This is a genomic window from Dyella sp. 01L423 (assembly GCF_056399945.1).
This window is the reverse complement of sequence record NZ_JBFTSI010000003.1, coordinates 57147-114817: the sequence shown is the minus strand read 5'-3', so window position 1 is coordinate 114817 and position 57671 is coordinate 57147. Positions and strand designations below refer to the sequence as shown.

The 57671-nt window shown below is 60.9% G+C and carries 45 protein-coding genes (1 of these 45 only partly in view); 21 read left to right on the top strand and 24 right to left on the bottom strand.

All coding sequences use genetic code 11. From position 1 onward, the window contains the following. Positions 1-551 precede the first annotated feature (551 nt). A complete protein-coding gene (locus AC1DMY_RS11515; protein WP_477165104.1) occupies positions 552-881 on the bottom strand; it encodes a hypothetical protein in 330 nt (109 codons plus the stop codon). A gap of 69 nt (positions 882-950) precedes the next feature. Here AC1DMY_RS11515 and soxR point away from each other — a divergent pair, with 69 nt between their 5' ends. Then, positions 951-1421: a redox-sensitive transcriptional activator SoxR gene (gene soxR, locus AC1DMY_RS11510; RefSeq protein WP_477165103.1), complete on the top strand. Its 471-nt coding sequence runs from the start codon at positions 951-953 to the stop codon at positions 1419-1421. A gap of 7 nt (positions 1422-1428) precedes the next feature. On the opposite strand, the gene AC1DMY_RS11505 is transcribed toward soxR, so the two are convergent. From AC1DMY_RS11505 to AC1DMY_RS11495, 3 genes are read right to left on the bottom strand one after another with little or no spacing between them, the layout of a single operon-like run. After that, positions 1429-1809 (bottom strand): tautomerase family protein, encoded by a 381-nt coding sequence (locus tag AC1DMY_RS11505; RefSeq protein ID WP_477165102.1) that lies wholly within the window; start codon positions 1807-1809, stop codon positions 1429-1431. 20 nt (positions 1810-1829) lie between these two features. Beyond that, positions 1830-2366: a DUF4865 family protein gene (locus tag AC1DMY_RS11500; protein ID WP_477165288.1), complete on the bottom strand. Its 537-nt coding sequence runs from the start codon at positions 2364-2366 to the stop codon at positions 1830-1832. A gap of 5 nt (positions 2367-2371) precedes the next feature. Next, entirely contained in the window at positions 2372-2521 is a 150-nt protein-coding gene (locus AC1DMY_RS11495) for a hypothetical protein (protein ID WP_477165101.1), read from the bottom strand. A 105-nt stretch (positions 2522-2626) separates the two neighbouring features. Here AC1DMY_RS11495 and AC1DMY_RS11490 point away from each other — a divergent pair, with 105 nt between their 5' ends. From AC1DMY_RS11490 to AC1DMY_RS11480, 3 genes are all read left to right on the top strand, one after another. Beyond that, positions 2627-3517, top strand: coding sequence for a LysR substrate-binding domain-containing protein (locus AC1DMY_RS11490; RefSeq protein WP_477165100.1), 891 nt, complete (start codon positions 2627-2629; stop codon positions 3515-3517). A gap of 90 nt (positions 3518-3607) precedes the next feature. Further along, entirely contained in the window at positions 3608-5452 is a 1845-nt protein-coding gene (locus tag AC1DMY_RS11485; RefSeq protein WP_477165099.1) for a monovalent cation:proton antiporter-2 (CPA2) family protein, read from the top strand. A gap of 177 nt (positions 5453-5629) precedes the next feature. Beyond that, complete coding sequence (locus AC1DMY_RS11480) at positions 5630-6799, top strand: glycosyltransferase family 9 protein (RefSeq protein WP_477165098.1); 1170 nt, start codon at positions 5630-5632, stop codon at positions 6797-6799. On the opposite strand, the gene AC1DMY_RS11475 is transcribed toward AC1DMY_RS11480, so the two are convergent. After that, positions 6718-10182, bottom strand: coding sequence for an ankyrin repeat domain-containing protein (locus tag AC1DMY_RS11475; RefSeq protein WP_477165097.1), 3465 nt, complete (start codon positions 10180-10182; stop codon positions 6718-6720). The two genes, AC1DMY_RS11480 and AC1DMY_RS11475, sit on opposite strands and share 82 nt — an antisense overlap. 71 nt (positions 10183-10253) lie before the next feature. Further along, entirely contained in the window at positions 10254-10550 is a 297-nt protein-coding gene (locus AC1DMY_RS11470) for a YcgL domain-containing protein (protein ID WP_477165096.1), read from the bottom strand. Positions 10551-10875: 325 nt separating this feature from the next. On the opposite strand from AC1DMY_RS11470, the gene AC1DMY_RS11465 reads away from it, so the two are divergent. Next, the gene (locus tag AC1DMY_RS11465) at positions 10876-12315 is read left to right on the top strand and encodes an OmpP1/FadL family transporter (protein WP_477165095.1); all 1440 of its coding nucleotides are present in this window, start codon (positions 10876-10878) and stop codon (positions 12313-12315) included. A 191-nt stretch (positions 12316-12506) separates the two neighbouring features. Here the strand turns inward: AC1DMY_RS11465 and AC1DMY_RS11460 are convergent, their stop codons facing one another. From AC1DMY_RS11460 to AC1DMY_RS11445, 4 genes are all read right to left on the bottom strand, one after another. Next, complete coding sequence (locus AC1DMY_RS11460) at positions 12507-13919, bottom strand: coniferyl aldehyde dehydrogenase (protein WP_477165094.1); 1413 nt, start codon at positions 13917-13919, stop codon at positions 12507-12509. 16 nt (positions 13920-13935) lie between these two features. Further along, positions 13936-16398, bottom strand: a complete 2463-nt coding sequence (locus tag AC1DMY_RS11455) for a TonB-dependent receptor (RefSeq protein ID WP_477165093.1) — start codon at positions 16396-16398, stop codon at positions 13936-13938. Between the two features lie 61 nt (positions 16399-16459). Then, positions 16460-17614, bottom strand: coding sequence for an SO2930 family diheme c-type cytochrome (locus tag AC1DMY_RS11450; RefSeq protein ID WP_477165092.1), 1155 nt, complete (start codon positions 17612-17614; stop codon positions 16460-16462). A 195-nt stretch (positions 17615-17809) separates the two neighbouring features. Then, positions 17810-19048 (bottom strand): parallel beta-helix domain-containing protein, encoded by a 1239-nt coding sequence (locus tag AC1DMY_RS11445; protein ID WP_477165091.1) that lies wholly within the window; start codon positions 19046-19048, stop codon positions 17810-17812. Positions 19049-19534: 486 nt separating this feature from the next. On the opposite strand from AC1DMY_RS11445, the gene AC1DMY_RS11440 reads away from it, so the two are divergent. The 3 genes from AC1DMY_RS11440 to AC1DMY_RS11430 all read left to right on the top strand — a co-directional run bounded on the left by AC1DMY_RS11440 (position 19535) and on the right by AC1DMY_RS11430 (position 24602). Next, positions 19535-20158 carry an HAD family hydrolase gene (locus AC1DMY_RS11440; protein ID WP_477165090.1) on the top strand — a complete coding sequence of 208 codons (624 nt, stop codon included), beginning with the start codon at positions 19535-19537 and terminating at the stop codon, positions 20156-20158. A gap of 1031 nt (positions 20159-21189) precedes the next feature. Then, the gene (locus tag AC1DMY_RS11435) at positions 21190-23604 is read left to right on the top strand and encodes an integrase catalytic domain-containing protein (protein WP_477165089.1); all 2415 of its coding nucleotides are present in this window, start codon (positions 21190-21192) and stop codon (positions 23602-23604) included. Beyond that, the gene (locus tag AC1DMY_RS11430) at positions 23601-24602 is read left to right on the top strand and encodes an ATP-binding cassette domain-containing protein (RefSeq protein WP_477165088.1); all 1002 of its coding nucleotides are present in this window, start codon (positions 23601-23603) and stop codon (positions 24600-24602) included. Before AC1DMY_RS11435 ends, AC1DMY_RS11430 begins: the two co-directional genes overlap by 4 nt. A 1499-nt stretch (positions 24603-26101) precedes the next feature. On the opposite strand, the gene AC1DMY_RS11425 is transcribed toward AC1DMY_RS11430, so the two are convergent. From AC1DMY_RS11425 to AC1DMY_RS11405, 5 genes are all read right to left on the bottom strand, one after another. After that, a complete protein-coding gene (locus AC1DMY_RS11425) occupies positions 26102-27034 on the bottom strand; it encodes a plasmid partitioning protein RepB C-terminal domain-containing protein (RefSeq protein ID WP_477165087.1) in 933 nt (310 codons plus the stop codon). Then, positions 27031-27912: a plasmid partitioning protein RepB C-terminal domain-containing protein gene (locus AC1DMY_RS11420; RefSeq protein WP_477165086.1), complete on the bottom strand. Its 882-nt coding sequence runs from the start codon at positions 27910-27912 to the stop codon at positions 27031-27033. Before AC1DMY_RS11420 ends, AC1DMY_RS11425 begins: the two co-directional genes overlap by 4 nt. 14 nt (positions 27913-27926) lie before the next feature. After that, positions 27927-29495, bottom strand: coding sequence for a recombinase family protein (locus AC1DMY_RS11415; protein ID WP_477165085.1), 1569 nt, complete (start codon positions 29493-29495; stop codon positions 27927-27929). 96 nt (positions 29496-29591) lie between these two features. After that, positions 29592-29921 (bottom strand): helix-turn-helix transcriptional regulator, encoded by a 330-nt coding sequence (locus AC1DMY_RS11410; RefSeq protein WP_477165084.1) that lies wholly within the window; start codon positions 29919-29921, stop codon positions 29592-29594. 180 nt (positions 29922-30101) lie between these two features. After that, positions 30102-30569 carry a very short patch repair endonuclease gene (locus tag AC1DMY_RS11405; RefSeq protein WP_477165083.1) on the bottom strand — a complete coding sequence of 156 codons (468 nt, stop codon included), beginning with the start codon at positions 30567-30569 and terminating at the stop codon, positions 30102-30104. A 111-nt stretch (positions 30570-30680) separates the two neighbouring features. On the opposite strand from AC1DMY_RS11405, the gene AC1DMY_RS11400 reads away from it, so the two are divergent. The 5 genes from AC1DMY_RS11400 (at position 30681) to AC1DMY_RS11380 (ending at position 38837) form a co-directional block, all read left to right on the top strand. Continuing rightward, positions 30681-31835, top strand: a complete 1155-nt coding sequence (locus AC1DMY_RS11400; RefSeq protein ID WP_477165082.1) for a DNA cytosine methyltransferase — start codon at positions 30681-30683, stop codon at positions 31833-31835. A gap of 30 nt (positions 31836-31865) precedes the next feature. Continuing rightward, positions 31866-33215, top strand: a complete 1350-nt coding sequence (locus tag AC1DMY_RS11395) for an ATP-binding protein (protein ID WP_477165081.1) — start codon at positions 31866-31868, stop codon at positions 33213-33215. Beyond that, positions 33215-34174, top strand: a complete 960-nt coding sequence (locus AC1DMY_RS11390; RefSeq protein WP_477165080.1) for an O-methyltransferase — start codon at positions 33215-33217, stop codon at positions 34172-34174. The genes AC1DMY_RS11395 and AC1DMY_RS11390 overlap by 1 nt, the downstream gene beginning before the upstream one ends. Before the next feature lie 184 nt (positions 34175-34358). Then, a complete protein-coding gene (locus tag AC1DMY_RS11385) occupies positions 34359-35660 on the top strand; it encodes an HNH endonuclease (protein ID WP_477165079.1) in 1302 nt (433 codons plus the stop codon). Positions 35661-35987: 327 nt separating this feature from the next. Continuing rightward, a complete protein-coding gene (locus tag AC1DMY_RS11380; RefSeq protein WP_477165078.1) occupies positions 35988-38837 on the top strand; it encodes an SEFIR domain-containing protein in 2850 nt (949 codons plus the stop codon). A gap of 216 nt (positions 38838-39053) precedes the next feature. On the opposite strand, the gene AC1DMY_RS11375 is transcribed toward AC1DMY_RS11380, so the two are convergent. Next, on the bottom strand, positions 39054-40127 hold the full coding sequence (locus AC1DMY_RS11375; protein WP_477165077.1) for a LysR family transcriptional regulator: 1074 nt from the start codon (positions 40125-40127) through the stop codon (positions 39054-39056). A 324-nt stretch (positions 40128-40451) separates the two neighbouring features. Between AC1DMY_RS11375 and AC1DMY_RS11370 the strand changes: the two genes are divergently transcribed. Continuing rightward, positions 40452-41216 (top strand): SDR family oxidoreductase, encoded by a 765-nt coding sequence (locus AC1DMY_RS11370; RefSeq protein WP_477165076.1) that lies wholly within the window; start codon positions 40452-40454, stop codon positions 41214-41216. Positions 41217-41356: 140 nt separating this feature from the next. Next, complete coding sequence (locus AC1DMY_RS11365) at positions 41357-42178, top strand: alpha/beta fold hydrolase (protein WP_477165075.1); 822 nt, start codon at positions 41357-41359, stop codon at positions 42176-42178. A gap of 57 nt (positions 42179-42235) precedes the next feature. Here the strand turns inward: AC1DMY_RS11365 and AC1DMY_RS11360 are convergent, their stop codons facing one another. After that, on the bottom strand, positions 42236-43132 hold the full coding sequence (locus AC1DMY_RS11360) for an RNA polymerase sigma-70 factor (protein WP_477165074.1): 897 nt from the start codon (positions 43130-43132) through the stop codon (positions 42236-42238). Positions 43133-43530: 398 nt separating this feature from the next. On the opposite strand from AC1DMY_RS11360, the gene AC1DMY_RS11355 reads away from it, so the two are divergent. Next, positions 43531-44412, top strand: coding sequence for a hypothetical protein (locus AC1DMY_RS11355; RefSeq protein ID WP_477165073.1), 882 nt, complete (start codon positions 43531-43533; stop codon positions 44410-44412). A gap of 187 nt (positions 44413-44599) precedes the next feature. Here the strand turns inward: AC1DMY_RS11355 and AC1DMY_RS11350 are convergent, their stop codons facing one another. Beyond that, a complete protein-coding gene (locus AC1DMY_RS11350) occupies positions 44600-45364 on the bottom strand; it encodes an SDR family oxidoreductase (protein WP_477165072.1) in 765 nt (254 codons plus the stop codon). 498 nt (positions 45365-45862) lie between these two features. Between AC1DMY_RS11350 and AC1DMY_RS11345 the strand changes: the two genes are divergently transcribed. Together AC1DMY_RS11345 and AC1DMY_RS11340 are read left to right on the top strand one after the other, a co-directional pair. Next, positions 45863-46342 (top strand): carboxymuconolactone decarboxylase family protein, encoded by a 480-nt coding sequence (locus tag AC1DMY_RS11345; RefSeq protein ID WP_477165071.1) that lies wholly within the window; start codon positions 45863-45865, stop codon positions 46340-46342. An 83-nt stretch (positions 46343-46425) separates the two neighbouring features. Then, on the top strand, positions 46426-46848 hold the full coding sequence (locus tag AC1DMY_RS11340) for a cupin domain-containing protein (protein ID WP_477165070.1): 423 nt from the start codon (positions 46426-46428) through the stop codon (positions 46846-46848). 33 nt (positions 46849-46881) lie between these two features. Here AC1DMY_RS11340 and AC1DMY_RS11335 read toward each other — a convergent pair whose 3' ends face one another. The 5 genes from AC1DMY_RS11335 to AC1DMY_RS11315 form a co-directional block, all read right to left on the bottom strand. Further along, positions 46882-49467 (bottom strand): ATP-binding protein, encoded by a 2586-nt coding sequence (locus AC1DMY_RS11335; RefSeq protein WP_477165069.1) that lies wholly within the window; start codon positions 49465-49467, stop codon positions 46882-46884. A gap of 76 nt (positions 49468-49543) precedes the next feature. Beyond that, on the bottom strand, positions 49544-49894 hold the full coding sequence (locus AC1DMY_RS11330) for a DUF4242 domain-containing protein (protein ID WP_082121033.1): 351 nt from the start codon (positions 49892-49894) through the stop codon (positions 49544-49546). A 318-nt stretch (positions 49895-50212) separates the two neighbouring features. Further along, a complete protein-coding gene (locus AC1DMY_RS11325) occupies positions 50213-51499 on the bottom strand; it encodes a c-type cytochrome (protein ID WP_477165068.1) in 1287 nt (428 codons plus the stop codon). Further along, positions 51496-53781, bottom strand: coding sequence for a xanthine dehydrogenase family protein molybdopterin-binding subunit (locus tag AC1DMY_RS11320; protein WP_477165067.1), 2286 nt, complete (start codon positions 53779-53781; stop codon positions 51496-51498). Before AC1DMY_RS11320 ends, AC1DMY_RS11325 begins: the two co-directional genes overlap by 4 nt. Positions 53782-53822: 41 nt before the next feature. After that, positions 53823-54302 carry a (2Fe-2S)-binding protein gene (locus AC1DMY_RS11315; protein WP_477165066.1) on the bottom strand — a complete coding sequence of 160 codons (480 nt, stop codon included), beginning with the start codon at positions 54300-54302 and terminating at the stop codon, positions 53823-53825. A 213-nt stretch (positions 54303-54515) separates the two neighbouring features. Here AC1DMY_RS11315 and AC1DMY_RS11310 point away from each other — a divergent pair, with 213 nt between their 5' ends. Further along, positions 54516-55613, top strand: a complete 1098-nt coding sequence (locus tag AC1DMY_RS11310) for an XdhC family protein (RefSeq protein WP_477165065.1) — start codon at positions 54516-54518, stop codon at positions 55611-55613. After that, on the top strand, positions 55610-56242 hold the full coding sequence (locus AC1DMY_RS11305; protein ID WP_477165064.1) for a nucleotidyltransferase family protein: 633 nt from the start codon (positions 55610-55612) through the stop codon (positions 56240-56242). Before AC1DMY_RS11310 ends, AC1DMY_RS11305 begins: the two co-directional genes overlap by 4 nt. Positions 56243-56255: 13 nt before the next feature. Here the strand turns inward: AC1DMY_RS11305 and AC1DMY_RS11300 are convergent, their stop codons facing one another. Continuing rightward, positions 56256-57332, bottom strand: a complete 1077-nt coding sequence (locus AC1DMY_RS11300) for an AraC family transcriptional regulator (RefSeq protein ID WP_477165063.1) — start codon at positions 57330-57332, stop codon at positions 56256-56258. 129 nt (positions 57333-57461) lie between these two features. Between AC1DMY_RS11300 and AC1DMY_RS11295 the strand changes: the two genes are divergently transcribed. Next, positions 57462-57671 carry the beginning of an acid phosphatase gene (locus AC1DMY_RS11295; RefSeq protein WP_477165062.1) on the top strand. Its footprint extends 597 nt past the window's final position, so only the first 210 of its 807 coding nucleotides appear in the window; its start codon is at positions 57462-57464; its stop codon lies off the right edge, out of view.

Sequence of the window (57671 nt, the reverse complement as noted above, 5' to 3'; positions counted from 1 at the left end):
GCGGGAAGCGCTTCTCAACAGTCGAATGGCTGGTCATCCAGTGACTTTGCGCCTGGTTGTCGCGATCCCGCGATCTGGCCGCCTACGCGGCGGGCGTTTCGACTGCCTGCGGGCGCTTGAGTCACTTTTCTCTTGCTGGCCCACGCATGCGCAGGAGCGCATGCGAACGGCGAAGCCGGCCCGAAGGGCGGAGGGCAGGATGCCCGGAGTAAGAGAAAAGTAACCCAAAGCGTATGGCCTAAAAGAGCAAGGGCTCGTAGCGTTCTGTTGAATACGATCTCTTGTCGCTCGAGGGCTTCGGAGGCGTGGCGATCGTCCGACACGCGTCTCCGCTACACCGCAACGCGCCACGACGAAGAGGACTTAAAGCCGGGCATCGTTCCATCGGCCTGCCGCGCCGGCTTGTCTGTGGGAGCGCACCCTGTGCGCGACAGTCACGCCTGGGTATACCGCTCCGTAGGATGGTCGCGCACAGGGTGCTCTCCCACAGAGAGCGAACTGGCAACTCTGATCCGCCGACGTGCACCCTTGTCACGCACTACGCCCACCCCTCACACATGCCGATACGTCCCCAGATCCGCCTGCACGCCCAGCTTCTGCATGAAAGCCGCCGGATCAAATCGCTCCTGCGCGTAACGCGCCTGCATCACTGCCTTGGCGGCGGCGAAGTGGGATTCGTGGCTCCATTCCACCACGGTCATCACGTTGTACTCGCCGGCGAGGTCGGGCTGGGTGAGGACCAGGTTCTGGCGGCAGCCGGGGAGTTTGTCGAGCAGGCGTTGGGTGAGGTGCAGGCGTTCCATGAAGGCGGAAAGTGCCTTGGCGGGAACGTTGAAGCGGTCGATGCGGTAGATGGATCGACGGGTGATGGGTGGGCTCATGGGTATGCCTTGCAGTGAACTGCGTGGCACTCTAGGACCTCAAGCTAACTTGAGGTCAATAGGCATCGTATGAGCGAGGGTCCCAAGCACGGCCTGCCCACGACGCTGGGCGTGGGGGAGGTGGCACGGCGTAGCGGTGTGGCTGTATCCACACTGCATTTCTACGAGACGAAGGGTCTGATCCACAGCGAACGCACGGTGGGAAACCAGCGGCGCTATGCGCGCGAGGTGCTGCGGCGAGTGTCCTTCATTCGTGTGGCGCAGCGCGTCGGCATCTCGTTGTCCGATATCGCCGCGGCGCTGGCGGCACTGCCTGCAACCGAGGCGCCGAGCCGACGTGACTGGACGCGTTTGTCCGCCCAGTGGCGCGCAGAACTCGACGAGCGCATGGCGCAGCTGAAGAAACTGCGCGACACGCTCGACGACTGCATCGGCTGCGGTTGCCTGTCGATCGACCGTTGTCGCTTGCGCAATCCCGGTGATCGTCTGGCCAGCGAAGGCGCCGGGCCACGCCGGCTGCTGGTCGGCAAAGGACGGTAGGCGCCTCTTACGCGTACGGCGCTTCGCCGTTGCCGAACGACCAGTTTTCCTTGGCGGTTTCCAGCAAGTTGATGAAGACGTCCTGCGGGCGCAGGCCGGGTTCCTTGCTGAGGAGTTCGGCGGTGTATTTGTAGAACGCCTTCTTCTGCTCCACGGTGCGCGTGTTGTTGCAGGCGATCTGGATGATCACCAGGTCGTCGGTGCGCGCAATGTCGAGATAGTTCGGGTCGTAGTCGAATTCTTCGGCGTCGTGCTGGTGCACCACGATGAAGCGGTCGTGCTGCGGCACGTTGAAGGATTCGATCATCGCGCGATAGATGCTGTTGCGAATGGCGGCGATGTGTTCTTTGGATTTGCCGCGGCGGAGCGAGACGCGTACGAGAGGCATGGGGAATCTCCGGTAGTGGATCAGGGTTGGGATACGTGGCCGACGTCGTAGCGTTGGCCCGTGGCGTGGGCAGGGAGGGTTTCGTCCCACAGGCGGAAGCTCACCTGCGTCCATGCAGTGGGCTCGAAGGCGCTGACGGCGGCGACGGCGCCACGCTCGATATCACGCTGCAGCAGCGCGTGTTGTTCGTCGCGTAGTGCCTCGAGCGCGGTGTAGGGCGCGATGGACTGGATGTCACGTGTAGCAAAGCGCGCATGCCTGGCCTCTGGCGAGAGATACGCGTCCCACACCGGCCACACGCGAATAGACGGCCAGCCGAAGGCCTTGGCGAGATTGGCGAAACCCTCGCTGCCCAGAAAGCGCTGCATCGCCGCGCTGTCGCGCCACACATAGAATGGCGCGTAGAGGTTTTCATCCGACGACGAACCACGCGCGGCGTGCAGATACGTCTTGAGCAGCAGCCCATCGAAGTGGTCGAGCAGGTGTCCCTTGTCCGCGATCCGCTGCCGGACGATGGCCATGTCGTAATCGGCGGGCAGGGTGAAGCTGTATTGCATCGCGATCACGAGTGGACCTCCTTGCCTTTCAATTCGCGTGGAACTGCCGCCGCTGCCGGCCAGCCGGTATAGAAAGCCAGATGCGCCGTGAGCGCCCCGAGTTCGCCCGCCACATCGCCGACGCTGCTTTGCCCGTGGTCAGAACGAATACTCATCGATGGTTCCTCGTGCGCTTGACGAAGTGAAGCCTAGGGCGGAGAGTATTGTCCTGAAAAGCGGAAAATACTGAATCAATAGTCCATAAAAACGGGATGATTGCCATGCGGCGGATCACCTTCGATCTCGATGTGCTGCGCACCTTTGTGACCGGTGTGGAATTGGGCAGTTTTGCCCGTGCGGCGGACCGCCTCGGGCGCTCGACCTCGGCCGTCAGCGCGCAGCTGAAGAAATTGGAAGAACAGGCCGGTACCCCGGTGCTGCGCAAATCCGGCCGGGGCATGGCGCTCACCGAGTCTGGCGAAACCATGCTTGCCTATGCGCGGCGCCTGCTTGAGCTCAATGACGAAGCCGCCGCCGCGCTGCACGGCGCGGAGCTGGAAGGCGCGGTGCGGCTGGGCCTGCAGGAAGATTTCGGCGAGAGCCTGCTCACCGACGTGCTGGGCCGTTTTGCCCGGGCCCATCCGCGCGTGAAAGTGGAAGTGCGCATCGCGCGCAACACTGATCTGCTCGAACGTATCAGCTCGGGGCATCTCGACCTGGCGCTCGCTTGGGAGGCGGGCGTGGCTACACCCTATGCCGAACGTGTCGGCACCCTGCCGTTGCGCTGGATCGACGCCGCAGGAGTGGGCTCTGTGTGGCCCCGCGAGGACGGCGAGCCCCTGCCGCTGGTGATGCTGGAAGCGCCCTGCATCATGCGGACCGCCGCCACCACCGCGCTGGATCGCGCCAACATCCCCTGGCGCATCGCGTTCACCAGCGCGAGCCTGGCGGGTACCTGGGCCGCTGTAGCAGCGGGCCTGGGCGTGTCATTGCGAACACCCTGCGGCCTCCCGGCGAGCGTGCGTGCCCTGCTGCCGCACGAGACCACGCTGCCGTCGATGGGCGAATTGGGCTTGTGCCTGCACCGCGCCGAGGCGGAGTCGTCACCCGCCGTGGAGCGCCTGGCATCCATCATCACGCAGCAGTGGCAAGGCCTTTCGCTTGCCGCATGAGGTGCTGCGCTGATCGATGACTTTGTCTTCAGGGTCGGCTTACACAGCGTCAGCGTGGAATAATGCGATTCCCCCGATTGGAGCGCACGAGTGGATAGCCGCCATTTTCTGCAGACAGCGCTCGTTTTCCTGCTGGCGACCGTCATCGCGGTGCCGCTGACCAAGCGCTTCCGCCTGGGATCCGTGCTCGGCTATCTGTTGGCGGGCATCGTCATCGGCCCGCAGGAGCTGGGCCTGATCTCCGATACCGCGGGCGTGGCCACCATCTCCGAGTTCGGCGTGGTGCTGATGCTGTTCGTGATCGGCCTGGAGCTGTCGCCGCAGCGCCTCTGGGTGATGCGCAAGCAGGTGTTCGGCACCGGCCTGCTGCAGGTGCTGACGACCAGCCTGGTGATCGGTGCGGCGGCCTACTACCTGTTCGGACTCACGGTGAATGCGGCGACCATCGTGGGCGGCAGCCTTGCGTTGTCATCTACCGCCTTCGGCCTGCAGATACTCGCCGAGCGCAAGGAAGCCGGGACGTCTTACGGGCGACAGGCGTTTGCCGTGCTCCTGTTCCAGGATCTGGCCGCCATTCCACTGATCGCAGCCGTGCCGCTGCTGGCCAGCGCATCGACCAAGCATGGGTTCGATGTCTACGCGGTGCTGCGCACGGTGGCCGCCATCGTCGCGGTGATGGTGGGTGGCCGTTACCTGTTGCGTCCGATCTTCCGCTTCGTGGCCAAGGTCGACAATGTGGAAGTGTCCACGGCAACGGCCTTGTTGGTCGTCATGGGCACGGCGTGGTTGATGGAGATGGTGGGTGTGTCCGCCACCCTGGGCGCATTCCTGGCCGGCGTGCTGCTGGCCGATTCCGAATACCGGCACGAACTGGAATCGCATCTCGAACCGTTCAAGGGTTTGCTGCTCGGCCTGTTCTTCATCAGCGTGGGCATGTCGATGGACCTGACCCTGCTGATCCAGCAGCCGATGCGCGTGTTCCTGCTGGTGGTGTTCCTGTTGTTGATCAAGGGGGCTTTGCTGTGGCCGCTGGGTCGCATCGTGGGCGGCTTGAGTGGTCGCGATGCGCTGCGTCTGGCGGTGTTGCTGGCCTGCGGCGGCGAATTTGCCTTCGTGCTGCTCAAGCTTGCCGGCGAACAGAACCTCATCACTACGGAGCAGCACAGCCTGCAGGTGCTGGCGATCACCTTGTCGATGGCGCTGACGCCGCTGATGGTGGCCTTGCTCGGGCGCATGCTCTACCAGGTAAAGACCAAGAAAGAGCGCGAGTTCGACACCATCGTGGCCGACAAGCCGCGCGTGATCATCGCCGGTTACGGGCGCATGGGGCAGATCGTGGCGCGCATGTTGCGCGCGCAAGGTATCCCGTTCGTGGCACTCGATCATTCGGTGGAACAGATCGATCTGGTCCAGCGCTTCGGCAACTGGACCGACATCTTCTACGGCGATCCGGCGCGCCCTGAACTGCTGCGCGCCGCGCAAGCGGACCAGGCTGCCGTGTTCGTGCTCGCAGTGGACGATCCAGAGGCCAGCCTGCGCACGGCGCGCGTGGTGCGCCGCATGTATCCGGACTTGAAAATCATCGCGCGTGCGCGCAATCGCCAGCACGCGTGGCGACTGATGGATCTGGGCGTGGATCTGCCGGTACGCGAAACGCTGTATTCCAGTTTGAAGATGACGCGCCAGACGCTGGAGGCGCTCGGCATGTCGCCGGAGATGGCAGCCGATCACGTCGAGCGTTTTCGTCGACAGGATGCCGAACTGCTCAAGCGCCAATACCTCGTCTACGACGACGACGCGCGCATCGTGCAGACCACACGCGAAGCACTGGTCGATCTGGAGCAGCTGTTCCAGGCGGATGCATCGCCCGAAGTCACGCGCGCTTTGGAGAAGCCCACCGACGCCACGGCAAATGACGAAGATGTGACACGCTGACGTTGCCCTGACGGGATTTCCTGCGTGCCGCGGTTGGGCAAAACGGCATGTGAACTTGCGTCAAATCCGCAACTCATTTCGCCGCGCATCGGGAAAGATAGGCGCGCCTGAAGGTCGTGCCGTCGCGGGGCGGGCCGCCTGAGGGATCGGGCTTGCCCGACGCCTACCTGACATTGCATGGGCCAGCGCGCGCCACTTCATCCTGTCGTCATTCGATTCGGACGGCTGGGCGACACCATTCTTCTGCAGCCATTGCTGCACAAGCTGCATCGCCGTTACGGCGGCGCCTGCCGGCTCGTTTCGTTGGGCGAATGCTCGCGCGTGTTGTACGAAGGCCATGAAGACGTCGCCGAAGTGCGGCAGGTCGACAGCCAGTACGGTTCGCTCTGGCTCAATCCGCAGCGCTTGCGCACGGCGTTCGCGCTGCGCGAACTGCGCGCCGCGCCGTTCTACATCTGCGAGCCGGATGTACGCACGCGCACCAAGATAAGACCGATGCTGGCGTTGGCCGGCATTCCGTCCGAGCACTGCGTCTTCATCGAAGATACGCCGCTGTATCAGGGCGAGCATTGGGTCGACTGGTTGATGCGTTTCGCCGACGAAACGCCGACGGCGTTTCGCGATGCCTTGTGCTCATCGCATGGCTTGCCTTGCGCACCGCGATTGGAGCCGACGGCCGTCGAGCTCGGTGAAGCGCAGTTATGGCTGGCGCGGCGCAATCTGCACGGACGTCCGTTGGTACTGCTGCAGCCTGCGAACAAGCGCACCATGCGCTGGAATGGCATTCGCAAGCGCGAAGACGACGACAAGTCGTGGCCGGTGGAACGATGGGCTGCCTTGTGTCGCGCCATCGTCGAAGCGATGCCCGAGGCGCGTGTGCTGTTGTGCGGCTCGGCGGGCGAGGCGGCTTATCTCGCCACGATCGGTGACGCGGCGGCGCATGCGCAGGTGATCGTTCCGCGCGAAGGTCTACCGCTCGGGCATCTGCGTGCGCTGCTGCATATCGCGCACAGCATGGTGTCGGTGGATACGGGACCTGCGCATCTGGCGGCTGCCGTGGGTTGTCCGCTGGTGGTGCTGTTCGGCAACCGCTGGCCTTCCATGTGGACGCCGCGCAGCGCCAGTGGCAGCGCCGTGCACGCCATCGGCGGCTTGCCGGACGTGCCCAGCGTGGACTGCATTGGATTGGATGAAGTGGTGAGCGCGTGGCGGCAGTTGCCGCCACGTCCCGAGACGATGGCCCGTCGCCTGGTGGAACAGGCGCTTCAGTCGGCTGGCTGGGCCGGCTGCCTCAACATCTGCCGCACGCTGGGAATGGCCGAGCCGCTGCGCGCGGCTAGTTCGTGAGCGATGTCGACATAGCCGATCGCACGCGCCACATCGGCCGGCGTGCGGCCGAATGCATCTGCCGCCTGGCGATCCGCGCCACGCGCCAGCAGCACGCGTGCCGGGGCGAGCAGCGCATGCATGGCGCAGGAGTGCAGCGCGGTGACGCCGCGTTGGTCGGCGTGCTCGAGCACCGCGCCTGCATCGAGCAGCACCGGCACCAGCGCACCGATGTGGGTGGGATCGCACTCGCTGCCCGGACGCAGATGTGCGCCGAGCAATAGCAGCAAGGGCGTCTTGCCTTCCTTGTCGGCCATGCCCACGTCGGCGCCGCGCTTGAGCAGCGCATCGAACAGGCGGCGCGCGCGCAGGCTGTCGTTGTGATCGAAGCCGTACTGTGCCGCCGCATGCAGCGGCGAGTGACCGCGCTCGTCCACGGCGTTCACGTCGGCGCCGCCGTCGAGCAATTGCTCGGCGAGATCGGGATAACCCATCGCGGCTGCAATCATCAATGCGGTCGCTTCGCCCGGCAGGCGCTGGTCAACGGCCACGCCGTTCTGCAGCAGCAAGGCCACCAGTGCTTCGCGCCGCGCGCTCACCGCAGCGGCGAGCGGCGTCATGCCGTTGGTGGCGGCGAGCGTGGTGTCGGCGCCCTTGTCCAGCAGCAGTGCGGCCACTTCGCGCTGTCCGGCGCCACAGGCATGCAGCAAGGCGGTGGCGCCCTGGTGGTCGCGGGTGTCGACGGCAAAGCCCAGTTCCAGCAGGCGCTCGACCGCGGTGACCGCGCCGGCCTTGGCGGCGGCAGGCAGATCGTCCGCGCGCAGGGGGCGCAGCGGGCGTGTCCAGTCGCCCCAGTTCATCCAGCGCTCGATCGCCTCGTGCTCCAGCGCCAGGCCGAGCGGCGTTTCGCCATTGGCATCGATCGCTTCCGGATCGGCGCCATGCGCCACCAGCGAACGCACCAGCGGCAGGGCGCGCTCGCCATGTTCCAGCGCGGCGAACAACGGCGTACGGCCGCTGAGGTCGCGCGTGTTCGGATCGCAGCCGCGCGCCAGCAAGGACTGCAGCAAGGCCGCATGACCGTAGGTGGCGGCAAGATGCACGGGCGTGCGCTCGCGTGCATCGGCACCGAAGGGATCGGCGCCGCGCTCGAGCATGGCCAGCGGCAAGGCGGCGCCCTGCGCGCTGTCTTCCAGGCGCAGCAGAGCTTGCGCGAGCAAGCCGGCACCGGCGGGCGTGGCGCCGGCGTTCAGCAGATCGTCGATGGCCTCGGTGGCGGCCGGCAGCAGCGGCAGCAGGGCGTCGAACAGGCGGCGTCCCAGCGGCGGCAGCGATGCCTCGATGTGTTCCACGGTTTCGGCGTCGTCGACCAGCTGCGGTTGCAAGCGTGCTTCGGGGTCGAGCGCGTGATCGAGCAGCCAGCGGCGCGCGGCGCTCTGGCCTGCACCGGCCAGATCCAGATAGAGCTGGGCAAGCTGCGATTGCGGCCACTCGCGCACGCGCTGGGTAAATGTGGAGACCACCGCCCAGTGGCCGAAACGCAACGCATCGAGCAGGTGCGCCGGCGTGTCCGCGCCTTCGGGCAGCGCATCGATGCTGAGGCTGGCGGGCAGCGGCGTTTCCGGATCGAGCAGGGCGACCAGATCCCAGCGGCCTGCGGCAGCGGCGTAGTCGAGCGCGCTGCGGCCGTTGCTGCCGGCGGTCTTGGCTTCGGCGCCCAGGGCGAGCAGGGCGCGCACCACATCGGCATGCGCCTGCGGCGACTGGCAGGCCAGGGTCAGCGCATCGCGACCGTGGCTGTCGCGCAGGCGGGCGTCGGGCTGCGCTTCGGCAAGCAGTTTGACGATGCCCACGGCGCCGGCACGCGCCGCTTCCATCAGCGCGGTGCTGCCGTGGCGATCAGTGAGGTTCACGTCGGCGCCGGCGGCGCGCAGCGTGCGGGCAATCTGTTCGTGGCCTTCGGCCGCGGCGGCCATCAGGGCGCTGCGGTGGCGCGCGTCCACGGCATTGATGGCGGCGCGATGCTTGAGCAGCAGCTTCACGCCTTCGACATCGTCGTCGGGCACGCCGGCAGCCGTCACCAGGGCGGGTTCGCCATCGGCCGGCGTGGGCTTGGCGCCATGTTCCAGCAGGAACTTCGCCACCGGCCAGTTGGCGGCCCTGCAGGCTACCGCAAGCGGGCTGAGGCCGGCCTTGTTGAGCGCATTGATGGCGGCGCCGGCATCGAGCAGCATCGCGGCAACGATGGGCTCGCCGCTGAGCACCGCACCATGCAGCGGCGTGTTGCCTTCCGCATCGGCGGCGAGCGCGCTGCCGCCGTTGGCCAGCAGTGTCATCACCGCTTCGGCGCGGCCATGCCAGCTGTCGCGGGTAGTGGCGAGCAGCGGCGTCAGGCCGCCGTTGGCGCGATTGACGTCAGCGCCCTTGGCGATCAGCGCACGCAGCAGGCGCGTATCCGGCAACAGGGCGGCGAGCATCAGCACCGGACGCAGGTCGCGATCGCCTTGCGCAGGCGCCGTGTTCGGATCGGCGCCGGCTTCCACCAGGGCCAGGGCGCGTTCGATGTCGCCGTCGCGCGTGGCCATCAGCAAGGCATGCGCTTGCTCAGGCGTACCGGCGGTGCGTTCCTGTTCGGTGAGCGTGGGCGCGGGCTTGGGGGGCGGCGTCGGCGCGGGAGCGTCGATCACGCCGGCAGCGGGTTGACGAGGGCGACGGCGCTCGCACAGCAACGCGCGCAGCGTACGGTCGGCGACGATCAGACAGCCCAGCGGCATCAGCACCACGCCATAGATCACCAGCGCCGCGGTGCGCAGCTCGGATGGCAGCACGCCATACAGACCGGTGAGCGCGATGGCGATGAAAGCCAGCGCCAGCAAAGAAATCGCCGAGGGCAGGAAGTGGGTGAAAAAGCGTTCTTCGCGCGACAGGTGGCGACCAAACGCCAGGCTGCGCGCCGTGGCGGTGAAGATCCACGAGCCGTCACTCTGCGCCGGATAGGCGTCGTCCCACACATAGACCAGGCCAAACGCAGGCCACAGGCGCCACAGCGCCGCCAACGCCACCACCAGCGCGCCGGCCAGCAGCAAGGCCGCGCTGAGGCTGGGCGACTGGTTGAGCTTGAGCATCGGCCACGCCACCAGCAGGAACACCAGCACCACATAGCCGGTGAACATCACCAGGTAGGCAGCGCCACGGCGCAGCACGGTGCGGCCAAAACGCGGTTCCGGATCGAAGCCGATCGCGTGGCATACCGCCGCCATGGTCAGTGCATTGGCGACCAGCAGCGGAATCAGCGCGAGTGGATGGGCACCGAAGGCGGCTATCGCAGCGGCGACCAAACCAGGAACGAACCAGGCGAGGGCTTGCAGAAACGGAGGTGGGCGACGCGTTTTTGAGTAGGCCATATGCGCGGAGTATAGGAATCGTGACGAGGCCAGAAGGTAATCCCGTGTTAACGGATGCGGCGGCGTTCGCTTCAGTTGTCGCTCGGCGGATCGAGCGGCGCGCTGTTGTAGACAAGATGATTGGCGGTCGCCAGCGTTTCGTTCGGCGGCAACTGCAGGTGCCATCCCTGCTCGTCGAGATGCTTGATCACCTTGGCGGCGTCTTCGTGCGGCAGCTTGCGCTCGCCGGATAGTTCGACCTCAAGCACGAAGCGCAGATCGCCCAGCATCAGGGCGAGCGATTCGGGCAGGCGCTCGAAATCGTCGCGGCGGCCCAGCCACAGGTAGGTATCGGGTTTGCGCTGGCTGGCGTAGACAAAACAGTGCATGGCGGCACCCGTCGGCAATCTAAGGGAGGGGCGCACCCGCGGGCGCGGTCTGAAAGGTTAACACCGCTGGCGCACGCACCGCGATTTTCCGCGCAGCTCCCTGTGCCAGACGCGTTACACCCCCTATCTTCGCCTATCGACCACGAACAGAGCGGATGAGTGGGTAATTCTCGGGGAATTTTGCTGCAAGCGCACTTGTAAAGCTTGCGTTGTGTCGGCACAGTGCCGGCCAGGGGTGTCAAACGCGCGTATGAAAATCAAGCGTGGACGTCAAGCCCCTGCTACCACCCCGATGCCAGATCAACGATAAGCAGGAGCATTGCTGATGCAGATGTCATACCGTCAATTTTCACGTGCGGGTCGTCCGCTCACGCTCGCTGCGCTGAGCCTGGCGATCCTTGGGACGCTTGCTGCACCGCAGCGCGCCCATGCCAGTGCGTTCCAGCTGCATGAAGACAGCGCCGCCGCGATGGGTCGCGCCTATGCCGGTTCCGCCACTGCCGGTGGCGACGTGTCGGTGGTGGCCAACAACCCGGCCGCCATGAGCGACCTGAAGGGCACCTATTTCCAGGCTGACGTCACCGCCATCAATTTCGGCACCACCTTCAGTGGTTCCGCGCACGACTTCGCCGGTCGCCCGATCAGCGGCGGCAACGGCGGCGATGCCGGCACCACCATGCCGATCCCGGCTTTCTTCTTTGCCACCCAGCTGGGTGACAAGTGGCACGTGGGCGCCGCCTTCACCGTGCCGTTCGGCTTCCAGACCGAGTACGACCACAACTGGATGGGCCGCTACAACGCGCTCAAGTCCAAGTTCGAATCGCTCGATGGCACGCTGTCGTTGTCCTACGACGTGAGCGACAACTTCGCCATTGGCGTGAGCGGTATCGCGCAGAAGACCTCGGCCGAGCTGACCTCCGCCATCAACTACAACGCCGTGGGCCAGGGCCTGGTGGGTCAGGCTGTCGCCGCCGGTGCTATTCCGCCGGCCGTTGGCCAGGCGCTGGCCCAGCAGGTGGGCGCCATCATCCCGCCGGGCTCGGACGGCGTCGCCCGCATCAAGGGTGACGACTGGGCCTATGGCTGGCAGGTCGGCATGCTGTGGCGGATCACGTCGAACGACAAGCTGGCGTTTGACTACCGCTCCAAGATCTCGCACACGCTCGAAGGCACGGCCAACTTCACCGTGCCGGCCAACGTGCAGGCCACGCTGAGCAACCCGACCGTGGCCGCGCTGCTGGCCGGTGCGGGCGGCGTGCCGTTCACGCACACCGAGGGCACCGCCCCGTTCACCACGCCCGCCGTGGCGACCGCCAGCTACTGGCACCAGGAAGAGAAGTTCGGCCTGGGCGCCGATGTGGCCTGGACCAAGTGGGATGTGTTCAAGAACTTGAACGTGTACTACGCCAACCCGGCCCAGCCGACCACCTCCGAGCCGTTCAACTGGCGCAACAGCTGGTACGTGTCCTTGGGCGGCGAGTACTACGTCAATGACAAGTTCACCGTGCGCGGCGGCCTGGCGCTCGACACCACGCCGACCGTCACCGCCACCCGCGATCCGCGCGTGCCCGATGGCACCCGTCAGCTGGTCTCGTTCGGTGTCGGTTACAAGGTCAATGAGCGCTTCGTGCTGAACGCTTCGTACGCGCACATCTTCGTCAACAGCGCGCGTATCAACGCGAGCAGCTCCACGGGCGACGTGATCACCGGCGAGTCGGACGACTACGGCAACCTGCTGAGCTTCTCGGCCCAGTACAAGTTCTGATCGCAGTTCTTCGCGAAGAACGGTTATAAAAAAACTCCCCGCGAAAGCGGGGAGTTTTTTATTGCGTCATGGGTGAGAACAGAACGCGACCCTGTGGGAGCGCACCCTGTGCGCGACGGCCACACCGTGCGTTGGCGCTCCGATGTGGGCTGTCGCGCACAGGGTGCGCTCCCACAGAGGATGCGCGCGCTTCAACCCACCCGCATCAACAACTTCAACATCCGCTTGAACTGCGCCCCGTACGGCGGGTTCAGCATGCCGCTGCCGTTGAAGCGTGCCTGCCGGAAAATCGGCTTCATATGCGAGAAGGTCTGGAAGCCCGCCTCGCCGTGATACCCGCCGATGCCCGACGGGCCCACGCCGCCGAACGGCAGGCCGTGCTGCGCGATGTGGTACAGCGTGTCGTTGACGGTGACGCCGCCGGCCTGCGTGCGCGTAAGCACTTCATCGATGGTCGCGCTGTTCTGCTCGAACAGATATAGCGCGAGCGGTTGCGCATGGCTGGCGACATAGCCGATCGCCTCGTCCAGCGAGTCGTACGGCATGACCGGTAGCAGCGGGCCGAAGATCTCGTCCTGCATCACCGCCATGCCGTCGTTGACGTTGGTCAGCATCACCGGCGCGAGCAAGCGCTTGGCGGGAACGTCATGCGCGTCGCTCATCGGCTCCAGTGTCGCGCCCGCGGCCACGGCCTCGTCGCGCAACTTGGCCAGGCGTTCGTACTGGCGATCGGAGACGATCGAGGAGTACTGCTGCTGCAGGCGCAGGTTCGGATAAAGCTTGCCCACCATGTCGCGTGCCATGCCGACGAATTCGCCGAGGCGGGCACGCGGCACCAGCACGTAATCCGGCGCAATACAGGTCTGTCCCGCATTGACCAGCTTGCCGAACACGATGCGTTCCACCGCGTGGTCCAGCCGCGCGCCGGGGCCGACGATGGCGGGCGACTTGCCGCCCAGTTCCAGCGTGACCGGCGTGAGGTTGGCAGCGGCCGCGCGCATCACGTGATGGCCCACGGCAGTGGAACCGGTGAACAGCAGATGGTCGAACGGCAGCGCCGAGAACGCCTGCGCCACGTCGGCGTCGCCGGTGACCACGGACACTTCGTCCGCGGAGAAATAGCGCGCCACCTGATCGGCGAACAACTGCGAGAAACGCGGCGTGAACTCGCTCATCTTCAGCATCACGCGGTTGCCCGCGGTGAGTGCGTCGATCAGCGGGCCCACCGCCAGGAACAGCGGATAGTTCCACGGCACGATGATGCCCACTACGCCGCGCGGCTGCGGCAGCAGCGTGGTGCGCGCGGGCAGGAACACCAGGTTGGCCAGCTTGCCGCGCGGCCGCATCCAGCGGCGGCCACGGCGTAGCGAGTGCTTCAGATTGGAGAGGCTGGGATACAGTTCCAGCAACTCGGTCTCCTCCACCGGGCGATGGCCGAAGTCGGCATCGATCGCTTCGGCAAACGCGCCGCGCTGCTCGTCGAGCATCTTCTCCAGCGTGCGCAATCGCGTGGCGCGAACGTCCCAGGGCGGCAACGGATCGCGCGAGTGCGCTTCACGCATGCGCAGGAGGATGGAATGTAGCGACGAGCTCGGTTCTTTCATAGTCATGCGGTCCGGGTCAGAACTTCGCGCGTAGTTCCACGCCCCACATGCGGGGCGGCGAGATGGAGGCGAACGGCGTACCAAACACCGAAGTGCTGATGTTGTTCACGCCGGTCACGTACCGCTTGTTGAAAATGTTGTTGCCGTACAGCGCCACACCCCAACGGTCGCCCGCGGAATGCCAGCCGATGCGGGCGTCCGTGCGTTGCTGGCTGCTGCCGATCCTGAAGTTCGGGCTGATGTTGCACGAGCCCTGATACTGCGAGTCGTCATTGCAGCGCGTCGCTCCACGATAGGCCTGCGACAGGTCGAATTCCAGGTCGCCATTGGCCACGTTGCGCCAAGTGTAGGCCAGCGAGAGCGCGCCGGAGAAGTAGGGAGCACCGGTGGGCTGGCCGCTCAGGTCCACGCCATCGGGCGCGGTAGCGTTGCGATACTTCGAATCGATGTACGCGCCCATGAAATTGATGCGGAAATCAGCGATCGGCGCCCACTGCGCTTCCACTTCCAGGCCCTTCGCTTCCTGGTTGCTGCTGTTGACCACGTAGATCGGCAGGCCGGTGGCGGGGCTGTTCGGATCGAGCGCCAGCGACTGCATGTTGTCGTAGCGGTAGTAGTACACCGAACCGTTGAGCAGCAGGTTCTGATCAGGGAACAGGCTCTTGATGCCGCCTTCGTAGTTGGTCACTTTTTCCGGCTGGAAGGTGGAGCCGGGCTGCACGCTGTTATAGCCGCCAGCCTTGTAGCCCCGGGTGACGGAGACATAGCCCATCACGTCCGGCGTGAACTTGTAACTGGCCACCACGCGCGGGCTCCAGTTGTTCCAGGTGTTGCTGGCGTAGACCGGCGTGCCCACCGCGCTGGTGAAGATCACGTTCTGCTGGAACGCATCCAGGGTGCCGGGCGGCAGGATACCCAGGCCATACAGGCCGGCGATGGTGGCGTCGAAGGCGGGCGCGCTGCGCGGCATGTTGTACCAGCTGAACTCCTTCTCGTCGCGCGTGTAACGCAGGCCGGTGGTCACGTCGAACTTGTCGCTCACGTGCCAGATCACGTCGCCGAACGCCGCGTAAGCCTTGAAGTTGCCGTCGTTGCTGATCGACTCCTTCCACGGATCACCCAGCAGCGAGAAGGGCAGGCCAAAGGAGGCGAGCATATTGCTGAGATCGGTGAGCGGCGTGCCGATGCCCAGGACATTGTTCGCCAGCGTGTCGATGCTGTCGGTGTTGACGTCCGTCTCGCTGGTCTGGCGCGCCTGCTCCTGGTAGTAGCTGACGCCGCCCACCCAGTCCATCAGGTCGTTGTTGCCCGACAGCTTGAACTCCTGATACCAGCTGTTGTTGTGCTCGATGTTCGCCGTGGCCAGATAGGTCACGACATGGTTGGTACCGTCGTAATCGCCCAGGTTGAATGTATCGAACCCACGCCAGGCGGTAGTGGAGACGAAATCGCCCCAGCCGAACGAATGGTCGATCTGCAGCGTGCCGCCGTCGAAGCGCCGCGATTCGCGCCCACCGATAGCATCGTTGTATAGCGGCGCATGCAGGGGATTGAGATAGTTGGCCGGATCGGCCGGGTAGGGTGCGCGTTCGTTGGTGTCGTTGGACAGCGGGATCAGGCCGATCGCGGCCTCGGGCGCCTGGTTGAGTTTTTCGTGGTCCCACGACAGCAGCACGCGCGTATTGTCGGTGACGTTCCAGCGGAACACCGCGCGCGAACCCCATTCGTTGTCGCCGCCGTAGCGCTTGCCGGTGGCGGAGTCGCGGATCCAGCCGTCGCTCTGGTTGTCGAGCACGCTCAGGCGCAGCGCCATGTCTTTGTTGATCGGGATATTCACCAGCGCGTCGGCGTATTTGCGGCCATCGTTGCCCACGCGCACGCGCGCATTGCCCTCGAACTTGTCGGTGGGCTCGTTGGTGACGATGGAGATCGCGCCCGCCGCGGCGTTGCGACCGAACAGCGTGCCTTGCGGGCCCTTCAGCACTTCGATGCGCGCGATATCGTTGAAGGCCAGCAGCGAGCCGCCCGAACGCGCTGCGTAGACGCCGTTGACGTACACGCCCACCGCCGACTCGGTGCCGATGCCGAAGTTGCTGGTGGCGATGCCGCGCAGTTCATAGGTGGGCTGGGTCGGCTGGGCGGCGCTGATCACCAGGCCCGGCACGAAGATGTCCATCTTGCTCAGGTCGGTCGCCGCCAGCGTGTCGATCTGCTTGGCGGTGACGATCTGCAGCGAAATCGGCACGGACTGCACTTCCTGCGAACGGCTTTGCGCCGTCACGGTGACATTGCCCAGCAGCTTGGCTTTCTCCGGATCGGCCTTGCTGCCGGCAGCGGGTTGAGCGCTGCTGTTGTCCTGCGGCGCAGGCGATACGTCGTCGCTCGCCCAGCTTTCGGTGGGCAAGACACCCAGCATCAGGCTGCTCCCCAGCAGCAGGCGATGCAGGCACACGGACAACGGACGCGGACGCATGTTCATCAGCAGTTTCTCCCCTCGATATGAAAAAACCGCGGCCCGGAGGCCGCGGCACTGCTTCGTTTTAATGAATCGCGACGCAGCCCCCCGACTGCGCCGCAATCCATGCCTTGATCAATGCCACGCCTTCGCGGTGCACTGTGCTACGGCCCAGTTCCGGCATCATCACGCCCGGGTCGGCCGAATCCATCCGGTACGGCAGGATGGATTCGTCGGGCGAGCCGGGCACGACATCGAACAGATGATCGCCTGTGCCACGTCCCGCCGCGACCGGCGGCTTGCAGATGCCGAGATGGCGGTCTTCGGGCGCGCTCACATCCAGCGTCAGGGCGGTGGTGTTGGCCGCTCCCTTCGGGTTGTGGCAATGCCCGCAGTTGATATCCAGGTAAGCACGTGCGCGTGCATCGAGCGATGCGCGCTCGTCCATCCAGTTCGCGTTGCGCGGCGTGTCTGTCGCTGCAGGCGCGCCGCTGAGGTAGCCGACCTTGGTGAGGTGCGCCAACTGGTTCTCGTCGCTGGCCGCGTAGTGGTAGTCGCGATTGAGATGGCGAGCCTTCGGGCCGATCGGATGGATCTTGCGCGTCACCCAGTCCTGCGCGTGGCAGCTGGCGCACTGGCTTTCGTCGGGCACCACGTAGTTGAAGTCTTCGCGTGCATCGCTATCGGCCACCAGGGTCAACGGAATCACGGCGCCGGTGCGAGCAAGCAGTGCATCGTTCTGGTCGTCCTTCCACACATAGGGAATGGCTGCCCAGCCCGATTCGCGACGCACCAGGATGCGCGTCTCGATCAGATGCACGCGGGCCAGATCCAGGCCTTCGCCGGAGAAATCGTGCGTGCTGTCGTAGGTGCGCGCGACGTCACTGAACTTCCCGTCCGCAGCGCGCGGATAGTAGAAGGTCTTGCTGATGATGGTGCCGACCGGGAAGTCAAATGTATCGGTTGGGTCGTACTTCGCCGAAACGCCCTTGGGCATCCAGATCGTGCGCAGTTTGTGCGCGTAGTCGGTGAACAGCGGCGTATTGAGGTCGTACGGCACAACGCCTTGATTGAGCACCAGCTTGCCGCTGCGCACTTCGACCACGTGCCAGTCGCTCAGCTTGGGCGGACGTCCATCCGCCTGGAACGCCACCGGGTCGAGACCGCGATGGCAGGCGCTGAGTAGCGGCAATGTGCTTAGGAACAGAAAGGCGGCAAAGAGCTTTTTCGACAACGTCATTTTCGAACCTGTTCGAAGTGGCCGGCCTGCAGCCCGACCACGCAGAAAATATCCTCACCGTCATCCCAGCGAAGGCTGGGATCCAGGGCCTTTCGATGTGCGTCGTGGCCCAGAGTCACTGGATCCCAGCCTTCGCTGGGATGACGATGAGGGTGCGTGGGCGTACTAGTGCACATCACGTTGCGGGGCTGGCCTTTACGCCTTCGGTTCCGGATCGAGCACAACCGGCGGCAGCTTGGGCAGCGTGCACTGGTACGGCTTGGTGTCGGTGCTGGGATTCTTGTAATCGTGCGGACCATCGGCGTTGATCACGCCCACGTCGCCGTTCTGGATGCAGAAGCGGTCGCTGTCGGGCGGCAAACCGTTGACCAGTTTCGTCTGGTCCACATAGCCGTCCCACAGGATGTCCGGGAACTTGCCGCTGAGGCCGAACACCGCGGTCTTCAAGGTCTTGAGCTTCAGGCCATCGGGCGAATCGCCGCCGCCCTTGAAGCGGTTGTCGTAGATGAAGATCCCCTTCGGATACGGGTTGTAATCGGCCGCCACACCCTTGGTGTTGTAGTAGTTGGTGGAGTAGTAGCTGGAAATGATGACGTTGGCGGTCTGGTTGTCGGCAATGTCGTTGTCGAAAATCTCCACCTTGTCGTTGGAGTTCACCACCACGCCCGAGCCGCGCGGCACGCTGGCCACGGCGGCGCCCTTGGCGGCGAAATTGTCGGTGTTGTTGCCGATCGTCTTGTTCTTGAAGATGCGCGTGCTGTGGCCCGCCTGCGAGAGGTTGGGCATGTTGAACACCAGGATGCCGCCGGTGTTGTTGGTGGCGGTGTTCTCATACACGTCGGCATTCACCGAGTTTTCGATCTCGATGCCGGCCACGTTGAATTCGGCGCGATTGCGGCGCACGACGATGTTGTTGGACTGGCCCACATAGATGCCGGCATCGGAGGCGCCGATCACCACCGAGTCTTCCACCAGCACGTTCTGCGTCTTCACCGGATACAGGCCGTAGGCGCCGTTGGTGGTCTTTGTGCCGCCGGTCCATTCCACGCGCACGCCGCGGATGGTGATGTTCTTGCCCTGGTTGATCTTGAGCGCGTCGCCCTTGGTGTCTTCCAGCGCGAGGTTCTCGATGGTGAAGTCGTTGGCATTGACCAGCAGGCCCTCGGGGCCAACCACCTGGCCCTTGAACGACAGCACGGTCTTGTCCATGCCGGCGCCCTTGATGGTGACGCCGTCAGTGCGCAGGCTCAGGCCACGCTGCAGGTGGTAGTGGCCGGCCGGAATATCGATGACGCTGCCCGGCTTGGCATCCAGCAACTGCTGCTGCAGCTTGGCCTCGAACGAGACGTCGCCGCTGCTCTGCGCGGCGGGTTCTTCATGGTTGCAGGCCGCCAGGGCCAGCGGTAGGGCGAGAATCAGATGGATCTTGCGCATGGTCGCTTTCCTCCCCAGGAGCGCTGGCTGCGTGACAAGCCACTGTCCCGGAAAGCGCCGTCCAGCAGGGAGGGGAGAACGGCCGTCGAAGGGGGGCAAATCGGCCAGTGTGACGATCGTTTGAAAATCGGCGCGGTTGGGGCGAGCGTTCCGTGCAGCGGGTTTGGTCGGAGCACCAAAGTCTGTTTAGTCAGAACCGCCAAAAGTTGTCGGCATTGCGCTGCCTAGCGACAAACTTTGCCTGTCGCGAGCACTGATAGCCCGTCGACCATCAATAAAATCAACCAATTGTCATCAACCATAGCCGCCCTAGCCTCCACCCGGTGCGGCAAAGGCTGTGCTTAGGTCGCAACATACGGTCGAATATTGAAAATGACTGGTTAGCCCCTTGCTTCATCAGGGACTACGGCAAACCATGTCCCATACGCAGGCTGCATCATGGTCTTTGGCAGTCTGTCGAACGGCGTTTAGGAAAGGTGACTTCGCGTGAAGTGGCAACTCATAAAAGCAGTCGCATTCGACGCGTATGGAACGCTTGTCGAAATAGGGGAAAAGCGCCGGCCATTTGCCAAGCTCGCTTCATTCTCGGCGCAAGGCCCCAGGGCTTCCCCTCTTACCAAGCGAATGGACTTGGAACAGTTTTTCGCAGCGGTGGGACCGCACTCGGATGCTCCATCGCTGGAGTCGCTCCAGCGCGACCTAGCCGCCGAGCTCGCTTCAACTCGTGCGTATCCCGAGGCGGCCTTCGTGCTCAGTCAACTGCGCGACCGTGGCATTCGAACGGCAGTGGCATCAAATCTAGCGATGCCCTACGCAGATCCCATCCGCAACGAGCTTGGAGAGTTATTCGACGCGTTCTGTTTTTCGTTCGATGTTGGTGCGGCCAAACCGGAGGCCGGCTTTTATGCCGCTCTAGCAGGAATGCTACGACTCCACCCCTCAGAAATTCTGATGGTCGGTGATACTTGGCGATGCGATTACACAGGTGCAACGGATGCGGGCTTTGCAGCACTGCATCTCGATCGGCGGAGGAATGCTGCGCCACATCAGGTGGCAGTGTCGATTCACGATCTCAGCGGTGTTCTCAGCGCTCTTGATATCAATCCGTGAATTCGCCAGGAGGCGATCACCCCTCGGGCAACAGAGTGATATATTTATATCAATCAATGACTTATTGCGAAGTCAGAGACTAGAGAGTACCTTGACCGACAACGACCTTTAGCGCCCCAAAGGGCCTCCCCGGTTCAGATTTGCCTCAACGCGCTGCCCAGTGAACGGAGGGCACCGGAGTGACTTTGAACACCCACTCGGAAGTCGAAGGCTATTTTCCTAAGTCTCCAATCCTCACCGCATCGGAAACCGCGCGGCTGATGGGTTTTCGGTCGGTCAAAGCGCTAGCCAACTGCCGATCTGCTGGCAGGCTTCCCATCGAAATGTTCCGGGTACCGGGCCGAAGAGGCTGGTTCGCGGCTACCCAGGACGTCCGCACGTGGCTGAGCGGCTTACTCGATTCAAAAGTCTCCGCCCCGCACAAAGAGGGGCGACCTTTGGAGCACGCAGCTGCCGAAAGGTAGCTTCCAGCACGTTTTCTCCACCATTTCGTAAAGGCTTCGAAAGCCACGATAGGGAGGGTCCAGCTAGGAATACTCTCAAGGGGAAATAGCGAGACGCAAAAATGAATAAGCCCCGGAGCTGGCTGGCTCTAGGGCTTATGGACGTGCGGTACAACTACACCTTGCGCCGTAAGTCTCACGCCGCACCCCCGCCGTGTCAAGCGCAAACCAATCATGCCACGCATGGTTGTTGGGAGCGTTCGTCTCAAATTAACCGGCACCGAGCGAAGCAGAAAAGCTTTGCGGGGAGCGTGTGTCGCCTCAAAAGAGGAATGAGACGATGGAAAGCTTGGGCAAAGACCACTTGGCACATTTCCGCCGCCATGCAAGTTGTTCGCGACAGCATCGTTGGCAGATCCGAATCATCGACACCCCAACGATGCTCGTCACCAAGAAACCAAAGGGTGGCTTGTCGACATCTTGCGCATTCGCCACTGCCTTTACCGCAGTCGATTTGTACATATTTGTAAGGACTAGTCAGCTCAATGGAGGAGGTGCACCGTGATCTGCATCCGGACACCCATCATCTTGAGCGAAACGCTGCGAAACACCATTTATTCGCGCGCAGGCATGAGTGCTTCATCGTCTCAGTTCATCGAAAAGATGGTTGCACTAAGTCCGGCAAGAACGCCGGGGAGGGCGGCACTGCGAAATGTAGTCACTCGTCTGGCGTCAGCTAAGAACAGAGGTCCCCGTACGCTGGAAAGCCATACGTGCGAACTACTGTGCGCTTACGAAATGGAGCTCGATCCCACGGTACTTGGCTACTACGCCCAAGTCCCCTGCATTGGTGTGCACAGATCGTTGCCGAACGGACGTCCCCACGTGTCCTCAGCATGCCTCGACTTCCTTGTCTTTCGGGAAAAAAACGTCGAACTTGTTGAGTGTAAGCAAGAAGATTGGCTTCTAACCGAAAGCAGCAAGCCAAGCTCCGACTGGAGACAGAACAACGGCAACTGGCTGCATGAACCCTATGAAAAATTTGCACGTGATCACGAACTGAGATTCCGCACATGGTCACCACCGCGATCTCCTGGTATCTATCTCCAGAACCTGGAGGCCATGTACGCAAGCACCATGCTGCCGATAGGTGAACACGAATGTCGTGCAATCAACCGATTGGTCGACGACATCCGCCATCGCCCATCCACTTTGGATGATGTGCGATTTGCCAACGACGGGTTGGATGCCCGTCTAATATTGTGGGCCCTTGCACAAGGCCTCATCTTCGGGCCATTGAAAAGCACGCCTTTTGAGCTCTCCCACCTCTTCACCCTGTTCCACAACCACGAACACGCTGCCCTGGCAGACCAGGAGGCCTTAAAGAGCAGCGCGTCTATCTTTGACCAATCCGGTCCCAGTGGCGAGCTATTCACCTGCAGTACGACCGATCTAGAAAAAGCACGCCTACGCTTGGCTCGAATCGAAGCAATTGCGCGCGGCGAAGAGCCACAAACCGAACGGATGAGGCAACTGGCGAACCGCGTCGAATCCTTTCGAGAAGAGGGTCACGATCCATTGGTAGCCTGTCTGACCAACTTCAGCCGATCAGGCAATCGGCTTCCCCGCTTGACGTCGATACAGGAGGAAGCGGTTAGCACAGTCATCGCGAGATCCTGGAACAAGGCAGGAGTGAGGAAGCAACGGGATCTGTACTTCCTCTTGGAGGATGAGTGCGAGCGACGTGGAATCGAAGCCCCAGGGAAGAGCTCTTTCTATTATCGAGTGCGACAGGAATCGCCGACCAAACACGCGCTGGCAACGGCTGGGTTACGCGGATACCAAGCAATTCGCCCGGCGACAGACCCATGCAAACGATCCCTGCCACCCATTGCATATGGCCATACCTTGCATATCGATTCATCAGACTTCGATGTGAGAATGGCTCCCGACATGACCAAGCTCATGCCCGCCTTGAAGTCGACCTTCTACATCGGCATGGATGGTGCCACTGAGATACCGATGGCTCACTCCCTCATTTTTGGCGCCGCGCGAACGGATGGGCTTGCAATCCTACTTCGGGAATACCTGCGGCGACATGGCAGACTTCCCCAGCTGATTCATCTAGATCGCGGTTCAGAGAATCGATCCGAGTGGCTAAGGGAATTTGCGGAGCACTACAACATCACGCTGCGCTGGTCGCCAACCGCTGCTAGCGCATGGAATGGCCTCGCGGAAGCAACCATCAAGAGAGTGAACCAAAACGTTGCTCACCGAATGACTGGCACCACGCTTCCCGATCAGATGGGCAGAGCTTCGGACGGTCGCTTCAAAAGTCGGCGCAACGCGAAGCTTGGCTTCGACGTAGTCCACGATCAGTTCCTAGACTACGTCTACGGAGACCTACCCGAAACTCCATGCGCAGATGGCAGATCACCTCTTGAAAAGAAGGAAGCTTGCATCCTTCTGGCGGGAGACCTTGGCATCGAATGTAGGGAGAATGAGGACTTCCTCCTAGCTACCTCGATCGAATCTCAGATCAAGCGGAACACCAATCTGAGGCGAGGCATTCTGACCGAGGATGGGTATTTCTCCAGCGATGAGCTCATTGCTCAGCTCAGGCTAGGCAAGGTCGAGCGCGTTAAGAGCGACTGCGAAGATCCGACGGTGCTACGCGTCCGTATCAATGGCAAGTGGATTAAAGCGTTTCACAGCAGAGTTCAGTCAGCCGCGGCATTGTCAGTGGAAGAAAAGCGCTTCAACTTACTCTATGCCCCCATCCAACGCGGACTATCTCGCGGGCGGAAGAGCCAGATCAGTCGTCGCACATTTACCCGTATAGAAAACGCTAACTTCGCGGCGAAGCAACCTCCCGCCGGCGCAAACGATGAGGCGACACCTCTTCCGGACCCGATCGATCCTACGCCCGGCGATCCGTCAGTTCGCAATGAAACTTGCTGGGATGACATCTCCGGCTGGGATGAGCGAGGAGAGATGCCATGAACATCATCGAGCACTTTGCTTTTATGGAGGGAAAAGAGGGATTGAAAGCGGCGTTGGACAATTTCCAGCCGGGGCACATGGTCTTCATCATCGGACCGTCAGGTGCGGGGAAGACGACCCTGCGCCATGAGGTAATGCGGGAAGTCTTTGGAAACCCTATGCGCTGGGGCTCCGGCAAGATACCGATCATAGAGACTTTTGCGATGTTACCGCACAACGCCTACTTCTCGTCCCGCGAACTGGTAAAGGCGCTTATCTATGAGACACAAAGCCCGAACTTGAAGTGGCTGCTGCGGGATACCGAGCTTTCACGCCTTACCGTCGAAACAATTCGGCAAGACCTTACCGAGAGCATCAAGCTATATGAGCTATTACCACTTCGCCAAATGACAGAGGGCGATCATTGGAGGACCCTGTCGCGCTCGCTAAAGGCGAGATCCTGCAAGTTCATATCGGTGGATCAGGTGACGGCCCTATTGAAGAACAGGCGAGACACCTCCCCAAGCGATCACACAAAGCACCTTATGTTCTTCGCAGAGGAAAACGAGCTCATGTTCCTCATGACCGGCATACATGAGGCAGCGCTCCTTTGGGACATACATCCCGAACTTCGCCGACGTGTCACCACAGTATGGCTACCGCCATATAGCCCGAGAAGAAAGAGAGACCAAGAACACTTCTTACGTCTCCTCAAAAATATCAGTGCATCGCACGCATTCACGCCACGAGACCTCCCGTACAAGATGGCATACGAGATCCTTGCCGCCACCGGCGGCGTTATTGGAGAGATTACAAAGCTATTTGATCGCGCAAGCCAATCTGCTCGATTGAACGGACAACCAAGCGTCCATAGGAAGGACGTCGAGGGTTCTTACTACAATCAGCGCGAGCTCGATACGCTTTGGCGAGACATTCAAGCCTTTGAAGAAACGATGGCGGCCGGCAGCGTTTCCGGCAGGGCATCCCAGGTCGCGTCCCTGTGGTCGCAGAAAGCCTAAGTCCCGACGGGGAAGGGAGAAACGATACAAGTGGCGTCCGCTTCTGGACGCCACTTCCGCCCATGCAGATATTGAATCTTGGCATGCCCACCGTTGAGTCGGCAGAACATTATGCGTTGAGATTGGCCGCAACTACCGGCATAGCAATGCGGCCATTGGTTTCATTGCCGCAGCCGTACAACGAACCAGGCGAGCATCAGGTCAGGCTTACATCGAGCTTCTGCGGTCCCGGCAAGATTTACCGTAGGCGAATCGAAAACCTTGAACGGCTAACAGGGATAACCACTATCCATTGCGGATCATTCCTTGCTCTAGACGCTCTGTTGGCACCGGGAGCCATTGGTCGCAAGGGCGGATGTCGTCGTTGGTGTCCCGCCTGCTATCTTGCGTGGGACGAAGAAACGTCATGTGAGCTTCTTCAATGGTCGATTGATCTGCGAACGACCTGCCCCATACATCGATGCGACCTGGAAGATAAATGCCGTCAATGCCATTCAAAGCAACCCACAAGCACGCCGTACGACAAACGAAGGAACTGCTGTTCTTGTGGTGTCCATCTTGGGGCTATGGGAATCTTTACGCCAAAATCCACCTACGTAACCTGGGTAGAGACGCAGCTGTCGGATCTGGTCGAGATTTGTGCAGATCCGGTACAACCACCCATTCACGGGGCCACATTTAATATCTTCGTTGAGGAGCTTATGCGGTCGCTCCCCGAAGAAAGCAAGCGGCGCCCAAATGTTGCGGACACCATCAACCGCCTAGCCAGGTTGAACAACCCCGGTAGAGGCGGCAGGATCGCACTGCACACCCTCATCAATGCCTGTGCCTTGCAGGGAATTTCCGTCCGATCACTTCTTCTTCGTCCGAGAGAGGCCGCGTGCGCGCCTCTACGTGGCGGGTGGGGAGGATATCGTCCGCTTGAGCGCGGTGCTGACGATGACCTCGATAGGATGCGCATTATGAAGATATGCCTAACCGGCCTCTTGTCCGACAGCTCTATACGACCGCTACCTCACCCCAGTCACATCGCACGAGAGATTGGTGCATTCCCCCCAGGCAAGCTAGTTAACCGTTCGGAGCTGTATACCGAGTATCTGCAAAGGCATCGGCTGCAGGGGTCCTCACGGTATCTAGCAAAAGTGAGTTCTGACTTCGCCTCGGCGCTGGAATGCATGAAGATTCTTCGACCGAACCCTTTTGGATCGTATGACGTCAAGGCTGCGCGCTATGCGGTGGCGCGAGCGACAGGCGGGTCACTGGATGACGCGCGCACTTTGGTTAGCTGCGTCACACGTTGCAGAAGAATTGTCGAGCTTGCCAAAGCGGAGATTCTCGGGCTGACGCCTGCCGAAGTGCGCGCTCAAAAGAAACTAGGGAGCATGAGCGAACATTGGCCGACCGAGCTAATAAGCTAAGTAGATTGCATTTCCTCACACCTTCCCGTTCTACGCTGCAACCGGGCCCTCACAAACCATTCGCCGCCCGACTGCGTCGGTTTAGAAGGTCGTTTCATGGCTATCGCTTGATATTCTTGTGAGTGAATCGAACTCCGATATCTCCTGAAACTCAGCGAGGTACTCCGGCTCGTGCGATGCGAGCCAAGTACGGACATGCTCGTTCCTAACAAGCTTTGCCACATAGCTCTTAGCAATAGTCAGCTGAAGATTGTCTTCTCCATAGGTTTCTTCCGCGTATCGAGTACGTGTCTGCGCAGCCTCTAGCTCCCGTTCGAGTCGTGCAATCTGTTCGCGCGAAATGTCGCGGTCGCCGGTCTTTCGTCGCGGCTTCACTAGTTGCTCATCGGGGGTGGCGGCGAGAATTGCCTTGATGAAAGGGGTCGTGTAGTTCCTTTGGCCAGTCATCAATTCAGCAGCCTCTACCTGGCGCATGGGCCGCATGCGTTTAAGCATGTCAAAGACGATCATTGGGCATGACTTGTCAGCGAGCTGCTCTACAGCTTCCTGGCAGATGCCGTCCAGCAACTTGAACCGCCGACGGATCGCACCAAGCTCCATATCTAGTGCTTCGGCGATTCTTTCCTCAGGAACTCCGCGCTCGATCGCGAGCACGATTTGCCTGTGTTCCTGTATAGATGCGAGTCGGCTTATTCGCTTGTTATATGTGTAACCTTCATCATCTGTCGAAATTAGGCACTCGACCTCCTTCCACCCAAGCTCCTTGATAGCCTCAAACCGAAGCAGCCCATCAAGCAGGAAATAGGTGTCTCGCTTATCCGGGTTAGGGGCGACAACCGGGCACTCGACTAGACCTATGGCGTGAATGGACGTCGCGATCTGCCGGTATTTCTGGCTTTGTTTTGTCGTGGGACGAAGCACTTTCAGCGGCAGGATTGCCGATAAAGGAATCACACGGGTGCCGAACTCAAAGCCCTCAGGGACGTCGCCGTTGCGACCATCTTTCGCGTTCATTGGATCAGCCCTCGCCCCATGCGCCGTTCAAGTGGACCAGGGATGGTGTCCAGATGCTCCTCCCGTAGCACTTCGACGAACTGGGAATTCTTGAGCAGCGTCTGCATTGCCTGGACGACGAACAGCAGACGCTTCTGAGTGAAGTCTGCTTTGCGTATAAGTAGCTGCTGTTTGCCTACCTCTCGCTGATAAATCTGCCGGAGGTTCTCCGCCGATAGCTTTCGGCTGTTCCTGCGCCCATACGAAGAGTGTCTTTCGGTCTTTCCCCGCAATGCTCGCTGCTCTAGAAGCCGACGAAGTACGGGAAGCTTTTTCCCCCTCACAACACCGTTCGTGTATGCCTCGGCCAAAGCTTCCTGGATGCCCGCGTCATCGCTCCGCGCGATGGTCACTGCCAAACTGATCGGTATAAGTCCAGTCTCTACAGCTGCCACGAGACGCTCTTCGCCATTCTCCAGGAGGTTCAAGAGCATGCTTACCCATGAGGCAGTAACGCCCAATTTTTGACCGATCTGGGTCTCGTTGTACCCACGCCGATGAAGGGTCTCTATCTCGCGCATCAGCTCGATGGCTGGGTGCTGCCGTCTGGCAATGTTCTCAATGAGGCTCATCACCAGGCAGTCCTCTTCGCTGGCCGACACAATGATGGCCGGGACCTCGGCTCGCCCCAAACGTTGATACGCCTCCATCCGCCCCTGGCCACACACAAGGTCGTATTCGAAGCCATCTTCGGGCGCCGCTCTGCGGCTGACAGTGATGGGTCGCTTCAGACCGATGCGCCCGATGTTCTCCACAATCTCACGATATTGCCGTTGATTTCTGGCCCTAGGATTGAGGATTCGGACGCGCTCGATAGGGATCATTTCTATAGTGCGCATGATAGCTCTCCACGTCAGGCCGCCCTGCGGATCGGACAGCGTTCTGCCAGTGCATACAGCGGCTCCAGGGAGTCGAAACGATATGCGTCGAGCAGCCCATCGTTGTCCTGCTCCGCAAGGCGGCATACCCTTAAGGGAAGGTCGATCCTTGGAAACAGGTAATAGTCGAGCACCGTGTTCTGATCTGCCGCCATGCGAACCACTGCGGTGATGTCCGGAGCGAGACTAGTGTCGAAATGCAGGTGCCAGCGAAATGTGCCGCTGGCCAACTGAAGGCAACGCGCGATAACCACCGACATCGTGAACTCGCTGTTGACTCGCAAAAGTCCCGTCTTGGCTTGAGTCTCCGTGGTCGCATGGTGACGATCAAAGCCGCCCACAATTTCCGAGACGATGTCCGGCATCCTGGCCCTCAAGGCTTGATTTATGGCGAGATAGCGGTAATCGCGGTACGGATGAAACCCTATCAACGAGTATGCGCGGACCAAGCCACCGAACCGCTGCCGATAGGTACTGCTAGATGGCATCGCCTCCTGCTCATCGATCAGCAGTCCCGAGAGGGAGCCGGCCTTTTGCAGGAGCTTCTTTAGAAGATCGAGCATTGCAGCGTCGTCGAGACGCTGAGATCGGGCCGCAATAATTTCCTGGGCACGAACGAACCACTCGGCGGGAACCAACGGCTCGAATGCGCCATTGCGCCGCACCCACATATCGGGTGAATTTTTTACGTGCCGCTGCTTCAGCTTGAACGAGGTCCGGTTGTATACGTTGTTTCCGATGTACTTCTCGTTCGTCAGTACTTGATGGACGGTGCCTCGTGTCCATGGTCTGCCAAGGTCAGTCAGAACGCCTCTCGCATTCAGCAACTCGGCGATTTCTCGCTCGATCATCCCCGCTTCAAGGAACTCCCTATATATGCGGTGGACGGTAGCCACCTCTTCCTCGGGCCCCGGAACGAGGATCACCCTGTCCGTTTGCAGGCTTTTTTGCTCTCCTGGCTGCAGACGCCCCTTAAGCTGATGGTGATCGTCTAACAACATCCGCCGAAGACCGAAGCCCGGCAAGCCACCCTGCCGAAAGCCCAGTTCGATAAGCCTGCATTGCCCTTGGAAGACCTTGCTGGATAGTTCTCGACTGTATTCTCCAGCCATGGCTCGTTTGACGCTCTTCATGATGGTGGCCATCGGGCTACCGTCATTTTCAAACGGCTCGGCGCAGTAGAAGACCTGGATGCCGGCGCGCCGACACAGATATTCGTAGTACGCGCTTTCGTCAGCATCCTGGAAGCGTCCCCAGCGGCTGATGTCGTAGACGAGAATCGCTTTAAAGTCGAACGTGCCGGCCTGAACATCGCGGATCAATTGTTGAAGAGCATTGCGCCCTTCAAGACTTAAACCGCTCTTACCCTCGTCCGCATAGGTCCTGGTAATGACCATGCCACGACGATCAGCGTACTTGGCGATGGTCTCCCGCTGATTTTCTGTTGAGTAGCGCTGATGGTCCGTCGACATACGGACGTACTGAGCGACCCTAGTAGGGCCGACGCTACCGCTGCACTGTGATGTCCCTCCCCAGCCACCCATAACCGCGCCCGGGATCAGATCCCTCGCCGTGGAGACAACCCAGGTTTAGGCCAAATGCTGGATATTGTCAAGAAATTCCAACATTTGGATTGGACACTACCTCCGAACGCGCGTGGCCGGCTTAGGCAGAGGAGCCAACGATTCGAGGAAACTAAGAAGAGTAGTCCGCTGGGGCTCTGTGAGCCCCTGAAACCGATCCAGGAGGCGGATGTCTTGGGCGCCGAGTGGCCTCGGCAGGTCCAGCGACACAATCTCCCAAGGATGGCAATTCAGCGCATGGGACAGGCGCAATAGCCAATCCACGGTAAGGCGACGCTTGCCGGACTCGAGGAGACTTACCTGTTGATTGGATGTACCTGCGGCCATTGCCAAATCCTCAAGAGACAGGCCGCGAGCGTCACGAAGCACTTTGATCCGATTGTCCATGTTTGGAGATTGCTCGAATCCCTGATGCCCTTACGTTATCAGAGCCGCCCATCACAACGCGCCTGAGCCGGCCCATATTTGTACAACTTAGCTAAGCCAGGCCGTGCAAACTCGGCCTTTGCGTGCCCCCCCTCTGAGAGCCTGCAGAGCTACCGCACAACAGAAGCACCACGAAGACGCTCAACTCCTCCGCGGAGGGCTCCTGCGGGAAGATTGCAAGGCAGACCTCCGGGCTCGTCGAGGGAACAGAAGCTTCCGCAACCTCTCTTCAAGGACTCTTTGATCGCGCGTATCGCATTGCCATATTGTCTCTACATGCCATCCAGCTCGCTTCAATTGCTCAACATTCACACGATCACGCGCTACGTTCCGCGCAAATTTCTCGTTCCAATAAGCAACATTGGAAGTTGGATTACTTGCCAGATTGCAACCAGTATGCCGATGCCAAAAACAGCCATTAACAAAGATACATAATCGACGCGCGGGAAGAACGAGATCTGGTGTACCGGGAAGGTCTTTTCGATGGAGCCTAAAGCGAGCCCCCAATCTATGTACCATCTTGCGCACCAATAGCTCAGGGCCCGTATTCTTACTTCGGACGGCCCGCATCAAAGCACTTCTAGCCTCGGTTGTGAGTCTGTCGACCATGAGTTGGCCCCATTGGTGACTGCTGAGTAGATAGGCCCATCGGCCCCTCTTGATGTTATTCCCATGTCTGCTCGATCGACAGGCGGAGGAAGCCCACGTAGAATTGCACACATGAATAATCTGAGCGTGATTGACCTGTTCTCCGGCGTAGGCGGCCTTAGCCTGGGTGCTGCTCGCGCAGGATTCCGCGTTGCCGGAAGTGTAGAGCTCGACCCAATCGCTTCCGCCTCCCACGAGTTCAATTTCCCGGGCACTAAGCATTTTTGCGAAGACGTCGGGTCTCTGGCGGGCTCGCGCCTATTGAACCTTTGCGGCCTCAAACCAAACGAACTGTCTGGATTGATAGGCGGCCCCCCATGCCAGGGGTTTAGCTTGATAGGCAAAAGGGATCAGGGTGACCCTCGAAATCAGCTCTTCGGCCAATTCTTCAGGCTTGTCGCGGAACTCCGTCCTGCTTTTTTTCTCGCTGAGAACGTACTCGGTATTCTTCGCGAGGAGAACAAACCAATAATTGAGGCCGCAATTTCTCAGCTACCCTCATCCTACAAGGTACTACCCCCCTTCAAGGTCAAAGCCAGCGATTACGGCGCGGCCACAACCCGGACCCGAGTTTTCTTCGTTGGCATTGACCCGAGTCGTGTCGCCGCGTTGACGGCCAACTCGTTTTGCCCGCCCACAGACGTTGAGATAGTGAAAGTGAAGCATGCCCTGCACGGCCTCCCCGATGTAAGGGCAAACTGGCAACGCGAAGAGCAGAGCTGGCGAACCGTAAAAGCCCTTGGAGAAAGTGCTTTCGCCGAGCGCGTGAGGGGCATGGTCCCATCGGGCGTGGGCAATCGGGATTCCGTCTTGCTAGCAAATAGGTTGAGAGTCTCAGGCTTCCTAGGGACTAGCCATAGCGAGCAAACGATTGCCCGTTTTGATGCTCTGGCTCCCGGCGAAGTTGATACCGTTTACCGGGCGCCTCGTCTCGATCCAGAAGGCTTCTGCCCGACACTGCGAGCCGGCACCAACTCCGACAAGGGCAGCTTCCAGGCTGTGCGCCCCATCCATCCCAAGAAGCCTCGGGTCATCTCGCCCCGCGAAGCCGCGAGATTGCAGGGCTTCCCTGACTGGTTCGTGTTTCATCCGACCAAATGGCATGCCTTTCGCCAGATCGGAAATAGCGTATGCCCAATCGTAGCGGAGTTGCTACTGGCCAGGCTCGCGCAGGCGATGGGGGTAGGTAGTCCAACGATTGCCCTGGCCTCAACTGGGAGGCAATAATGCCGACAGCTTTCTGACAGGGAGGGGGGCATGTCTGCACCAGTCATCAATGCATCACCAACGAAAGAGTTCTTCATCAACATCATCACGAAGGACATCTCGCTGCAGGATGCAATCAAGGATCTAGTGGATAACTGTGTCGATGGTGCTCGTTCGTTGCGTGGCGATGGATCCTACGATGGCCTCTTTGCTCATATAGAGGTCAAGCCCGACAGCTTCCTGATCGTCGACAACTGCGGCGGCATCTCAGTAGACACAGCCATAAACTATGCCTTTCGCTTCGGTAGAGCGAAAGGGGCACCATCAATTGAAGGGTCGATAGGACAGTTCGGCGTTGGAATGAAGAGAGCCCTGTTCAAGATGGGCAAAAAGTTTGAAGTTAAGTCTGTTGCAGCCGACTCCCATTTCACGCTCAAGGTGGATGTCGATCAGTGGACGACGCTCCTGGATGATCAGGGCCGCGAAAAATGGGAATTTGAATTCGCTGAAGTAAAGGAGGGCGAAACCAACCCCATTGATACCCGAAGCACCACGCTAGAGGTTACGCAGCTGTATCCACCCGTCGCGAACGAGTTTGGTACCGAGCTATTCGTTCAACGCTTGGTTGCGAGCCTTCAGCAAGCACACGCTCATAGCCTCGATCGTGGACTTGATTTAAAGGTAAATAACTTCGAGCTTAGGCATCGCGTGGCCACGCTGTTGCAAAGCGATGCTATCAAGCCGATCAAGCTTGAAAAAACCTATACCGTTGACGACAGCAATACTCTGTCGACAGTGAAGTTGACCATCTATGCTGGTATTTCAGAATCCAACCTCAAAGAGGCGGGTTGGTACATCATCTGCAACGGAAGGCAGGTGCTTGGCGCTGATAAAACTCAGCTGACCGGCTGGGATACCAAGCTTGAATCCAACCAGGGGCAAGCAACTCCCGGCGCTCATGGACAGTTCTCGCGCTTCCGTGGTTACGCGGTTTTCGAAAGTGATAACGCGAAAGCATTGCCATGGAATACCTCGAAGAGCGGCGTCGACACGGAATCTAAGGTCTACCAGTCTGCAAGACTTGAAATGGCCAACGCCCTTCGTCAGGTCGTGGACTTCCTTAACGAGCTGGATGCGGAACGTGATAGTGAATCGACTTTCCTCAAAGAGCGCGTCAGCGAGGCCGTGGAAGTAGCTCTTTCGAGTGTGGCGGCGTCGGCACGTTTTGTTGCGCCATCTCGCGCTGCACCCACAGCCACGAAACCAACTACCGTGAGAATTCAGTTCACACGATCCGTTGAAGATGTCGAGTTCGCAAAGCAACACTTTGATGTACCAAGTGCCACCAAGGCTGGCGAAGCTGTTTTCAGCTACTTCCTCGACAGGGAGCGGGAAGACTAATGGCTGGAAGCTATAAAGAAATTGACTATCGGGTCAGACCCGCCAAAAGCATCGAACGCAAGATGCTGGCTGAGTCTTTTCGCAGGCTCGTGTACTTCCGAGACCCAAGTAAGTACTCCTACATTGGAATGGGATCGCTCTATTTTTCAGACTTCAACCTGTTTCATCGTTCTCTGGGTTTCGAAACGATGCTAAGCATTGAAGATACGTCGAACAGCACGGTTCAAGCGCGTTTCAAGATGAATGTTCCATACGGACACATTCAGATGGAGTTCGGGCGCGCAGGCGTCGTACTGCAGCAGACCGCGTGCTGGAAGGACGCACCCGCAGTTATCTGGCTCGACTACGACGGAAAGCTGTCTCGAGAATGCCTCAGAGATCTCGAGTACGTCGCATCCAACGCGGCCTCAGGCACCGTACTCATTATTTCAGTCAATGCGGATAGGCTAAAGCTAATCGATTCCTACGATGACGATGGGAACGAAATTGACGAGCAAACACTTACGCCGCTGCAAATGCTTGAACACAATATTGATTCTGGAAGGGTGCCCCTTGGCACATCTAATGACGACCTAAGCGGCTGGGGTGTAGCCGCTGTTTATCGAAGCGTGATCGATGCAGCCATTCGCAAAGGCACGAAGCTGCACGAGAAGAACGACTTCACGTACGAGCAGATCTACAACTTTACCTATACGGACGGCGCCAAGATGCTCACTGCAGGAGGGGTGCTTTTCGCAGAGCCCGATCGCGGGAGATTTAATGACGCCCGATTTGACACTTTGGAATTTGTCCGACTAGGCGCCGAAGCGTACAGGATTGACCCGCCAAAACTTACTTACGCGGAAATGCGGGCCATCAATTCCAACAGCCAGGGACTACCAATTCCAGATGGCGACGTGAGCAAGTACCGGAAAACCTATCGATATTTTCCTCACTTTATCGAGGCCGAAGTGGGTTGAAGCTAACCCAAATAACGGCACATTCTAGTGAGCATCGAGATTTCGGAGCACTGAAGGCATCCCCGCCCCTGGCAGCTTGCATGTAGCCCACAGCCACGTGCCCACTCCCTCGAGCCAGGATACCCAACGGGGTAATGCGGCCAGTCAGACGGCGCAAGCACACTCCTCAAAGGGACGACGCGCAATGGACGATTGGACAAAGGAAGACCTTGGAGCAGCAGTTCTCCAGTATCAACGCATGCTGCGGATGGACGTTGCCGGCCAGAAATACAACAAAGCTGGGGTCTATCGAAACCTGGCGACCGAACTCGGAAGGACTGCGAAATCTGTCGAGTTGCGGATGCGGAACATCTCCGCGGTACTGAACGAAGCAGGTTTACCGTGGGTAAAAGGGTTATTACCTGCAAGACATGTTGGCAACAACGTTGCTCGCAGAATACTAGACGTGCTCTCTACAAGCACCAACCTTGAACAGCCGTTACGGGTTGTGCTTGCGCAACTTCGTCCAACGAACAAGACGTCCGTTTACGAGGTTCTCAGGCAAGCAGGGTTTGACATGAGCAGTTGGGAGGTTGCCGGCAACGGGCGTGCAATTCCTAATCCCGCGGTAACGGGGAAGGCGTATGCCTGGTCCTTCCACGATACCAACACGAATCAGCACGCTTTCATGCTTTGGTTTGATGAAATGAGGGTCGTTGATGGCGCCATTAGGTATCGACGATCCTGGCGTGAAGTCATCAAAGAGCTGGAAGAACATCGACCGCAAACTGCTCGTCGCGCCGAGGACTTCTTGAGGCATTTTTCCAACTTGAAGGACGGCTCCCTCGTTCGAGTTGGCGTTGTAGAAGGCAGCCAGGCAAGCGCCAACGACGACGAGTCTTCTAAAGTCACAAGTCGCCGATTGGACTCTGAGTACTGGTACCGATCATTTTGGGACCCGATCAGCGGTACTTTCGAGTTTACACGTGGATTTCCTGCGGAGGCACCTCGAGAACTTCAGGATCCCTCAGCATCCGTCACCGACTCAGTCCCGGCCGACGTCGGTGATAATGCATCGAGCAAGCTTGAAAACGACCTGCGCGAAATCCAACGTTCACAAGCCACGAGCACCGAGAAAGAACGGATGATCAGTGCGCGACTCGGGCAGGGACGATTCCGGCGTGAAGTCCTCGGGCGCTGGGACAATAAGTGCGCCGTCACGGGCATCTCAACGCTCGCGGCCCTACGCGGCTCGCACTGCAAGCCCTGGCGCTCATGCTCAAACGCTGAGCGACTTGATCCAGCCAACGGACTACCATTGGTGGCGACGCTGGACGCTCTGTTTGATGCCGGCTTAATTAGTTTCCAAGAAGACGGTCAAATGCTCATCAGCCACGAGCTGAGTGATACCGCATTGGCACTAGACGGCCTAAAACTCAAACGCCCACCACGCCGTGACGAACTGCCATTTCTTGACTACCACCGGCGGGTTCATTTCAAACGTTAGCGAGGTAGAAGAGACCTTGAGGGCACCCGAGAATGCGCTTGCCATCAAATGCCTAAAGTTAAGCATACTGCTCGCCGATAACCCTTCCCGCCAAAAAAAGATGCGCGGTGTGCAGAGGGCAAATGGGGATACCTAGAATGGAGGTGTTTGGTGATGAAACACTTGCGCAATGGTCGCTGATAGCATGCATCTGAAGGTTGGGTAGCCGTTGATAAAGACATAACGACGCTCGCAAAAGGGATATAAATCTGCTCCGCCAGTCATCGCCGGACCGTCAGAAACGCGACGCAAAGGAGGAGCACCCGCAAACTAAGGACTGGGTTCATCGTGATCAATGTCTTCGTAACATATTCCTGGGACTCCCAGGAGCATAAGGATTGGGTAGGCAAGCTCGCTTCTGCGCTCGACGAACAAACGGATATACACGTCGTACTAGATCAATTCGACTTGCTGAATGACATGGACAAGAACGCCTTTATGGAAGAGGCGATCACGACCAGTCAGTTTGTTATCGTCGTTGCCTCGAGGGGTTACGAAGCAAAAGCGAACGCACGCAAAGGCGGAGTTGGGATTGAGACATCCATGAACGCAGAACGCTCTTGGAGACAGCTCGCCTCCACTGGTCGATCCAACACTGTTGTCGTTCTACGCGAGAAGGATTCGACGCCACGGTACCTGAAACAGCAGTTTCATGTCGATTTCACCGATGATGCAACATGGAACAAATCAGTTGCCGAACTGCTCCGTACTGTGCGCAGCCAACCCATGCTCGCGCGCCCTGCGAAAGCCGAAAAACCGGAAACTCGCGGTTACGATCTGACTAAAGTCTCAAAGCTCATTGCACTCAACTCGAAGAAGCGACAGGAGCTCATTTCTGCGAAGGAAGCGGCAGACTACGCCGGACTCAATAGAATCAAATTTGAGCTTTGGGAAACCAGTACGCCGGCAAAGAACCACATTCTTGCGCTTCACAACAACGTGAACATCTCGCAGTCACTCGAACGCGCTGCGGAATTGATGAGCGCGCAAAAGATTCAGCCAACATACCTCACGATCCTGAGGACTCGTCCGAAGTCCAAATCGGCTCCACTTCCGGCGTCCCCCGTGTGGCGCAAAGTTATGGCTGTAGCGCACATCGAAGACACAAACTACAAGTCTTACATCTGGGAATACTGCATCGATGGATCCTTCAAAGAAGCCGTCGCGCCAGACAGCATAGAATTTTATACCGAACAGGACATCTCCGACTCTTCGCAGACACACGGAACCGCCGTGAGTCATTTGTCGCGCATGCTTACAGCCGACAACGGATGCACGCCAATCCTCGTTCGGGGTTCTGGCGGCATCGGAAAGACTTCCCTATGCACTTCACTTGTGAGCGCCCTGATCAGGGAATCCTCCGACAGGTACGTGACGTTCTTCATACGCTCCGAAGATATTAGGCGACAGAACGAAGTACTCGAGAATAGCAACATTGAGGCCGACTCGGTCTATGAACTGTACCGGATGCAGGCAGCCTATCTAAATCAGGAGAACATCCTAGACCGAGATGTTTTCGAGCTATCGATATTGAGTGGCAACTTAATCATCGTGATCGACGGACTCGATGAGCTGCCTTCGATCTTCAAGCAAAAATTCAGCGTAAAGCGGCTTCTTGAATCAATTCGCGAGCTCGAACTGGAGCTTGGCTATGGAAGGATACTCATCACCTCGCGCCCAAATGTGATACCCAGTGATGACGAGTTCCAGAGTGGTGACATCAGCATCTTTGACCTACTTGGTTTTGATGAGATTCACTGCAAGCGGTACTTGGCGAAGCGCTTCCGCAACCACAAACATGCAGAATCCGTAACCAAGAAGATCTTGCAGCAAGCTCAACAAACTCCGCTTGCCGATGACGAACGAGTTCTTCCGTTCTTCATCGACGTCCTCTCGTGCGTGTATGAAGATGCGTATACGACTGAGTCCGATACCTTTGCGGTTTCGTTTGAACCAACTCCATACAATTCGCTGAACGAAGTCACCGATCACATCATCCATTCTATTTTTGTGCGCGAATGTACCCGACATGACTTTAGCATTCCTGTTGTGGACCTGGTGTTCATATTTAACTCGCTAACACATGATCACGGGGGAAAATGGCCCCTTAGAGCGCTTGAAGAAATCGTAGGAATACTTCACGAGAAGAATAGCGAAGAAATAATCCAGTTCATCAAGAAGAATCCATTGGTTGTAACCAATGAAGAGTACGTAAGGCTCAAGTACGACTTTCTAACGCCATACTTCAACACCCTTACTCTCCTTGACGGCTTTGGCCGGGACAGCAAGGACATAGGCTTTATTACGGCGCTGGCTCGCGTAACCATCGATTCAAACGAGTTCAAAGACCTCGTTCGTTACTTCAGATCAGGCAAGAACAATTTCATCGGCGCCGCGAGAGGTGCGGTGGCCTACTTGATTGGCAAATTGAGAGAAACGCGAAACGAGGAACGCCTCCCGAAAGCCGGAATAGTCGCCGCGCTTGAGAATATGAATCTCCTTATCTCCATGATGGCCGGAAACACGAAAGAGGCATTTAGCGATGCCATCAAGGAGATCTATCAGATCACTGATCAGTCGTTGACGTTTCTGTATCTTAAGGGCGAACTGCCGCCATTTGACTTCTCACACATGTCGATAAGCGACAGTCGCTTTAAAAGCTACAGGAGATTCCTGGAATCTGAATTTACTGGGGCAAAGTTTACGAACTGCGTCTTCGAAGGTTGCCGAAATGATCTCATCAAGCACTCCAATGTGCTTGTCGCCGAGGTTGATTTCGCAAGCTGCAGCTTAGGCGACCTGGCAGAGTCCCTAAAGATGCTTGAAGGGACTGCCGCCAAGAACGAAGAGCTTCTTGCACGTGAAATAAATCGATTCTTTTCCAATTTCTACAAAGGGGGAAATTTTCGCGAGCTGCATCCTCGACATATCGCGTTCTCTACCTTCTTTGATGGCCTTGGTAAAAATAACCTCACAAAACTGGTTTCGAAGAATTTTCTGTACCTCAAAGCAGAAAAGGAGATCGGCTCATTCTTTGCCGTCACCCAGTCCATGCACGGAAGCATCCAACGATTTTTAAACAACGGATATAAAGACGCGCAAATGAATGATTTCTTTGATTATGTGAGAGGTTCATAGCGCTACCTTGCCAAGGCTGGGCCGAAGAAGGGATCTCTCTCCCGGTTCCCGACGACCGATCAAACTGGAACCGCATCGTTCGGCAAAGTGTGTCTAGGGCACGTGCGCCATAGTTTGTTGCAATCACACAAACTATGGCGTTCTGACCAGGTTGATGGTCAGAACGCCAACGATGGTAAGTACCCGTACCAAACAGGGCCGACGAGCTTTCGCCCGCTAGGGCGAATTTCTGCGGCTACTCTGGTGGACCGGGAGGGTGACGACATCGGCGAGGGTGTGGATCGGCTCGTTCGCGGCTTTCGCCGGTGGCGAAATGCCCGCCACGTATTGCAGGTCCAGTGCGCGGACTGCCTCGGTGAAATAATCGATGAACACACGTATCCGCGCAGGCAGATGCTGTCGACTCAGGTAACACAGGTAGTGGCCGCGGTCATCGGGTACGCATGATTCAAGGCAGGTAACCAGCCGGCCCTCGCGCAAATGATCGGCGACTTGATAGCCGGCAAGTTGCGCCAGGCCGGCGCCATCGAGCACGCTCTGCAGCACCAGCCCGACATCGTTGAAGGTACATATCGATGGCGGCGCCAGCTTGCGTCGCTGGCCGTCGACGTTGAACTCCCAGTCGGCGATACGTCCTGTAGCGGTTCGGAAGTTGATGCACGTGTGTTCGCCAAGATCGTCCACCCTCTGCGGGGCGCCATATCGCCGAACGTAGTCAGGCGAAGCGCAGACCAGCATCTGCATGGGAACCAGGCGCTTGGCGATGATCTGACTGTCCTCGAGATGACCGTCTCGGATGGCGACATCGACACGGTCCGTGGTGAAGTCCGTGGGCCGGTCGTCGAGCAGCAGATCCAGCGTGATCTCCGGATAGCGGGCGCGAAAATCCGCCAGCAGGGGCGCAACGATCTGGCGGCCGAAGCCCATCGAGGCGCTGATGCGCAGATGTCCCCGTGGAGGGCCTGAACGCAGTTCGCGCATGTCCTCAAGGGCCTGCACGATGCGCTGCACGCCCGGGTGGCAGTTCTCATAAAACAGCTCGCCTTCCCGGGTCAGCGAAGTGCTGCGCGTGGTGCGAAGAAACAGCCTCGCGTTGAGCTGGGCCTCGAGCTTGCGGACACTGCGGCTGACCGCGGAGCGGCCAATGCCCAGACGATCGGCCGCACGCGCGAAGCTCCCTTCATCTGCCACGGCAATAAAGGCGACGACACCGGCATAGCTGGCCGTGAAGCTGCACGCCAGGGTATCGGTGACATCGCCCTGCGGCTTGCCATCATGGTTGAGTGTCATAGTCGCGATACCTGCTGGATCTCAAGCTGATGAGCGGAGGGTGGCTCGCAGAGAACCGGCATCGGCTCTCCCCGTACGGTCTAGTCGTATGGGGCGGCGCTGTTGTGACATGGGCGGCGGGGCGGGGGCTCTCGCTTCACGGCGTACGCGAACAAAGGGACATAACATTGGTGCGTCACCGGCAATGTGACGTGTACCTCCATGTGCCTACTGGCGCCGTATCGCGTCACCTAGCATCGGCGAACAAGCGGCCGCGGTATCGCCTGCCGTTCGTTCGCATACCGCACCCGACCACGTTTAGACGGACGAAAGCCGAGGTTCCTCATGAAAATCGTTGTGATCGGCGGCAATGGCCTGGTGGGAAGAAACGTCGTTCGACGGCTCCGGGCTGGCGGACACGAGGTCACGGCGGCGTCGCGCGCGACGGGCGTGGATATCATCACCGGGGTGGGCATTGACGAGGTGCTCGTCGGCGCCGACGTGGTGGTCGATGTCAGCAATTCGCCAAAACTCGATGGCGATGCTCCCCTGGCGTTCTTCAAGACAGCGGGAACCCATCTGTTGCGCGCGGAAGCCGAGGCGGGCGTGAAGCACCACGTGTCGCTGTCGGTGGTCGGCACCGATCGCCTCGTCGATAGTCCTTATTTTGTGGGCAAGGCGATGCAGGAGGCGATGATCCAGCGCTCTGGCATTCCCTACACCATCTTGCATGCGACCCAGTTCTACGAATTTCTCCTGCGCATCGTCGAGCTGAGCGTGTATGAGCAGGCGCTCAGCTTGTCGCCCGCGTACATCCAGCCGGTCGCATCAGCCGACGTCGCCGTCGCGATGGCCGAACTTGCCGTGCAGCCTGCGCGCAACGGCATGCTCGAAATGGCAGGGCCCGATCGCGTGCGGCTTTCCGAAATCATCCAGCGCTTCCTCACGGAAATCGAAGCGCCCTATGACGTGGTCACCGATGCACTCGCGCCGTACTTCGGTGCAATTTTGGAGGAGGACTCGCTGCTTCCACGCGATGGCGCTCGCCTTTGTGCCACGAGCTTCCCCGCCTGGCTCAATCTGTCCGAGTACTGCGGCGCCGACTGGTAGTCGCAGGCGACGTTTCGCCGCGATCGATACGCATCGTCATTGATGTCAATCAAGCAACACCGCGGCGCTCCTGGCGAATCTACCGGTGCTGGTCCTCGCTGCCTAATCTGCGGGCAGTCGAAGCACAGGAAACACCCGCGATGAGCACCATCACCACGAAAGACGGTACGCAGATCTATTACAAGGATTGGGGTAGCGGCCCCGTCGTCACCTTCTCGCACGGATGGCCTTTGAACGCCGATGCATGGGATGGGCAAATGCTCTTCCTGGCGCAGAACGGCTATCGCGTGATCGCGCATGATCGCCGGGGTCACGGGCGTTCCGGCCAGTCGTCGCAGGGCAACGACATGAATGGCTATGCGGACGACCTCGCAGAACTGTTCGAGGCCCTTGATTTGCGCGATGTGACCATGGTCGGCCATTCCACCGGCGGCGGGGAAGTGGCGCGCTATATCGGCCGACACGGCACAGGACGTGTTGCCAAGGCTGTTTTGATCGGTGCGGTTCCCCCGGTCATGCTGCAGAGCTCGACGAATCCGGAAGGCCTGCCTTTGAATGTATTCGATGGCATGCGCAGCGCCCTGCAGCGCGACCGTTCGCAGTTCTTCAAGGATTTCGCGCTACCGTTCTACGGCGCCAACCGTCCCGGCGCGCAGGTCTCGCACGGTGTGCTGCTGCAGTTCTGGCAGTGGAGCATGCAGTCGGGTTTGAAGAATGCCTACGATTGCATCAAGGCCTTTTCCGAAACCGACTTCACCGAGGATCTGGCCAGGATCGATGTGCCCACGCTGATCATGCATGGCGAGGACGACCAGATCGTCCCCATCGCCGACTCGGCACTGAAATCGGTGCACATGATCGAGGGCGCGCGCGGCATCTACTATCCGGGTGCGCCGCATGGCATGACTACGACCCATCAGGAGCAGGTGAACGCGGATCTGCTCGCCTTCCTCAAGATCTGATCGTCGCTGTGCGCCAGGCCGGCGGCAGGTCGTCCACGATCTTGCCGCCGGTCATGCTCAGTGGGTCGAATACAGCGGGACGCCAAGTTCGGAGGCGATGCGGGCCAGTTTCTCCGGATTGCGCTGAACGAGCACGCGAACAATGCTGTCGCCATCCGTTTCGACGGTTTGCACCGACTCCAGTGCATCATGGATGTAGCGAAGCACGCTCAGCTCGCCATTGATCGTTGCGAGATCGATGCGAAGTGCGCCTTTGTAGCGCAGATTGGACGCATAGAAGAGCTGCGCGATACGCTGGCCGCCAAGCAGCGGCCTGGGGAAACTGGTCTCCCTGCCGCCGCCGTCGCCGATCAGTTCGGCCTGGTCGGCCAGCATCGCCTTGAGCAGCTTGAACTGACCCAGCGACAGCGCCTGCGCGAATCGCTCGACGATGCGACTGTGCGCCTCGGGCGACACGGCGTACTTGGGCTCGCCGTCCCGCAGCTGGTTTTTTGCCCGATGCACGATCTGGCGGACGGTCGCCTCGTTCTTGCCGATCGTTTCGGCGATGTCGGTGTAGCCCACGTCAAAGATTTCGTGCAGCAGAAAAGCTGCGCGCGCTTCTGGCGACAGCCGCTCGAGCATCGACAGCAGCGCCACGGACACCTCGCCGTGGCGCTCCTGGATCTGTTCCGGAGTGGCCGGGCCATCCGTCAGGATCGGCTCGGGCAACCAGAGGCCGACGTAATGCTCCCGGCGGGCTTTCAAGGAGCGAAGTTTGTCGATCGCCACACGCGTGGTGGCAGTCACCAGCCATGCTTCAATGTTGTTGACGACGGACTGGTCAGTGCCGTGCCAGCGAAGCCAGACATCCTGCACCACGTCTTCGGCGTCTGCCACGGAGCCAAGCATGCTGTATGCGATCGCCTGCAGGCGAGGGCGAAGCCGGTAGAAGGTGGCATTGGCGTCGTTCACGGCAATGAGATGCCAAGCTGGCCCTGTCGATGGGGTGAACCGGAGTCACTGTGCGGTGCAAAGGGCGGCATCTCGTGCGACGACTTGCCGGCCACTGGGATCGGCCGCCAGTATGCCGTATTTCGGCATCTCCCAGCATCGGACTTCAGTCTTACTTCAACGCGCGCCCATGCATTGCCCTGGCAAACACGAAGCATTGATGACGGCGTCGATACCATGTGACGGGTGTCGGCGCCATCGACTGCCATGACGGATCACTGCCTGGGATCGGCGCTACTGCCCATGCGTTGGTTCCGGCAAGGAAACACGGCAAGCACTTCCAACCACCTACAGTGCATCCGCCGCGGTAGGCACGATGCACGCGCCGGTGGCGCATACAAAAAGGTCCGGTATCAGCCATGTCAAGAATCAAGCGAATACTGCTGCAGACGACCATCCCTTACGCCGCCGACGACTGGCATATCGGTCGCTTCAGCCTGCTGCACGAGTATCTGGCTAGTTTGCGCGGCGAAGACGGCGCGCCGCTGTTCGAAGTCAGTGCACGCGATCGGGATGCGCTTGGCAAACCCGACAGCGTGTTGTCGCAACTGGATACGTCGGACATCGACGAGCTGTGGCTGTTCGCGGTCGACACCGGCGATGGTCTGACCTCCGACGACTGCGAAGCGATCGGGCGCTTTCGCCAGCGCGGTGGCGGCATGCTGGTGGCCCGCGACCATATGGATCTGGGGAGCTCGGTGTGCACCCTGGGCGGCGTGGGTGCGGCGCACTTCTTCCATTCCAAGCAGCAAGACCCCGATCCGTCGCGCCATCAGATCGACGACACCGTCACTACCAGCATCTCGTGGCCCAATTATCACTCCGGTTCGAACGGTGACTTCCAGACCATCGAGCCGAGCATGCCGATTCATCCCGTCTTGGCTGACCCGCAGTCACCGACAGGCGCGATTCGCTACTTTCCCTCCCATCCTCATGAAGGCGCGGTGGGCAAGCCCGAGCACGACGGCACGGCACGCGTCATTGCGACCGGGCGCAGCGCCGTCAGCGGGCGCTCTTTCAATCTCGCGGTGGCCTTCGAGCCATCGGCCTCTGGCGGGCCCGCCATGGCGCAATCGACCTTCCATCATTTTGCCGACTACAACTGGGATCCGACGAAAGGCTCGCCGAGCTTCGTCAGCGAGCCACCCGGCAGTGGGCTCGCTCATTCGGTCGATGCCCAGCGCTCGATCAGACAGTACGTAAAGAACCTCGCCCTGTGGCTGGCCGGGCGAACGCTTTAGCTGTCCATCGTTCGGGATGCTGTTGAATCCAGCACGGCCGCAGGCCCGTTGCGTGCGAGTCATGTCGGCGCCTTCATGCTGTCGTGGCTCGGCCATGACAGCATGGTGAAGCGGAGCGGAGCATTCGAGCACGAAGCTCCCAGCACACGGCCAACACCGGGCGCGTGCTGGAGTTTCAATCCGCTGCTCAGTGCTTGGCGTAGATGGACTGCGCAAACCAGGTCTTGAAGTCCTGTTTGCCCAGCCGCGCGCCGTCGCCCGGCAGCAAGGTGTCCGGTTCCAGCACGGCGCCGAAGTAGGGTGCCTTGGGATCGGCGATGACCTTGCGCGTATCGCCGATCGCAGTGAGGAAGCGCTGCACCCACTCCGCCATCGGCGCCTTGTCGGGGCCGCCAATTTCAACCATGCCATTGGCCGGCGCGGCGAGCACGACATCGGTGACGGCATCAGCGACGTCATCGGAGGCGATCGGTTGCATCAAGCCGCTGGAAATATGTAGCTCGTGTCCCTGGCTGCCGTCGCCAGCGATGCCGTTGAGGAATTCGAAGAACTGGGTGGAGTGGATGATGGTGTACGGAATGCCGGCAGCGCGTATCCCTTCTTCCTGCGCCACCTTGGCGCGGATATAGCCGCTGGCCCCAAACGCGGGACGCCCGGTGCCTACCACCGACAAAGCCACGTGATACTTCACGCCTGCCTTCTTCTCCGCGGCGGCGAGGTTGCGTTGCGAGGTCTGGAAGAAATCCATCACCGCCTTGTCTTCGAACGAGGGCGAGTTGGACAGATCCACCACTACGTCCGTACCGGCCATGGCCTGGTCCAAGCCTTCGCCGGTAAGCGCATTGACCCCCGTGGACGGTGCCGCGGGCACTGCCTCGTGGCCGTGTTTGCGCAAGCGCTCGACGACTTTGCTGCCGATCAGTCCGGTACCACCGAGTACGACGATTTTCATGGGAAACCTCCAGTTTGCGATGACGCCAAAGGCGCGTCTGAGTTGATGTCTGGCGTGGCCGAGGGGAGTGGGTAAACGTCTATTGCCTGTCGTGGCAGCTGCGAATGCGGCTATCGTGTGCCTGCGTCCCGGCGCGTGCCCCGGTGGTCATGCGAGCGATGCAGCCATCGATCCCATGCCCACGGACGTCCTTGGCTGCGTACTTCAGGCAGTGGATCGATAGCGATACACGAACACACGCGAAGCTGCCGTCGTCATCGAACATGCGCTCAGCATCTACGCCACCAAGGCAAGGCCGCGTTTCTTGATAGACGTTACGGTGACGCCGCCTGTGACACCATCGAAAGACTGATGCGTACAAGGCAACACCGCGAGCCCGCCAAAGGAACTACTGGCAGCGTTGCAACAAACTTAGGCTGGGCTCTTCACGTTATGGAGCACGAGCGGGCATCTCGGACGATCTGAGGAAGCGCTGCTCGCCTCCCGAGGAATCCAGCCATGACGCAGCGTATCGACTACATGCAGCAATCCCCCGAGCTGTTCAAGAAGCTCGCCGCCGTGAACGCGCAGCTGGGCCAGTCCAGCATCGAGAAGACGATCAGCCACCTCGTCGAGGTTCGCGCGTCGCAGATCAACGGCTGCGCGTTTTGCACGGACATGCACGTGAAACAAGCCGTGATAGGCGGCGAGCGTCCGTTGCGCCTGTTCCACCTGCCGGCCTGGCGCGAGTCCACGCTGTTCAACGATCGCGAGCGGGCCGCACTGGAATGGACTGAAGTCCTGACCCATCTGCCGCCGCATGGCGTGTCCGATGACATCTACGCGCGGGTACGCGAGCATTTCTCAGAGAAGGAACTGACCGACCTCACCTACGAGGTGATGGTGGCCAATGCCTGGAATCGCATCAATGTCGCTTTCCGGGCCGTTCCCGGCGCACTCGACAAGGCCTACGGGCTCGACAAGTCTGGGTTGGCCTGACACCTGGTCGGCACGGCCGCGCCGCGCCGACTGACACTTCGACGCCCGATGCCACGACGCGGGCCATTCAAGAGGAAACACCCATGCGCATGTTCAAGACCCTAGGCCTGCTGTGCCTGCTCGCTTGCCCCACCGTCATCACCCAGCAAGTCTTCGCCCAGAGCGCACCCGCCGCGCCGCAGGCGCAGGTCACGGACCTGATGACCAAGGCCCTGAAGGACTATCCGGGCAAGGAAGGGAAGATGATCCTCGTCACCTATCCGCCGGGTTCGGTGGATCCCATCCATCGCCACTTTGCGCACACCTTCGTCTACGTGCTCGAAGGCTCCATCGTGATGAGCCTGAATGGCGGCAAAGAAGTGACGCTGGGGCCGGGCCAGACTTTTTACGAAGGGCCGGACGACAAGCACACGGTGGGCCGCAATGCGAGCAATACCCAGTCGGCGAAGTTCGTGGTGTTCCTGCTGAAGGACCAGAACAAGCCGATACTCACGCCGGTGCCGTGAGTTCCCGCTGAGCTGAAGGGCCGGTCGCGTCGCTCAGTGCGTCTCGCCCAGCCCCAGCCGGCCGGCCTGCGCCACCGCCTCGCCGCGCGAACGCGCGTCGAGCTTGCGCAGCACGGCCGACACATGGTGCTCGACGGTTTTCTCCGAGCGCGCGATGCGGCCGGCGATTTCGGTGTTGGAGAGGCCCTGGGTGAGCAGGTCGAGTATCTGCAGTTCGCGCAGGGTGAGTCCGGCGGGATTGGCTGACGTGCTGGCGCGCGGGCCGCGCGCGACGCCGCGCATGCCGGCACGGCACAGCCAATCGCGGCAACGCCGGAGGCTTGCTGACGCCTTGAGTGCCTCGAGCGTGGCCAGGCCTTCGGCGATGCCATGCTCGTCGCCTTCGAGCAGGGCCAGCGCGCGCTCGTAGGGACAGCCCATGCCTTGCCAGGCCATGGCGGCTTGCTGCCACTGGCCATCGCGCTGCCACGCATAGTTGGCTTCGATCTCGCCTGCGCTCGAACTATCCAACCCCATCCATCGACGCCAGAACAGCAACTCGCCCAGGGCGCGCGGATCGCCCAGCTCTTCGGCCAGCCGGATGGTCTCGCGCACGAAGGGGTCGTCGCCGGCCTCGTCGCCCGCCAGCCAGGCGGCTTCCGCGCGCGCTGAAGCCACCGGCGCGAGACGCTGCAGTTCGCCGGTGGCCCACGCCAGTTCGGTCACTTCTTCGAGCGCGGCGGCAGCGCCCGGGTCGCCCCGGCGCAGGCGAATCCGTGCCAGCACGGTGAGTGCGGGAATACGCGTCACCGGTGTCACGTCGCTGCGCGTCAGCAGCTGGCTGGCGAGTTGGCCGGCGGCATCCCAGCGACCCAATTCGAAATCCACGCGGGTCTGCAAGGCCACCACGTATTGCGACCAGGAATCGAGATCGCGATCGGAAAAGTACACGGCGGCCTGACTGATATACCACTGGGCCTCGGGATAGTTGCGCGTGGTGACCGAGCTGCTGGTGAGGTTGGCATAGGCGCGTGCCACGTGTTCGCCATAGCCATGCTCGGTGGCGATGGCCAGGCTGCGCTTGAGCATCTCCCTGCCATCGGCATGGCCGTGCACGGCACGCGCGGTGCCGACGTTGTTCAAGGCATGCGTCAGCACTTCCGTGTTGCCTTGCTGCTCGGCCATCTCGATCGCGCGCTTGCCCCAGGCCACTGCTTCGGCGGTACGGTGCGAGAGCATGCGCATCTGCGATCGATTGCTGAACGCCCACGCCAGTTCTTCGTCGGCATGGATGGACTCCAGCAATTGCGCCGCGCGATTGCCATAGACCTCCGCTTCGGCATTGCGACCGGCAAACCAATACATACGCGACAACCAACGCAGCAAATGGCCTTCCTGGCGATCGTTGCCCAGCTTCTGCCATATCGCCAGCGCTGCCTCGTTGGAGTCGATGGCGCAGTCGATCTGGCTGGTGAGGTAGCACTGATAGGCGTGCCGCTCGAGCAGATCGGCTCGCTCTTCGTCGGGAAGCCCGCCTGCATGCGGCAGCGCTTTGCCGTAGAGCCAGGCCGCATCGCAATGCGCGCCGTGCGCGGCGGCGGTGTCGGCGGCCTTGGGTGCGTACTTCATCACCGCCGCGCGGTCGCCCGCGCCGGCCGCGTGATGCACGAGACGCGCAACCGCTACACCATCACCGAGCGTTTCCAGATGATGCAGCAGCCGTGCGTGCAATGCTGTCGCCACCGGCGCGGGCAGCGCCTGTTCCATCGAGATGCGCGCCAATTCGTGGCGCCAGGCGTAGCTGCCGCCTTCGGCCACCAGTAGACCGGACGCAAGCGCACCGCCCACGACTTCATCACTGGGTGCGAGCAGCGCATCCACCAGTGAAACTTCGATGCGCGCAGGCACGATGGCGGCCAGGTCAAGCAGTTCGCGCACGGCCGGCGATTGCCGTCCCGCGCGGGCCAGCACGGCGTCGCGTACGGAAGCGGGCAAGCCTTCGGCCGACAATGCCTCGGTGACAAAGAACGGATTGCCGGCGGTCGCCGCGAACAAGCCTTCGGACGGATGGCCGGTGCGCCGCGCCATGTCGACCACGGCGGTCTCTGAAAGCGGCAGCAAGGGCACACGCACGGCGACTTCGGTCGGCAGGTCGCCGCATAGCAGACGCAGTGGATGGCGTGCGTCGAGTTCATCGTCGCGATAGGTGAGTACCAGCAGCGCGCGCACACGATCGATGCGTCGCGCCAGGTACTTCACCAGATCCAGCGTGGCCGCATCGGCCCAGTGCAGGTCTTCGAGCACGAGCAGGCTGGTGCCATCTAGCTCCTGCAGGTCGGTGAGCACCGAGGCGAACAACTCGGCGCGGCGACCTTCGCGGCCGAGCAGATTTCTTGTCTTGTTGGTGAAGGCGTCGGCGATGTCGTAGAACGGCCCGAGCGGGCGGGGCGAAAACAGCGCTTCGCATCCGCCGATCAGAACACGCCCATCGGTGTGGGCCGAAGCCAGGCATCGTGCTAGCGATGTCTTGCCGATGCCTGCTTCGCCGTATACCAGTGCGGTACGGCCCGAGCCTTGTCGAGCGAGTTCGATAGCTTCCCGAAGTCGCTGCAGGGCGTAGTCACGCTCGACCAGTTCCAACCTGCCATCCTCAACGCTGGATCAACGTTCGCACCGACCGGGGGAGGGCGGGCGACACCTTGTTGGCGGCGTACCGTCAAAGGAAATAACGGAACGGACGCCATGGAGCTCTATAGACCGTACGCGTCGCCGATGCACGACTGGCTCCCGCCATACTCAAATAGAAATAGGGGTTGAGTACGGAGATTTCGGTGATCTGGTCTACAGGCAGCTCGTTACGGCGGGCCACCTGGCGAATCGCCTCGGGCGTGGGAGCATCGTAGACGCAAAAGGTCCGGGTCTTGTCCTCGCTGACGTAGGAGTGCAGCCAGGTAACGCCTTCCTGGGCGTTGGTATTGACGATTTCGACGCACTTGGCGGCGCCGCTGGTGTTGGTGGGAAGGGAAAGCCCGTTCGGAAAATAACGTTCGACGATATAGCGCGGCATGACAGTCTCCTCGTAGGACATCGCGGCTTGGGTTCAAGCGGCGATCACAGGCTACGAGTTGGCATGTGCTGCGACATCGGGAGTATCCCCCAAATTGCACGGAGCTTCCCCTCATTTTGCGCGGCCGGTGTTATCGCGGGTGTTTCATTGAAGCAACGCTTTGGATTGTCGATGGTCGCAATGCGATCTGCGACGTGTGAGCTAAACGCAATCTGCGCTGATGCGCTGAGTAGGCCTTTTGGTCGATGCTGTTTCCATCGAATTCGCTGTCACGACACAGAGAAACGTGGCGACGATGCCGCGTTACGCGCAGCGAATTCATCGCCGTTTCGCCACGTCCTCCGCGCTCAGCGTGCCCTGCTGTCCTCCGAAGTGACTGACCACATAGTTCGACAGCGCAGCGACTTCGGCATCGGAATACGCACGACCAAACGAAGGCATGAATACCTCCTGGCCATCGACATGCAGCGAGGAGCCATTGAGGATGATCTGGGTGAGATTGGTGGCGTGCGGATCGCGCACCGAACGCAGGCCGGTGAGCATCGCGTAATTGGTTTGGCGGCCCTGGCCGCTTTCCAGATGGCAGCCCGCGCACGCGCCGACGAACAGTTGCTCGCCCGGGCTCGCCGTTGCAGCGGTGGCCGTTGGCGCAGCGGCAGCGGCAACCGGCGGCGCACCGCCTTGCTGTGGTTTCACATCGCGCAGATAGGCAACCAGCGCGGCAAGATCCGAAGGCGTCAGGTGTTGCAGGCTGTAGCCCACGACTTCACCCATCGGGCCCGAAGCGGTGCCGCGTCCTGCTGCGTGTCCTTTCGAGAAGTAATCGATCAGCTCCTGATCGCTCCACGCACCAATGCCATGCTCTTTGTCGGAAGTGATGTTATAGGCCTGCCAGCCCTGCAGTTCGGCGCCGGCCAGCGCCTTGCCGCTCTTCATGGCGAAGCCGACATTGCGCGGCGTGTGGCATTCGCCGCAGTGACCCAGCGCGGTGGCGAGATACGCGCCCCGATTCCACGCTTCGGGCTTGCCTTGTTCGGGCTGGAATCGCTCCTTCTTCAGAAAGACCGCGTTCCAAAGGCTCAAGGTCCAGCGCTGGTTGAACGGGAAGGACAGGTCGTTGGGCCGCGCCGGTGCATGCACGGCCGGCAGGCTGGCGAGATATGCGCGGATGGCGATGATGTCGTCACGGCTCAGCGCCGTATACGAGGTATAGGGGAATGCCGGATACAACGGCTGCCCCTGCTTGTCGACGCCGGCATGCAAGGCGCGCACGAATTCGTCGTCGGTCCAGTCGCCGATGCCGGTCTCTTTGTCCGCCGTGATGTTGGAGGAGTAGATGGTGCCGAAGGGCAGCTTGAATGCCACGCCGCCGGCAAACGGCTGACCACCCGGTGCGGTATGGCAGGCCTCGCAATCGGCTGCACGCGTGAGGTATTCGCCGCGTGCCACGGTGGAGGGAAGATCCACTGGTACGCCAGCGCCAACAGGTTGCGTGGCCTGCTCGTTGCCGCCATGGGTCACCGTGATCAGCGCATAGGCGGTGAACACGATGGCGATCAACACGACAACGCCGACGATGGTTCCGATGATGCGCCCGATCTTCATGTGACTATCCCCGGCTGCTCGGCGGCACCACCCGGCGTGGATGACGCGGGGTTCGCCGCCGACAGCACCGACTTGAGTGCGTTCTTGTCTTGCACCAGCGCCGAGCGATCGATCGGCAAGGTGCGCAGACGCACGCCGGTCGCCGCGAAAATCGCATTGGTCAGGCTGGGCATCGCCATCACCGTGCCGGTTTCGCCGATGCCGCCTGGCGTTTCCTTGCTCGGGATCAGATACACCTCGATCGGCGGTGTCTGATTGAGGCGGAGCACGCGATAGTCGTTGAAGTTGCGCTGCTCCACCGCGCCGTCTTTCAACGTGATGCCGCTGTAGAGCGCGCCGCTCCAGCCGAAAATCACGCCACCTTCGATCTGCGCTTCGACGGTGTTGGGGTTTATCACGGTGCCGCAGTCGACCACCGCCACTGCGCGCTTCAAGATCACTTCGCCCTGCGGCGTTACTTCGACGTCGGTGATCACACACAGGTAGCTGCCGAACGGCGCGGCCAAGGCGATGCCGCGGCCATGACGTGCCGGCACATTTTCCCGCCCCCAGCCGGACTTCTCGGCGGCCAGCTCCAGCACGGCCTTGGCGCGCGGGTTGTCAGCAAGGATCTCGCGCCGATAAGCCATCGGATCCTTGCCCGCCGCATGCGCCAGTTCGTCGACGAAACTTTCAACGACAAATACGTTGTGGGTCGGGCCGACACCGCGCCACCAGCCAATCGGTATGCCGTTGGGCATGTCGTGGCGGACCCAGTCCACGCGCATATTGGGGATCTGGTAGGGAATATCGGCGGCGCATTCCACCAGGTCGGAATCAAGGCCGTTCTTGCCCATGGCTCCAGGCGCGAACGTCGCCAGGATCGATGGGCCGGTGGTGCGATCGGTCCACGCGATCGGGTGCCCCTTATCGTCGAGCGTCGCAGAGATGCGATCGTAGTAGGGCGGCCGATAGCGGTCCTGCGTAATGTCCTCTTCGCGCGTCCAGATGATCTTCACCGGATAATCCACCGCGCGCGCAATCGCTACCGCCTGGCCGACGGAGTCTTCGAACAAGCGCCGGCCGAAACCACCGCCCATGTATTGGTTGTGTACCTGGATGCTCTCGGCCGGCAGGCCGGTGACCTTCATTGCCACATCGACACAGCGCGCCGGCACCTGCGTACCGACCCAGATGTCGCAGCCATCGGGGCGCACATGCACCGTCGTATTGATCGGCTCCATCGTCGCGTGCGCGAGCAAGGGCAGCTGATAGGTCGCCGAGACCAGCTTGCCCTGGACCTTGTCCACCTGACCCACTTCGCGCCCCATGATGGGTGTGCCGTGCTCGGATGCGTTGGCGAGATCCTTGTACAGCTGCTCCGTGGTGTAACCGGCGCCGGCGCCTTTGTTCCACTGGATGGTGAGGGCTTCGAGGCCTTTCTTGGCCGCCCAGAAGTGTTCGCCGATGACCGCGACGGCGTTGTCCAGCTTCACCACCTTGAGCACACCGGGTGTCGCCAGTGCACGGGTCTCGTCCACCGACCCCAGCGTACCGCCGAAAGTCGGGCATGCCTGCACGGTGGCCACCTTCATGCCAGGCACGCGGATATCGATGCCGAACGGCAGCGTGCCGTCGACCTTGGCCGGCGTGTCTACACGGCGCAACGGTTTGCCGATCAGCTGGAAGTCCTTCGGATCCTTCAGCGTCGGCTTGGCGGGTGGCGTCACGCTCGCGGCGGCATCAGCGAGCTCGCCGTAGCGCAGCGTGCGTCCGCTCGCGGTGTGAGTGACCACGCCGCGCGCCGCAGTGCACTGCGACGGGTCCACCTTCCAGCGTTGCGCCGCGGCCGTCATCAACATGGCGCGCGCGGCGGCGCCGGCATCGCGCAAGGTGGTCCAACAGAAGCGGATGGTGGTGGAACCGCCGGTCGCCTGGTCGCCGAGCAAGGGATTGGAATACAGCTTTCGATTGGCCGGTGCATGCTCGACGGTGATCTGATCGAGCCCGACGTCGAGTTCTTCGGCGAGCAGCGTGGCTTGCCCGGTATACGCGCCCTGGCCCATCTCGATGCAGGGCATCACCAACTGCACGCTGCCGTCGGTATTCACTCGGACAAACGCATTGGGCGCGAACTGCGGATGATCGGCGTCGAGACGCGCGCCTTGGGTGTATCCCCAAACCCGGCTGGCGCCGCCCAGCCACATGAAGGCCACCACCAGGCCGCCACGCTTGATCAATTCGCGGCGTTGCGGATTCTGCAAATCAATTTCGTTCTGGACAGCATCAACACGTAGCATCATGGCGAACTCTCGGCAGTCTGCATGGAACGAGGTGGCCGCACTCAGACGATCGTCTGCGGCAGCGTCAGCTGACCGGTAGCCGCCTGTTTGATGGCGGCGCGGATGCGCACATAGGTGCCGCACCGGCACAGGTTGCCCGACATGGCCGCATCGATATCCGCATCGGTGGGCGTGGGTTTCTCTGCCAGCAACGCGGCGGCGGACATGATCTGTCCGGTCTGGCAGTAGCCGCACTGCGCCACCTCGATGCCCAGCCACGCCTGTTGCACGCGCTTGCCGATGTCGGTGGCGTTGAGTCCTTCGATGGTAGTGACCTTCTTGCCGACCGCGCCGGTCACCGGCAGCACGCATGAACGCACGGGCTGGCCGTCCAGATGCACGGTGCAGGCGCCGCATTGCGCCATGCCGCAGCCGAACTTGGTGCCATTGAGCCCCAGCACATCACGCAAGACCCACAGCAGCGGCATGTCCTCAGGTACGTCGACCTGGGTGTCCTGGCCGTTGATGGAAAGGACGATCATCGGGCTCTCCTTGACGAGACGAGTTCACCGTATTCGTGCAACACGCTGGACCACGGGCGGTGACAAGGTCGCGCGGCGCTTGGACCAGGGCGATGTTCCTCCCGCCGAACGAAAGAACAAGTGAAGGGAGTTCCCGCGACCAAGCATCGCTGCACTGGCGGGGAACACCGGCATTGACGCAGCATCGACGTGCCGCGTTGCTGACTCCACGCCATGAATGTAGCCCAGGAATTCGACTCGCTCTACCGTGCCGCCAAGGCGCTGACGCTCGATCGGGGCACGGGCGAGGCTGCCCTGGTCACCATCACCCGCACACGCGGTTCCACCTTCCGCCGCGCCGGCGCGAGCATGCTGGTGCACCGCGACGGCAGCATGGTCTGCGAGTTGTCGGGCGGCTGTCCGCAGCGGGATATCGTGTTGCGTGCGCAACATGCCATGGATAACGCCGAGGCGGCGCTGGTGGCCTACGGTCGCGACAGCAACTACGACGTGATGATTGAAACCGGTTGCGGCGGCGAGCTCGAAGTGCTGATCGAACCTTGGCACGAAGCGGGCGACCTGCACTTCCTCGACGCCATTGCAGAACTGCATACGAAGCGCCTGCCCGGCGTCATGGCCTCGCTGTTCGCGGTGGATGGCGGCGCCATTGCACGTCGCCCCCTGCGCCTGGTTCGCGGCAGCGGCAGCCTGTGGACCAATATCGGGCAGCCTGCGCTCATGAAGCAGGTTCTTGCGAATCTGCCGATACAGGCCATCGCTTCGGGCAGTGCCATCACGCGTCAGGTGGATAACGAAGGCCAACGCTACGACGCACTGTTGGAAGCGCTACGGCCGCCGCATGCGTTAGTAATCGTGGGTGATAGCGCTGGTGCGAACCTGCTGGCCCAGCTCGGCCATCAACTCGGCTGGCGCACCACCATGGTGAGTACGCGCGAAGACGCCGACCGGCCGCCCGATGGCGTGCAGCGCATCGTCAAGACGCCGGCCGCTTTGATCGCGGATCTGCCGCTGGACCCGCAGACCTCGGTCGTGGTCATGACCCACCGGCTGGAACTCGACCTGGCGTATGTCGCGCCAATGCTGTCAGCGCCGGTGCGCTATATCGGCGTGATCGGCTCGCGTCAGCGCGCGGATCAGGTACGCGCGGCCTTTCCGCAAGCCGACGACCGGCTGCACGTGCCGGCCGGACTCGATATCGGCTCGGAGACGCCCCAGGAAATCGCACTGGCCATTGCCGCGGAAATTCTCGCCCTGCGCAATGGTCGCAGCGGCGAATCGCTGGTGCATACGCAGACGTCCATTCACCCGTGAGCGCGCCATCGATCCGCACGGCAGCGGTGATCCTCGCAGCGGGCGAGGCCCGTCGCTATGGAAGTGCAAAACAATTGCTATCCATCGACGGCGTACCGATGGTCAGGCGCATCGCCAGCAACGCGTTGGCGGCCGGGCTGCGTCCGGTGATCGTGGTGGTTGGTTCACGAGCGGAGCAAGTGATCGACGGCCTCGATCAGTTGGACGTCCACTTCGTGGACAATGCCCACTGGGCCAGCGGCATGGGAAGCTCCATCGCGGCCGGTGTCAAGGCGCTGGTGATGGATGCGGCACCGGTTCACTCATTGATGGTGCTGCTGGCCGACCAACCCGCGATCCGGGTTGCGGATCTTGCGCGCATGCTTGCAAGACATGCGCAATCGCCGCAACGCATCCTCGCCTGCCAGCACGAGGGCCGTTTCAGTCCGCCATGCATTTTTCCGTGGCGTCATGCGAGCGAGCTGGTGGCGCTGGATGGCGCGGCCGGAGCACACGTACTGTTGCAACGGCATGCAGCATCGGTCGATGGCTTCAACTTGCCAGCTGCATTCTTTGACATCGACACGCCTGAAGACTACGCCGCATGGCTGGCGCGTGGCGGGGTGACTTCGATGGATGAATCGAGCTGACGCAGCTGGGATATCAGGCAGCGTGCTGGCGCGCGCTACGCGGCGGCATGCCGGTCCATCGCTTGAACGCGCGACGGAATTCGCGCGGGTCGCTGAAGCCGATTTCCAGACCGATTTCGGCCACGCTGAGCGAACCGCCGTGCAGCAGTTCCAGCGCGCGTTCGGCGCGCACGCGGTCGTGGATTTCACGGAACACGCGGCCGCCTTCGGCCAGCCGGCGGCGCAGCGAGCGCTCGCTCATATTGAGCATGCGCGCCACGTCCGGCAGGCGCGGCTGATGGCGAAGGTGGCTGCGCAGCAGGCGCTCCACCGAGGCGACCACTTCTTGTTGCGGTCCTTCGATATCGTGCTGTTGCGTGCACAGAGCCAGCGCCTGTTGCGCCGTCAGCGGGTTGTGCGAGGGCAGCGGATGTTCCAGCCATTGCGCGGCAATCACCACGCGGTTGTGGCGCGCGCCAAATAGCAGCTCGCACTGGAAGAAATCGGCATAGTCCTGCACGTGCGCCGGGCGTGGATACGTCAGTTCCAGTCGCAATGGACGGAACCCTGGACCGGCCAGCTCGCGCGCGATCGCCAGCGAGCTGGCAAACAATTCCTCGCACAGGAACGGCAGCAGCGGCGCGTCATTGAAGCGCGGCCACACCGCCAGCGCCACTTCGCGCGCACTCACCACCTCGAAACTCACGTCGACCAGGCTGCCGCTCACGCGATGGTGGGCGATGCCCACCTTCATGGCATCGCCGAAGGTGGCCGAGGTCATCATGGCCAGGCCCAGCAGGCCAAAGCTGCCGAGTGTCTCCGCGCGGCCCACCGCCAGGCCCAGCCCGGGCTCGCCGGTGGCCTGCAGTGCGCGACGGATCACCGAATGCGCCTGCCGATAGGAAACGCGCAGGGTGGGGTCGTTCAATTGCTCGCGGGTCAGCCCCGAGCCGGCGAACCAGCCGTCGCAGCGTTGCCCGCGCGCCAGGGCCAGCTGGGTCAGGTGCACCAGGATGTTCGGTGGCGTTTCGGCCACGGTATAGCGCGCGTCGGCGCCCAGTGGCGCCGCAGCGGCATCGTCGGTGACCTGGCTGACGACAGCGGACGTCATGAAACGTGGCTCCCACCCCTGAGAGCGCCGGATGATCCGGCGTGATCGCTTGATCTATATCATGGCCTCGCCGCCAACGCCTTATGCAATGCACAAGGCCGGCGCCGCCGCCGCCCGGGGAGAACGCCGATGAACACGCTTTTGCTTGCCTGCCGCCGCGCCGCCTGGCTGGGCCTGGTGCCACTCGCCGCGTGTGCCCCGGTGCAGACCCCGGTCGCCAAGGTGTCGCCCACCAGCGCCCGCTCCGTCGCTGCATCACTGCAGACAGCCGAACTGCTGCCGGCCGCACCCAAGGCCGGCACGCCGCGCTACGAGGCCGACCGCCAGGTGTTCCTGGCC

Excerpts from the sequence above, each read along its gene's own strand:
- AC1DMY_RS11515 (WP_477165104.1), bottom strand. The coding sequence starts at position 881 with ATGAGCCCACCCATCACCCGTCGATCCATCTACCGCATCGACCGCTTC.
- soxR (WP_477165103.1), top strand. The coding sequence starts at position 951 with ATGAGCGAGGGTCCCAAGCACGGCCTGCCCACGACGCTGGGCGTGGGG.
- AC1DMY_RS11505 (WP_477165102.1), bottom strand. The coding sequence starts at position 1,809 with ATGCCTCTCGTACGCGTCTCGCTCCGCCGCGGCAAATCCAAAGAACAC.
- AC1DMY_RS11500 (WP_477165288.1), bottom strand. The coding sequence starts at position 2,366 with ATGCAATACAGCTTCACCCTGCCCGCCGATTACGACATGGCCATCGTC.
- AC1DMY_RS11495 (WP_477165101.1), bottom strand. The coding sequence starts at position 2,521 with ATGAGTATTCGTTCTGACCACGGGCAAAGCAGCGTCGGCGATGTGGCG.
- AC1DMY_RS11490 (WP_477165100.1), top strand. The coding sequence starts at position 2,627 with ATGCGGCGGATCACCTTCGATCTCGATGTGCTGCGCACCTTTGTGACC.
- AC1DMY_RS11480 (WP_477165098.1), top strand. The coding sequence starts at position 5,630 with ATGGGCCAGCGCGCGCCACTTCATCCTGTCGTCATTCGATTCGGACGG.
- AC1DMY_RS11475 (WP_477165097.1), bottom strand. The coding sequence starts at position 10,182 with ATGGCCTACTCAAAAACGCGTCGCCCACCTCCGTTTCTGCAAGCCCTC.
- AC1DMY_RS11470 (WP_477165096.1), bottom strand. The coding sequence starts at position 10,550 with ATGCACTGTTTTGTCTACGCCAGCCAGCGCAAACCCGATACCTACCTG.
- AC1DMY_RS11465 (WP_477165095.1), top strand. The coding sequence starts at position 10,876 with ATGCAGATGTCATACCGTCAATTTTCACGTGCGGGTCGTCCGCTCACG.
- AC1DMY_RS11460 (WP_477165094.1), bottom strand. The coding sequence starts at position 13,919 with ATGAAAGAACCGAGCTCGTCGCTACATTCCATCCTCCTGCGCATGCGT.
- AC1DMY_RS11455 (WP_477165093.1), bottom strand. The coding sequence starts at position 16,398 with ATGAACATGCGTCCGCGTCCGTTGTCCGTGTGCCTGCATCGCCTGCTG.
- AC1DMY_RS11450 (WP_477165092.1), bottom strand. The coding sequence starts at position 17,614 with ATGACGTTGTCGAAAAAGCTCTTTGCCGCCTTTCTGTTCCTAAGCACA.
- AC1DMY_RS11445 (WP_477165091.1), bottom strand. The coding sequence starts at position 19,048 with ATGCGCAAGATCCATCTGATTCTCGCCCTACCGCTGGCCCTGGCGGCC.
- AC1DMY_RS11430 (WP_477165088.1), top strand. The coding sequence starts at position 23,601 with ATGAACATCATCGAGCACTTTGCTTTTATGGAGGGAAAAGAGGGATTG.
- AC1DMY_RS11425 (WP_477165087.1), bottom strand. The coding sequence starts at position 27,034 with ATGAACGCGAAAGATGGTCGCAACGGCGACGTCCCTGAGGGCTTTGAG.
- AC1DMY_RS11420 (WP_477165086.1), bottom strand. The coding sequence starts at position 27,912 with ATGCGCACTATAGAAATGATCCCTATCGAGCGCGTCCGAATCCTCAAT.
- AC1DMY_RS11415 (WP_477165085.1), bottom strand. The coding sequence starts at position 29,495 with ATGGGTGGCTGGGGAGGGACATCACAGTGCAGCGGTAGCGTCGGCCCT.
- AC1DMY_RS11410 (WP_477165084.1), bottom strand. The coding sequence starts at position 29,921 with ATGGACAATCGGATCAAAGTGCTTCGTGACGCTCGCGGCCTGTCTCTT.
- AC1DMY_RS11405 (WP_477165083.1), bottom strand. The coding sequence starts at position 30,569 with ATGGTCGACAGACTCACAACCGAGGCTAGAAGTGCTTTGATGCGGGCC.
- AC1DMY_RS11400 (WP_477165082.1), top strand. The coding sequence starts at position 30,681 with ATGAATAATCTGAGCGTGATTGACCTGTTCTCCGGCGTAGGCGGCCTT.
- AC1DMY_RS11395 (WP_477165081.1), top strand. The coding sequence starts at position 31,866 with ATGTCTGCACCAGTCATCAATGCATCACCAACGAAAGAGTTCTTCATC.
- AC1DMY_RS11390 (WP_477165080.1), top strand. The coding sequence starts at position 33,215 with ATGGCTGGAAGCTATAAAGAAATTGACTATCGGGTCAGACCCGCCAAA.
- AC1DMY_RS11385 (WP_477165079.1), top strand. The coding sequence starts at position 34,359 with ATGGACGATTGGACAAAGGAAGACCTTGGAGCAGCAGTTCTCCAGTAT.
- AC1DMY_RS11375 (WP_477165077.1), bottom strand. The coding sequence starts at position 40,127 with ATGACACTCAACCATGATGGCAAGCCGCAGGGCGATGTCACCGATACC.
- AC1DMY_RS11370 (WP_477165076.1), top strand. The coding sequence starts at position 40,452 with ATGAAAATCGTTGTGATCGGCGGCAATGGCCTGGTGGGAAGAAACGTC.
- AC1DMY_RS11365 (WP_477165075.1), top strand. The coding sequence starts at position 41,357 with ATGAGCACCATCACCACGAAAGACGGTACGCAGATCTATTACAAGGAT.
- AC1DMY_RS11355 (WP_477165073.1), top strand. The coding sequence starts at position 43,531 with ATGTCAAGAATCAAGCGAATACTGCTGCAGACGACCATCCCTTACGCC.
- AC1DMY_RS11350 (WP_477165072.1), bottom strand. The coding sequence starts at position 45,364 with ATGAAAATCGTCGTACTCGGTGGTACCGGACTGATCGGCAGCAAAGTC.
- AC1DMY_RS11345 (WP_477165071.1), top strand. The coding sequence starts at position 45,863 with ATGACGCAGCGTATCGACTACATGCAGCAATCCCCCGAGCTGTTCAAG.
- AC1DMY_RS11340 (WP_477165070.1), top strand. The coding sequence starts at position 46,426 with ATGCGCATGTTCAAGACCCTAGGCCTGCTGTGCCTGCTCGCTTGCCCC.
- AC1DMY_RS11330 (WP_082121033.1), bottom strand. The coding sequence starts at position 49,894 with ATGCCGCGCTATATCGTCGAACGTTATTTTCCGAACGGGCTTTCCCTT.
- AC1DMY_RS11325 (WP_477165068.1), bottom strand. The coding sequence starts at position 51,499 with ATGAAGATCGGGCGCATCATCGGAACCATCGTCGGCGTTGTCGTGTTG.
- AC1DMY_RS11320 (WP_477165067.1), bottom strand. The coding sequence starts at position 53,781 with ATGATGCTACGTGTTGATGCTGTCCAGAACGAAATTGATTTGCAGAAT.
- AC1DMY_RS11315 (WP_477165066.1), bottom strand. The coding sequence starts at position 54,302 with ATGATCGTCCTTTCCATCAACGGCCAGGACACCCAGGTCGACGTACCT.
- AC1DMY_RS11310 (WP_477165065.1), top strand. The coding sequence starts at position 54,516 with ATGAATGTAGCCCAGGAATTCGACTCGCTCTACCGTGCCGCCAAGGCG.
- AC1DMY_RS11300 (WP_477165063.1), bottom strand. The coding sequence starts at position 57,332 with ATGACGTCCGCTGTCGTCAGCCAGGTCACCGACGATGCCGCTGCGGCG.